Annotated in this window: 59 protein-coding genes and 1 pseudogene (1 of these 60 only partly in view); 33 read left to right on the top strand and 27 right to left on the bottom strand. The window is 67.3% G+C overall.

Annotated elements, in window-relative coordinates; genetic code table 11:
• Nucleotides 1-799: the 5' portion of a DUF7159 family protein gene (locus AU072_RS07385; protein WP_064413171.1), read on the bottom strand. 569 nt of this gene lie to the left of the window's left edge; 799 of the gene's 1,368 nt are visible here — the first part of the coding sequence; the start codon lies at nt 797-799; the stop codon falls past the left edge of the window.
• A gap of 221 nt (nt 800-1,020) precedes the next feature.
• Here AU072_RS07385 and AU072_RS07380 point away from each other — a divergent pair, with 221 nt between their 5' ends.
• Complete coding sequence (locus tag AU072_RS07380; RefSeq protein WP_064413170.1) at nt 1,021-2,487, top strand: peptide MFS transporter; 1,467 nt, start codon at nt 1,021-1,023, stop codon at nt 2,485-2,487.
• 17 nt (nt 2,488-2,504) lie between these two features.
• On the opposite strand, the gene AU072_RS07375 is transcribed toward AU072_RS07380, so the two are convergent.
• Nucleotides 2,505-3,455 carry a threonine ammonia-lyase gene (locus AU072_RS07375; RefSeq protein ID WP_064413257.1) on the bottom strand — a complete coding sequence of 317 codons (951 nt, stop codon included), beginning with the start codon at nt 3,453-3,455 and terminating at the stop codon, nt 2,505-2,507.
• 46 nt (nt 3,456-3,501) lie between these two features.
• Here AU072_RS07375 and AU072_RS27945 point away from each other — a divergent pair, with 46 nt between their 5' ends.
• From AU072_RS27945 to AU072_RS07355, 4 genes are all read left to right on the top strand, one after another.
• Nucleotides 3,502-3,879 (top strand): thiol-disulfide oxidoreductase DCC family protein, encoded by a 378-nt coding sequence (locus AU072_RS27945; RefSeq protein WP_064413169.1) that lies wholly within the window; start codon nt 3,502-3,504, stop codon nt 3,877-3,879.
• A gap of 44 nt (nt 3,880-3,923) precedes the next feature.
• Entirely contained in the window at nt 3,924-4,397 is a 474-nt protein-coding gene (locus tag AU072_RS07365; protein ID WP_064413168.1) for a GNAT family N-acetyltransferase, read from the top strand.
• Between the two features lie 72 nt (nt 4,398-4,469).
• A complete protein-coding gene (locus AU072_RS07360; RefSeq protein ID WP_064413167.1) occupies nt 4,470-6,305 on the top strand; it encodes an MFS transporter in 1,836 nt (611 codons plus the stop codon).
• A gap of 56 nt (nt 6,306-6,361) precedes the next feature.
• A complete protein-coding gene (locus AU072_RS07355; protein ID WP_231744846.1) occupies nt 6,362-6,541 on the top strand; it encodes a hypothetical protein in 180 nt (59 codons plus the stop codon).
• Here AU072_RS07355 and AU072_RS07350 read toward each other — a convergent pair.
• The gene (locus tag AU072_RS07350; protein WP_064413165.1) at nt 6,538-7,425 is read right to left on the bottom strand and encodes a cyclopropane mycolic acid synthase family methyltransferase; all 888 of its coding nucleotides are present in this window, start codon (nt 7,423-7,425) and stop codon (nt 6,538-6,540) included. The genes AU072_RS07355 and AU072_RS07350 overlap by 4 nt on opposite strands.
• Before the next feature lie 281 nt (nt 7,426-7,706).
• On the opposite strand from AU072_RS07350, the gene AU072_RS07345 reads away from it, so the two are divergent.
• From AU072_RS07345 to AU072_RS28260, 3 genes are all read left to right on the top strand, one after another.
• Entirely contained in the window at nt 7,707-7,916 is a 210-nt protein-coding gene (locus tag AU072_RS07345) for an Rv3202a family protein (RefSeq protein ID WP_064413164.1), read from the top strand.
• A 71-nt stretch (nt 7,917-7,987) separates the two neighbouring features.
• On the top strand, nt 7,988-8,332 hold the full coding sequence (locus tag AU072_RS07340) for a hypothetical protein (protein WP_064413163.1): 345 nt from the start codon (nt 7,988-7,990) through the stop codon (nt 8,330-8,332).
• Nucleotides 8,333-8,383: 51 nt separating this feature from the next.
• Nucleotides 8,384-8,524 (top strand): hypothetical protein, encoded by a 141-nt coding sequence (locus AU072_RS28260; protein ID WP_165595593.1) that lies wholly within the window; start codon nt 8,384-8,386, stop codon nt 8,522-8,524.
• A gap of 3 nt (nt 8,525-8,527) precedes the next feature.
• Here the strand turns inward: AU072_RS28260 and AU072_RS07335 are convergent, their stop codons facing one another.
• Nucleotides 8,528-9,409 carry a TIGR03854 family LLM class F420-dependent oxidoreductase gene (locus AU072_RS07335; RefSeq protein WP_064413256.1) on the bottom strand — a complete coding sequence of 294 codons (882 nt, stop codon included), beginning with the start codon at nt 9,407-9,409 and terminating at the stop codon, nt 8,528-8,530.
• A 94-nt stretch (nt 9,410-9,503) separates the two neighbouring features.
• On the opposite strand from AU072_RS07335, the gene AU072_RS07330 reads away from it, so the two are divergent.
• From AU072_RS07330 to AU072_RS07320, 3 genes are all read left to right on the top strand, one after another.
• Nucleotides 9,504-9,968, top strand: a complete 465-nt coding sequence (locus AU072_RS07330; protein WP_064413162.1) for an SRPBCC family protein — start codon at nt 9,504-9,506, stop codon at nt 9,966-9,968.
• Nucleotides 9,969-10,061: 93 nt separating this feature from the next.
• Nucleotides 10,062-10,565, top strand: coding sequence for a Cif family virulence factor (locus AU072_RS07325; RefSeq protein ID WP_064413161.1), 504 nt, complete (start codon nt 10,062-10,064; stop codon nt 10,563-10,565).
• A 62-nt stretch (nt 10,566-10,627) separates the two neighbouring features.
• Complete coding sequence (locus tag AU072_RS07320; RefSeq protein WP_064413160.1) at nt 10,628-11,938, top strand: cytochrome P450; 1,311 nt, start codon at nt 10,628-10,630, stop codon at nt 11,936-11,938.
• On the opposite strand, the gene AU072_RS07315 is transcribed toward AU072_RS07320, so the two are convergent.
• A complete protein-coding gene (locus AU072_RS07315) occupies nt 11,901-13,220 on the bottom strand; it encodes an FAD-dependent oxidoreductase (protein WP_064413159.1) in 1,320 nt (439 codons plus the stop codon). The genes AU072_RS07320 and AU072_RS07315 overlap by 38 nt on opposite strands.
• Before the next feature lie 55 nt (nt 13,221-13,275).
• Between AU072_RS07315 and AU072_RS07310 the strand changes: the two genes are divergently transcribed.
• On the top strand, nt 13,276-13,920 hold the full coding sequence (locus AU072_RS07310) for a TetR/AcrR family transcriptional regulator (RefSeq protein ID WP_064413158.1): 645 nt from the start codon (nt 13,276-13,278) through the stop codon (nt 13,918-13,920).
• Nucleotides 13,921-13,929: 9 nt separating this feature from the next.
• Complete coding sequence (locus tag AU072_RS07305; RefSeq protein ID WP_064413157.1) at nt 13,930-15,030, top strand: Rv2629 family ribosome hibernation factor; 1,101 nt, start codon at nt 13,930-13,932, stop codon at nt 15,028-15,030.
• Nucleotides 15,031-15,043: 13 nt separating this feature from the next.
• Here AU072_RS07305 and AU072_RS07300 read toward each other — a convergent pair whose 3' ends face one another.
• The 4 genes and pseudogenes from AU072_RS07300 to AU072_RS07285 all read right to left on the bottom strand — a co-directional run bounded on the left by AU072_RS07300 (nt 15,044) and on the right by AU072_RS07285 (nt 17,914).
• Nucleotides 15,044-15,742 carry an HAD family hydrolase gene (locus AU072_RS07300; RefSeq protein ID WP_064413156.1) on the bottom strand — a complete coding sequence of 233 codons (699 nt, stop codon included), beginning with the start codon at nt 15,740-15,742 and terminating at the stop codon, nt 15,044-15,046.
• Nucleotides 15,739-16,194, bottom strand: a complete 456-nt coding sequence (locus AU072_RS07295) for a hypothetical protein (protein WP_082680677.1) — start codon at nt 16,192-16,194, stop codon at nt 15,739-15,741. The genes AU072_RS07300 and AU072_RS07295 overlap by 4 nt, the downstream gene beginning before the upstream one ends.
• 271 nt (nt 16,195-16,465) lie before the next feature.
• On the bottom strand, nt 16,466-16,864 hold the full coding sequence (locus tag AU072_RS07290) for a hypothetical protein (RefSeq protein WP_064413255.1): 399 nt from the start codon (nt 16,862-16,864) through the stop codon (nt 16,466-16,468).
• A 139-nt stretch (nt 16,865-17,003) separates the two neighbouring features.
• Nucleotides 17,004-17,914 (bottom strand): annotated as a pseudogene (locus tag AU072_RS07285) (dienelactone hydrolase family protein).
• Nucleotides 17,915-18,071: 157 nt separating this feature from the next.
• Here AU072_RS07285 and AU072_RS07280 point away from each other — a divergent pair.
• Complete coding sequence (locus AU072_RS07280; protein WP_064413155.1) at nt 18,072-19,862, top strand: N-acyl-D-amino-acid deacylase family protein; 1,791 nt, start codon at nt 18,072-18,074, stop codon at nt 19,860-19,862.
• Nucleotides 19,852-20,295 carry a nuclear transport factor 2 family protein gene (locus tag AU072_RS07275; RefSeq protein ID WP_064413154.1) on the top strand — a complete coding sequence of 148 codons (444 nt, stop codon included), beginning with the start codon at nt 19,852-19,854 and terminating at the stop codon, nt 20,293-20,295. Before AU072_RS07280 ends, AU072_RS07275 begins: the two co-directional genes overlap by 11 nt.
• 33 nt (nt 20,296-20,328) lie before the next feature.
• On the opposite strand, the gene AU072_RS07270 is transcribed toward AU072_RS07275, so the two are convergent.
• The 4 genes from AU072_RS07270 to bfr form a co-directional block, all read right to left on the bottom strand.
• Nucleotides 20,329-21,699, bottom strand: coding sequence for a type I glutamate--ammonia ligase (locus AU072_RS07270; protein ID WP_064413153.1), 1,371 nt, complete (start codon nt 21,697-21,699; stop codon nt 20,329-20,331).
• Between the two features lie 21 nt (nt 21,700-21,720).
• Nucleotides 21,721-22,203 (bottom strand): carboxymuconolactone decarboxylase family protein, encoded by a 483-nt coding sequence (locus AU072_RS07265; RefSeq protein ID WP_064346349.1) that lies wholly within the window; start codon nt 22,201-22,203, stop codon nt 21,721-21,723.
• Nucleotides 22,204-22,265: 62 nt separating this feature from the next.
• Nucleotides 22,266-24,317, bottom strand: coding sequence for an MDR family MFS transporter (locus AU072_RS07260; protein WP_064413152.1), 2,052 nt, complete (start codon nt 24,315-24,317; stop codon nt 22,266-22,268).
• Between the two features lie 226 nt (nt 24,318-24,543).
• Complete coding sequence (gene bfr / locus AU072_RS07255) at nt 24,544-25,029, bottom strand: bacterioferritin (RefSeq protein ID WP_064346351.1); 486 nt, start codon at nt 25,027-25,029, stop codon at nt 24,544-24,546.
• A gap of 241 nt (nt 25,030-25,270) precedes the next feature.
• On the opposite strand from bfr, the gene AU072_RS07250 reads away from it, so the two are divergent.
• Together AU072_RS07250 and AU072_RS07245 are read left to right on the top strand one after the other, a co-directional pair.
• Complete coding sequence (locus AU072_RS07250) at nt 25,271-25,903, top strand: hypothetical protein (protein ID WP_064413151.1); 633 nt, start codon at nt 25,271-25,273, stop codon at nt 25,901-25,903.
• 10 nt (nt 25,904-25,913) lie between these two features.
• Nucleotides 25,914-26,111, top strand: coding sequence for a (2Fe-2S)-binding protein (locus AU072_RS07245; RefSeq protein WP_064413150.1), 198 nt, complete (start codon nt 25,914-25,916; stop codon nt 26,109-26,111).
• Between the two features lie 7 nt (nt 26,112-26,118).
• Here AU072_RS07245 and AU072_RS07240 read toward each other — a convergent pair whose 3' ends face one another.
• From AU072_RS07240 to AU072_RS07220, 6 genes are read right to left on the bottom strand one after another with little or no spacing between them, the layout of a single operon-like run.
• Nucleotides 26,119-26,886 (bottom strand): enoyl-CoA hydratase/isomerase family protein, encoded by a 768-nt coding sequence (locus AU072_RS07240; protein WP_064413149.1) that lies wholly within the window; start codon nt 26,884-26,886, stop codon nt 26,119-26,121.
• Nucleotides 26,887-26,902: 16 nt separating this feature from the next.
• Complete coding sequence (locus AU072_RS28765) at nt 26,903-27,031, bottom strand: hypothetical protein (protein WP_268874531.1); 129 nt, start codon at nt 27,029-27,031, stop codon at nt 26,903-26,905.
• 21 nt (nt 27,032-27,052) lie between these two features.
• Complete coding sequence (locus AU072_RS07235; RefSeq protein WP_064413148.1) at nt 27,053-27,754, bottom strand: EthD domain-containing protein; 702 nt, start codon at nt 27,752-27,754, stop codon at nt 27,053-27,055.
• 26 nt (nt 27,755-27,780) lie between these two features.
• Nucleotides 27,781-28,149: a hypothetical protein gene (locus AU072_RS07230; protein ID WP_064413147.1), complete on the bottom strand. Its 369-nt coding sequence runs from the start codon at nt 28,147-28,149 to the stop codon at nt 27,781-27,783.
• The gene (scnC, locus tag AU072_RS07225) at nt 28,146-28,859 is read right to left on the bottom strand and encodes a thiocyanate hydrolase subunit gamma (RefSeq protein WP_064413146.1); all 714 of its coding nucleotides are present in this window, start codon (nt 28,857-28,859) and stop codon (nt 28,146-28,148) included. The genes AU072_RS07230 and scnC overlap by 4 nt, the downstream gene beginning before the upstream one ends.
• Nucleotides 28,856-29,692, bottom strand: a complete 837-nt coding sequence (locus AU072_RS07220) for an SH3-like domain-containing protein (RefSeq protein ID WP_064413254.1) — start codon at nt 29,690-29,692, stop codon at nt 28,856-28,858. Before AU072_RS07220 ends, scnC begins: the two co-directional genes overlap by 4 nt.
• Nucleotides 29,693-30,126: 434 nt before the next feature.
• Here AU072_RS07220 and AU072_RS07215 point away from each other — a divergent pair, with 434 nt between their 5' ends.
• Entirely contained in the window at nt 30,127-32,073 is a 1,947-nt protein-coding gene (locus AU072_RS07215) for an FUSC family protein (RefSeq protein WP_120270971.1), read from the top strand.
• Here the strand turns inward: AU072_RS07215 and AU072_RS07210 are convergent.
• Nucleotides 32,045-32,671 carry a PaaI family thioesterase gene (locus AU072_RS07210; RefSeq protein WP_064413145.1) on the bottom strand — a complete coding sequence of 209 codons (627 nt, stop codon included), beginning with the start codon at nt 32,669-32,671 and terminating at the stop codon, nt 32,045-32,047. The genes AU072_RS07215 and AU072_RS07210 overlap by 29 nt on opposite strands.
• Before the next feature lie 183 nt (nt 32,672-32,854).
• Between AU072_RS07210 and AU072_RS07205 the strand changes: the two genes are divergently transcribed.
• From AU072_RS07205 to AU072_RS07195, 3 genes are read left to right on the top strand one after another with little or no spacing between them, the layout of a single operon-like run.
• Complete coding sequence (locus AU072_RS07205) at nt 32,855-34,537, top strand: tetratricopeptide repeat protein (protein ID WP_064413252.1); 1,683 nt, start codon at nt 32,855-32,857, stop codon at nt 34,535-34,537.
• 17 nt (nt 34,538-34,554) lie between these two features.
• On the top strand, nt 34,555-35,034 hold the full coding sequence (locus AU072_RS07200; protein WP_064413144.1) for a nucleoside deaminase: 480 nt from the start codon (nt 34,555-34,557) through the stop codon (nt 35,032-35,034).
• The gene (locus AU072_RS07195; RefSeq protein WP_064413143.1) at nt 35,031-36,335 is read left to right on the top strand and encodes an alpha-amylase family protein; all 1,305 of its coding nucleotides are present in this window, start codon (nt 35,031-35,033) and stop codon (nt 36,333-36,335) included. Before AU072_RS07200 ends, AU072_RS07195 begins: the two co-directional genes overlap by 4 nt.
• Here AU072_RS07195 and AU072_RS07190 read toward each other — a convergent pair.
• Nucleotides 36,319-36,780: a DUF1810 domain-containing protein gene (locus AU072_RS07190; protein WP_064413142.1), complete on the bottom strand. Its 462-nt coding sequence runs from the start codon at nt 36,778-36,780 to the stop codon at nt 36,319-36,321. The two genes, AU072_RS07195 and AU072_RS07190, sit on opposite strands and share 17 nt — an antisense overlap.
• 76 nt (nt 36,781-36,856) lie before the next feature.
• Here AU072_RS07190 and AU072_RS07185 point away from each other — a divergent pair, with 76 nt between their 5' ends.
• The 8 genes from AU072_RS07185 to AU072_RS07150 all read left to right on the top strand — a co-directional run bounded on the left by AU072_RS07185 (nt 36,857) and on the right by AU072_RS07150 (nt 45,052).
• Entirely contained in the window at nt 36,857-38,122 is a 1,266-nt protein-coding gene (locus AU072_RS07185; protein ID WP_064413251.1) for an alpha-hydroxy acid oxidase, read from the top strand.
• A 183-nt stretch (nt 38,123-38,305) separates the two neighbouring features.
• Nucleotides 38,306-39,310 carry an esterase family protein gene (locus AU072_RS07180; RefSeq protein WP_064413141.1) on the top strand — a complete coding sequence of 335 codons (1,005 nt, stop codon included), beginning with the start codon at nt 38,306-38,308 and terminating at the stop codon, nt 39,308-39,310.
• 161 nt (nt 39,311-39,471) lie between these two features.
• Complete coding sequence (gene lon, locus AU072_RS07175) at nt 39,472-41,796, top strand: endopeptidase La (RefSeq protein ID WP_064413140.1); 2,325 nt, start codon at nt 39,472-39,474, stop codon at nt 41,794-41,796.
• A gap of 67 nt (nt 41,797-41,863) precedes the next feature.
• Entirely contained in the window at nt 41,864-42,235 is a 372-nt protein-coding gene (locus AU072_RS07170; protein ID WP_064413250.1) for a TfoX/Sxy family protein, read from the top strand.
• The gene (locus AU072_RS07165; RefSeq protein ID WP_064413139.1) at nt 42,216-42,863 is read left to right on the top strand and encodes an HhH-GDP family DNA glycosylase; all 648 of its coding nucleotides are present in this window, start codon (nt 42,216-42,218) and stop codon (nt 42,861-42,863) included. The genes AU072_RS07170 and AU072_RS07165 overlap by 20 nt, the downstream gene beginning before the upstream one ends.
• A gap of 4 nt (nt 42,864-42,867) precedes the next feature.
• The gene (locus AU072_RS07160) at nt 42,868-43,596 is read left to right on the top strand and encodes a DUF72 domain-containing protein (RefSeq protein ID WP_064413138.1); all 729 of its coding nucleotides are present in this window, start codon (nt 42,868-42,870) and stop codon (nt 43,594-43,596) included.
• A 73-nt stretch (nt 43,597-43,669) separates the two neighbouring features.
• Entirely contained in the window at nt 43,670-44,236 is a 567-nt protein-coding gene (locus tag AU072_RS07155; protein ID WP_235629799.1) for a hypothetical protein, read from the top strand.
• Between the two features lie 18 nt (nt 44,237-44,254).
• A complete protein-coding gene (locus AU072_RS07150; protein WP_064413136.1) occupies nt 44,255-45,052 on the top strand; it encodes an SDR family NAD(P)-dependent oxidoreductase in 798 nt (265 codons plus the stop codon).
• A gap of 66 nt (nt 45,053-45,118) precedes the next feature.
• Here the strand turns inward: AU072_RS07150 and AU072_RS07145 are convergent, their stop codons facing one another.
• From AU072_RS07145 to AU072_RS07135, 3 genes are read right to left on the bottom strand one after another with little or no spacing between them, the layout of a single operon-like run.
• A complete protein-coding gene (locus AU072_RS07145) occupies nt 45,119-46,588 on the bottom strand; it encodes an acetyl-CoA acetyltransferase (RefSeq protein ID WP_064413135.1) in 1,470 nt (489 codons plus the stop codon).
• Nucleotides 46,588-48,891, bottom strand: a complete 2,304-nt coding sequence (locus AU072_RS07140; RefSeq protein ID WP_064413134.1) for a CaiB/BaiF CoA-transferase family protein — start codon at nt 48,889-48,891, stop codon at nt 46,588-46,590. Before AU072_RS07140 ends, AU072_RS07145 begins: the two co-directional genes overlap by 1 nt.
• Nucleotides 48,888-49,763, bottom strand: a complete 876-nt coding sequence (locus tag AU072_RS07135; RefSeq protein ID WP_064413133.1) for a TIGR03619 family F420-dependent LLM class oxidoreductase — start codon at nt 49,761-49,763, stop codon at nt 48,888-48,890. Before AU072_RS07135 ends, AU072_RS07140 begins: the two co-directional genes overlap by 4 nt.
• Nucleotides 49,764-49,845: 82 nt before the next feature.
• On the opposite strand from AU072_RS07135, the gene AU072_RS07130 reads away from it, so the two are divergent.
• Both AU072_RS07130 and AU072_RS07125 read left to right on the top strand, forming a co-directional pair.
• On the top strand, nt 49,846-52,323 hold the full coding sequence (locus AU072_RS07130) for a phosphoketolase family protein (RefSeq protein WP_064413249.1): 2,478 nt from the start codon (nt 49,846-49,848) through the stop codon (nt 52,321-52,323).
• 11 nt (nt 52,324-52,334) lie between these two features.
• Nucleotides 52,335-53,096, top strand: coding sequence for a CPBP family intramembrane glutamic endopeptidase (locus AU072_RS07125; RefSeq protein ID WP_064413132.1), 762 nt, complete (start codon nt 52,335-52,337; stop codon nt 53,094-53,096).
• A 2-nt stretch (nt 53,097-53,098) separates the two neighbouring features.
• Here the strand turns inward: AU072_RS07125 and AU072_RS07120 are convergent, their stop codons facing one another.
• A complete protein-coding gene (locus AU072_RS07120) occupies nt 53,099-53,677 on the bottom strand; it encodes a CGNR zinc finger domain-containing protein (protein ID WP_064413131.1) in 579 nt (192 codons plus the stop codon).
• A 105-nt stretch (nt 53,678-53,782) separates the two neighbouring features.
• On the opposite strand from AU072_RS07120, the gene AU072_RS07115 reads away from it, so the two are divergent.
• On the top strand, nt 53,783-54,259 hold the full coding sequence (locus tag AU072_RS07115; RefSeq protein WP_082680676.1) for a hypothetical protein: 477 nt from the start codon (nt 53,783-53,785) through the stop codon (nt 54,257-54,259).
• Here the strand turns inward: AU072_RS07115 and AU072_RS07110 are convergent.
• Nucleotides 54,256-55,272 carry a zinc-binding alcohol dehydrogenase family protein gene (locus tag AU072_RS07110; RefSeq protein WP_064413247.1) on the bottom strand — a complete coding sequence of 339 codons (1,017 nt, stop codon included), beginning with the start codon at nt 55,270-55,272 and terminating at the stop codon, nt 54,256-54,258. The genes AU072_RS07115 and AU072_RS07110 overlap by 4 nt on opposite strands.
• Nucleotides 55,273-55,543: 271 nt before the next feature.
• On the opposite strand from AU072_RS07110, the gene AU072_RS07105 reads away from it, so the two are divergent.
• Entirely contained in the window at nt 55,544-55,789 is a 246-nt protein-coding gene (locus AU072_RS07105) for a CDGP domain-containing protein (protein ID WP_064413246.1), read from the top strand.
• A 35-nt stretch (nt 55,790-55,824) separates the two neighbouring features.
• Here AU072_RS07105 and AU072_RS07100 read toward each other — a convergent pair.
• Nucleotides 55,825-56,007, bottom strand: a 183-nt coding sequence (locus AU072_RS07100) for a hypothetical protein (RefSeq protein ID WP_217266042.1), incomplete at its 5' end; no start/stop codon positions are given.

Raw genomic sequence — 56,007 nt, 5'->3', positions numbered from 1 at the left:
CCGAGACCGATACGACGAACGTGACCGTTCCCGCAGCCAGCATGGCCAGCGGCCCGGCATGCGCGGGCTGCCGTCGACGCTGCTCACCTGCGCGGTCGAGCGCCTCCTCGGTGGCGAACACCGACGTGCCGCTGTCGGCCGCGGCGAGCGCGGCACCGCGTGCCAGGGCCAGCTCGGCTTCGGCGGGTGCGAAGACCGGCACCGACAGCACGGTCTCCAGCCGGGGCATGATCGTGTCCAGATCCGCGCCCGATCCCACCAGCACCAACGCTTCGGGTCGCCAGTCGGCCCTGGCGAACACGGCGTTCAGCCAGCGGATCAACGAATCTTCGCTGTCGACCGAATGGTTGACCGCGGTCTGCACGGCGCCTTCGCGCGTGTTCACGACCAGCGCGATGACCGCGTCGTACTCGATCACGCACACCGCCGTGACCTCATTGCCGAGCAACTCGGCGACACCCCACGCCAAGGCCTCGGACGCCTCGGGCAGTTGCACCGCCACCACGTTGTCGAACCCGCACTCGCGCAGCGATCTGAGTAGCAGCGACGCTTCGGTTTGGGCGTCGTCGCTCCACGTCACACCGATGGTGTGCAACCGGTGACCGTGACCGGCGGCAAGCGCTTCGGCGCGCAGCACCGCGGCCGCGGCCTCATCGGAGGCGTGTCGCGGAGACGAGCGTCGCGTGGGCAGGATCTCGATGGCTTCGCGGTCGACGGTTGCGCCGTCGGCGCCCTGCCCTTCGACGAGGACAAGGCCGACGGCAGACGGTGTCACCGACAAGCCGAGTACGGCGTCCACTCAAACCCCTTCGGACGTCCACTTACCGGGGTGACCGTAACAGCACGGTGCTCCGCCGGTTTCCGAGGGACTGCGGCTGCGGGTGAAAGCCACTGCCGGAGACCGGAATCGAAATGTGCTGTGCCGCTGAACCTCCTGTAAGAGAACGTCGAACAGCTTTGCCGGGACGATTGTTACCTATCGCACGCGGCGCGCGGTTCGCCGTGGCAATGTGAAGACCCATGGCAGCAACCGAGAAGGCGGAGGGCGGGCCCAGCGGCCGCACCGTACTCGGTCACCCGATCGGGTTGACGAACCTGTTCGGAGTGGAACTGTGGGAGCGATTCTCCTTCTACGGGATGCTGACGATCCTCGGCTATTACCTCTATTACTCGGTCACCGAGGGCGGCCTGGGGCTTCCACAGAGCACGGCCACCGGCATCGTCGGCGCTTACGGCGGGCTGGTCTACCTGTCGACCGTGCTCGGCGGCTGGATCGCCGACCGGATTTTGGGCATGGAGCGCACCGTCTTCTATGGCGGTGTCGTGGTGATGTTCGGCCATATCGCGCTGGCCGTCGTTCCCGGCCTGGCGGGGGTGACCGCGGGCCTGGTGTTCGTCGCTCTCGGTTCGGGCGCGCTGAAGGCGAACGCGTCGTCCCTACTCGGAACGCTCTACGCCAAGGGCGACCCGCGCTGCGACGGCGGATTCACGTTGTTCTACCTCGGTATCAACCTCGGTGCCTTTGTGGGTCCGCTCATCACGGGGTTGCTGCAGACTCATGTCGGCTTTCACTACGGATTCGGCGCGGCCGCAATCGGAATGGCGTTTGGGCTGGCTCAGTACGTCATCTTCCGGCGTAATCTCGGCGAGCACGGTCGTCATGTGCCCAATCCCCTGCCGCGCAGCGCATTCGGTGGGTTCGCGGCAATCGCGCTGGCGGCGGCGGTGATCATCGCGGTGGTGTTCGCAACCGGCGTGGTCACGCTGGGGAATCTGTCGCATGTCACGACCGGTGTGCTGGTCACGGCGTCGGTGATGTATTTCGTCGTGATGCTGACCAGCGCCAACGTCACGTCAGTCGAACGCGTCCGGGTGCGCGCGTTCATCCCGCTGTTCGTCGCCAACGCCGTGTTCTGGTCGCTGTTCCAGCAGATCTTCACCGTGCTCGCCGTGTACTCCGACGAGCGGATGAACTGGTCGATCTTCGGATGGACCGCCCCGTCGAGTTGGATCGGCTCGATCGAACCGGTGTGGATCATCACGCTGTCGCCGCTGTTCGCGGCGATGTGGACCAGGCTCGGCGACCGCGCCCCGACCACCCCGCGGAAGTTCGCGTACGGCGTGATCGGGATGGGCTTGGCGTTCCTGCTGTTTCTGCCGATGGCGGGTACGACCGGCCGGGCGGTGCCCGCGCTGTACATCGTCGGTGTGATGGCGGTGTTCGCGATCAGTGAGCTGATGCTGTCACCGATCGGATTGTCGGCGACCACAAAGCTTGCGCCCGAAGCGTTCCGGGCCCAGATGATGGCGCTGTACTTCTTCTCGGTCGGTATCGGCACGGCCATGTCCGGAGTGTTGGCCGGCTACTACAAACCCACGCACGAGTTCGCCTACTTCGGCATCATCGGTGCGGTCGCGGTCGCGGCCGGTCTGATCGTGTTCGCGCTCGCGCCGTGGATCAGCCGCCATATGGAGGGAGTGCACTGAGCGACGTCCTCGCACTGCTAAGCGGCCAGAATCTCCCGCAGCAGTGCGGGTTCGATGTTGCCACCGGATAGGACGACGACCGTTCGGCCCGCCGGGCTGGACCCCTTACGGTAGGCGGCCAGCGCGACCGCGCCGCTGGGTTCGCTCACCAGGTGTGCGCGATGAGCGAATTCGCGTACTGCCGAACGGATTTCGTCTTCGGTCACCGTGACGACGTCATCGAGCACCCGTTGCAGGTGAGCAAAGGTCAACTCCGACGGCTGCGAGCGCAACCCGTCGGCGATGGTGCGGTTGCGGTCCTCGATGGACCAGTCGACGCGGTGTCCGACGCTCAAGCTCTGTGCGGTGTCGGCGGCGAGTTCTGGTTCGACCCCGATCACCTTGGCGTTGGGGCACAACGCCTTGATCGCCGTACCGATCCCCGAGGCGAGGCCGCCGCCGCTGACGGGTACCAGGACTGTGTCGACGGTCGGGAGATCCTCGGCGATCTCCAGCCCGATCGTGCCCTGCCCCGCGATGATGTCGGGGTGGTCGAACGGTGGTATCAGGACACCGCCGGTCTCCTCGACGACCTCGGCCGCGACTCGTTCCCGTTGTCCCGCAGCGCACAACACCACCGTCGCTCCGTGGCCGCGGGTGGCCGCCACCTTCACATCCGGCGTCTCCTGGGGCATCACGATGTGGGCGGGTATCGCATACACCGCGGCCGCGTAGGCCACCGCCTGCGCGTGGTTCCCGCTCGAATAGGCCACCACTCCCCTGGTGCGGACCGATTCGTCGAGGTGGCCGATTGCGTTGAACGCGCCTCGCACCTTGAACGCCCCGACCGACTGCAGGCTCTCGGGCTTGATCCACAGCGGCCGGTCGTCGTCGCCCGCCCACGGGGCGGGAAGCAGCGGTGTGCGAAGCACGAACGCCCGGGTGCGTGCGGCCGCCTGTTCGATGTCGTCGAGCGTCACCAATTCCACACCCACCAGTGTGCCCCCGCCGCAGAAGCGGAGAGACAATGGCCATATGGCTGGAACCCTGTTCTTCGACGGCAACTGCGGCATGTGCACCCGCGCCGTCTACTTCATCCTGAAGCGGAACCGAACGGGCGATCTGCAAACCGCGACTTTGCAGGGTAAGGGTGTCGCCGAGCGGTTGGGCATCCCCCGGTCACGGGTTCTCGACGCCGCGCGATGGCACGACGAGTCCGGCGACGTGTACGAGGGCGCAGAAGCGGTGAACGCCGCACTGGCAGCCGCATTGGGAACCCGGGTTCCGCTCTTGCTGTACCGGACCCCTGGGATTCGTGCGTTGCAGAACGCCGTGTACCGGTATGTCGCCAGTCATCGGTACCGCTTCCCGGGTACGACGCCGTACTGCGAGTCGCATCCCGTCAGCTGCTGACCCGATGGCTCCGTCCGACATCCTCGTGCGGGCAGCGCATCGCGGTGATCTGGGGCGCGATCGCTGACATCTACGCGCATTACGTCGAAAACAGCGTGGCGACCTTCGAATTGGTGCGGCCCGACCGTGAGGAGTGGGGCCGCCGCTACAGCGCAGTCGTCGAAGCAGGCTTACCGTTCCTTTCGGCGGTTCTGCACGGTGAGATCGTCGGCTACGCCTACTGCGCTCCGTGGAAGACCCGCCCGGCCTACCGGCACACCGTGGAGGACTCGGTGTATGTCGCGCCGGGCGCCCTCGGTCGCGGGGTGGGCGGCATGCTGCTCGATGCAATGCTCACCCGCTGCGCGACGGCCGGGATACGGGAGGTGATCGCGGTGATCGTCGACGCCGACATGGCCGCTTCTGCTGCGTTGCACCGCCGTCGCGGGTTCGTCGTGGTCGGTCGACTCACCGCGGTCGGGTTCAAGCACGGCCGATGGCTAGACACGCTGCTACTCCAGCGAAGCCTGGTGGCCTGACGCCTTCTTCGGATGTTTTTTTCCAAGTTGGGTACTCCCTAGCCGATTGGGCCACGGTCGAGGAGGCTGCCGATGAGTTCTGGGGTGCAAACCGGCACGATCACCACGCAGGTTCCGAGCCGGCTGGATCGGTTGCCGTGGTCGCGATTCCACTGGCGCGTCGTGCTGGGGCTCGGCGGTGTGTGGATCCTCGACGGCCTCGAAGTCACCATGGTGGGCAACGTCGCGTCCCGCTTGACCGAGAGCGGTAGCGGGATCGAGTTGACCGCAGGTGAAATCGGCATCGCCGCCGCGATTTACATCACCGGCGCCTGTCTGGGCGCGTTGTTCTTCGGTCAACTCACCGACCGGTTCGGCCGCAAGAAGCTGTTTCTGCTCACCCTCGCGGTGTACCTCGCGGCCACGGTGGCAACGGCTTTCGCCTTCGCGCCGTGGTACTTCTACATAGCGCGGTTCTTCACCGGCGCGGGTATCGGCGGCGAGTACGCCGCGATCAACTCCGCGATCGACGAATTGATCCCCGCCCGCGTCCGTGGCCGCGTCGACCTGATCATCAACGGCTCCTACTGGCTCGGAGCCGCCGGCGGTGCCGCAGGCGCACTGGTGCTGTTGAACACCGCGATCTTCCCGGCAGACCTCGGCTGGCGCATCGCTTTCGGCATCGGCGCCGTCTTCGGTCTCGTGGTCCTCGTGGTGCGGCGGAACGTCCCGGAAAGCCCGCGCTGGTTGTTCATTCACGGTCGTGAGGACGAAGCCGAACGCATCGTCGGCGAGATCGAGCGCGAGGTGGAACGCGAGACCGGCCAGACCCTCGAGGAACCCGAGGGATCGTTGACCGTGCGTCAACGCAAGACGATCTCGTTCCGGGAGATCGCCCACGTGGCGTTCACGAAGTATCCCCGCCGGGCCGTCCTCGGCCTCGCGCTCTTCATCGGGCAGGCGTTTCTCTACAACGCTTTCACGTTCAACCTCGGAACCCTTCTGAGCGGTTTCTACGACGTCTCGTCCGGCATCGTGCCGATGTTCTACGCGATATGGGCCCTGAGCAATTTCGCCGGCCCGATCCTGCTCGGCCGGTTCTTCGACACCGTCGGCCGAAAACCGATGATCTCGTTCGCATATCTGGGTTCGGCGTGCGTGGCGGTCGCCCTGACCGTGCTGTTCGTTTCCCAGACGGGCGGCGTGTGGATATTCATGACGGTATTGGGCGTGTGCTTCTTCCTGGCGTCGTCGGGAGCCAGCGCCGCCTATCTCACCGTCAGCGAGATATTCCCCATGGAGACGCGAGCTTTGGCGATCGCGTTCTTCTATGCCGTCGGCACCGCGGTCGGCGGTATCACCGGGCCCCTGTTGTTCGGCCAGCTCATCGAGTCCGGTGATCGCGGACTGGTCGCGGTCTCCTTCCTGATCGGCGCGGCGGTGATGGCCGTCGGCGGCGTTGTCGAGCTGATATTCGGGGTGAAGGCCGAGGGGCAGAAACTCGAGGACCTGGCCATGCCGCTGACAACCGCGGACGAAGACGAGAAGGAGGCGGAGGCACCTTCGGAGCGCGACAAAGAACGCGCGGCGCGCAAGGCGCGCATCGCCGAGCGCACCGAACGTGAGCGGGCAGCCAACCAGGCGCGGCGCTACCGGCCCGGGCCGGCGGCGGGCTGGTACGGGGCATGGCGCGAGCCGCCGACGCCCGGTGCGCCCGAATCGGCGCTCGACCACGAGATCGAAACGATTGCGCGCGCGGTGAGCGAGCACGAACCGATGTCGGCGCGCGAACTGTACAGGGCGGTCGGCGCGCGGTACTGGGGTCCGGGTGAGTTCCGCAAGGCGTTGCGGGTCGCGTTGGCGGAGAACCGGATCGCCCGGCACGGTCGAAACAAGTTCGGCATGCCGCCTGGGACGTCGCAGCAATGACGTTGGGCTGCAGCATATTCGGGCACAACCCGACGTTTCGGGCTGACGGCCGCGTCATGCGGTGGAAGTGCGAGCGTTGTGGCGAGGCGCAGGGCGCCAAGGAGTACGCCACAGCCGAGGACGCGCGCAGATACGCCAAGGCGTTCAACAAGCGCGACACCGACGACCTCGGGAAGCGCGCGCCGCTACTCGGCCTGCTGCCGTTGCGGCTGTGGCGGGCCCTGCGGCGGCGTTAGCTCTTGGTCAGCGTGAACTGGCAGACGTCGGTGTAGCCCTCGCGGAACAGGTCCGCGCAGCCGGTCAGGTACCTCATGTACCGGTCGTAGACCTCTTCGGACTGGATCGCGATCGCCTCGTCCTTGTGAGCCTCGAGCGCGGCGCTCCAGTGGTCCAGCGTGCGGGCGTAGTGCAACCGCAACGGCTGAACCAGGCCCACGTTGAAACCCGCTTCGGTCGCGTGCCTCTTCACCGCGACGGGCTGGGGCAGATCCCCGCCGGGGAAGATCTCGTCCATGATGAACTTGAAGAATCGCAGCTTGGTCATGGTCAGCGGCAGGCCGCGCTCGGCGAACTCCTCATCGTCGGGCTTGACGATGGTGTGCAGCATCATCACGCCGTCGGCGGGCAACGCGTCGTATGCCATCTTGAAGAACTCGGTGTAGCGGTCGCGACCGAAGTGCTCGAACGCGCCGATCGACACGATGCGATCGACCGGTTCGTGGAACTGCTCCCACCCCTGCAGCAGAACCCGCTTGGTGCGGGGGCTGTCGATGCCGTCGAGCACCTTCTGCACATGGGCCTGCTGGTTCTTGCTCAGTGTCAGGCCCACCACGTTGACGTCGTAGCGCTCCAGCGCCCGTTTGATCGTCGCGCCCCACCCGCAGCCGATGTCGAGCAGCGTCATCCCCGGTTGCAGGCCCAGCTTGCCCAGCGAGAGGTCGATCTTGGCGAGCTGGGCTTCCTCGAGCGTCATGTCGTCGCGCTCGAAGAAGGCGCAACTGTAGGTCTGCGTGGGATCCAGGAAGAGCCGGTAGAAGTCGTCGGACAGGTCGTAGTGCGACTGCACATCCTCGAAATGCGGCGTGAGGTCCTGGGCGGTGTCGGTGGTGTTTTCTGGCACGGTCAGCCCCTGGCGTCGAATTGGGTCAGGTCGAAGCTCCGCACGATTCGAGAGCCTCCCCCGTCGCAGGCAGTTTACGCACAGCACCTGGGTGTAGCCGTCATCACCCTGGTCAGGGACGTGACCGCCGCGGCAGCCGCTCAGGTGTCGACGACGGCGGCCGCGCCGTCTGCGGCGATATGCACGCGTCGCAGATCACCGTGGCGCCGGGTGGCACGGCGCCATGACCGCACTATCGTTGGACTTCAGACGGGCGACCCCGAAGAGAACGGAGACCGATCATGAGCACACCTGACGGCCTCGCGTTCGGCGATGCCATTCCCGAAGCCGACGTGGCCGACCAGCACACCCCGGTGGATCCCGACGACGCCGACACCTGGCAGGACGCGTCGGCGATCACCCCCGACCGCACGTGGGACGCCAACGAGGCGGATCTGGTCGATCAGGCGATCGAGGTGCCGATCCCCGACGACGACCTACCGTCGGAATAGCCCCGCCATTTGGCGCCCTTCGTCGAGAAGATCGGCTGTCACGCCCGCTTGCGGGTAGTAAGCATGACGCCATGGACCTCCGTGCAGAACTGCTCGACAGTCTCGATTTCGATCCCAACGCCTCGCGTGTCTTCGGCCAGCCCTACGAGACGGCCGACGGCACCACCGTCATCCCCGTCGCGGCGGTCCGGGGCCGGGCCCGGCGCGGCAATCAGCCGAATGTCAAGGTGATGACCAGGCCGGCCGGTGTGTTCGTCATCAAGGACGGCGACGCCGTATGGCGACCCGCGGTCGACGCGACCCGCATCGCGCTTGCCGGAATCCTGGTCGGGCTGGTTACCTCAACGCTGGCCGGGGTGGCGATGGTTCGACGGCCGCCCTGGCCCGACCTGTACGGCGACATCTCGTCGCGGTGAGGACGTGGGCGCCGACGGTTTCGCCGGATCGGCGTCGGGTACGCCCGCGCCATGAGCACAGACGCAGCCGGCGGTAGCGACTACCGCGCCGACCAGGACCCCGACGCCGATCCCGAGATGAAAGAGGACAAGGCGATCCGGCAACCCGACCAGGCCGAAGGGGCCGATGACCGCGGTGAGACGAATGGCTGACGGTCAGTTCTGCCGCGGAAGCAGTTCGGCGACGAACCGGTCGACGAATTCGGTCATCGTGAAGCGCCCCGCCGGACGAATGACGAATTTGGTCAGGCCGGCCTCCTGATAGGCGTCGAGTTGCCGGTGCAGCTGTGGCCAGCCGTCGGCGATCAGCTCGGAAGGGTCGACGTCGGGGCGGCGCCGGCTGATCGCGGCCAGCATCTGCGGCGACGGTCCGCCGTCGGCGACGGCGAGGTTGATGCCGAAATGGTCCGGCTCGACCTCACGTTCGGCAGCCTCGGCCGCGCGCTGGATCGCCTCTCGGGCGCGCCGCGCCTCGGCGGGGGTGACAAAGCTGCCCAGCCAACCGTCTCCCAGCCGACCGATGCGCCGGAAGGCGGCGGGTGCGGACCCGCCCAGCCAGATGTCGAGCGGTTCGACGGGCCGGGGAGCCACGGTCGCCGAACGCACCTTGTAGTAGTCACCGTCGAACGAGACGTCGTCGTGTTCGAGCACCGTACGAAGCAACCGCAGCGCCTCGTCGAACACCGCGGCGCGCGCACCGTCGGGCACGACGAAGATTTCGCGCTCGGCGGCGACGGCTGACCGCAGCCCGAAGACCGGCAGCACCCGCTTCGGACCCAACGCGGCCAGTGAGGCCAGCTGCTTGGCGACGAGCACCGGATGCCGTCCTGGGAGCACCGCGACCGACGTACCGACCTTCAAGCTGCGGGTACGCGCCAGAGCGAAGGCCATCCCAACGAACGGATCGACGGCCTCGGAGTACACGAGTTCGGAAAACCACAGCGAGTCCACGCCGGTGGCCTCCAGATGGTCGACGATGTCCGGCAGCAGTTCTGGCCCGATGCCGGCGGCGAGGCCGATTCCGAATCGAATTTTCACGTCGCCGCCATCGTACTTACCAGTGCGTTCACGGTGCATTCGGTCGACAGGGCGCTAGGGTTCTCGAAAACGCTTGCCAGAGAGCGAGGAAACGGTGGACGGTGCGGTGACGGTGTCGATGGCGGCGCCGGCGGAGCGGATCTGGGACTTGATCGCCGATGTACGGAACACCGGCAAGTTCTCCCCCGAAGTCATGGAGGCCGAATGGCTCGGCGGTGCCACCGGGCCTGCGTTGGGTGCGCGGTTTCGCGGTCACGTCAAACGCAACGAGATCGGGCCCGTGTACTGGACGACGTGCGAGGTGACCGCCTGCGAACCCAACCGGGAATTCGGCTTCGCGGTGCTCATCGGGGACAAGGCGGTGAACAACTGGCATTACCGGCTCACCCCCGTCGACGGCGGTACCGAGGTCACCGAGTCCTTCCGGCTCAACGACTCGGTGCTGATGAAGTTGTTCTCGGTGTTGGGAGGACAGCTCCGGCGCCGGCGCAACATCCGCGACATGCGCAAGACGCTCGAGCGCATCAAGGCGGTGGTCGAGGCGCCCGAGGGCGACTGAAAGCCTTGTCCGCCAACGATCGTGAATCCGCCCCGGCGGGGCCGCCCCTTTGGTAGAACGGTGCCAGTTCGCCGCGATGCCGAGGAGCCTGCGATGGGTCAGTGGTCACGTGAGGAGATCGACGAGGCGTTTCGCGCTTATCAGGACGCGGTCGTCGACATCGGCACGACGTGGAACTGGTCGAGCTATGCCGATCACTTCACCGAGGACGCGACCTACGTCGAGCATGCGCTGGGCGACATGTCCGGCCGAGAGGCCATCCGCGACTGGATCGTCTCGACGATGAACACGTTCCCCGGCAGCGAGATGCCCTTCTATCCGGTCGAGTGGTATTCGATCGACGTCGACAAGGGCTGGGTGATCAACCGCAACGTCAACACGATGAAGGATCCGGGCGACGGCAGCGTGCACGGCACACCGGTGATCACGGTGCTCAGGTACGCAGGCGACGGGAAGTGGAGCTACGAAGAGGACGCGTACAACCCGATGAACTTCCTGGTGATGGTGCAGGGCTACGTCCAGCGCTGTCATGAGCTCGGCACCCTCTCCGACGATGCCCGCGTGTTCGCCGAGAACATGAACTGGCAGTTGCCGTAGGCCATTTGGCCACTGCGGCCGAATCGCCCTCCCGGCGCGGATATCGGCCTACCCTCGAACGGGTGGACACCGCTACGCCGCCCACCTTCGGCGCGCACCTGGTCAAGGAGAACGGCGCCCCTCCGCCCGAGGTGCCGCTGTCCGAGGTCGACCTGGGCTCCTGGAACTTCTGGGTCAAGCCCGACGACTTCCGCGACGGCGCCTTCGCCACGCTGCGCCGCGAGGCGCCGGTCTCGTTCCACTCGCCCCTGGAGACACCCGGCGTGGAGGAAGGCCCCGGACACTGGGCGATCACCAAGTTCGACGACGTCTGGTACGCCAGCAGACATCCGCATATCTTCAGCTCGAGCCCGAGCATCACGATCAACGACGCGAACCCGGAGCTGTCGGAGTATTTCGGCTCGATGATCGTGACCGACGATCCGCGGCATCTTCGGCTGCGCAACATCGTCAGTCGTGCCTTCACGCCGAGGGTGGTGGCGCGCACCGAGGCTTCGGTCAGGGACCGTGCCCGGCGCCTCGTCGAAGGGATGATCGCCGAACATCCCGACGGCCACGGCGAGGTCGTCGCGGAGTTGGCCGGGCCGCTGCCCCTGCAGGTGATCTGCGACATGATGGGCATCCCGGAGGGCGACCACCAGCAGATCTTCCACTGGACCAACGTGATCCTGGGCTTCGGGGACAAAGACATCGCTCAGGACTATGAGGAGTTCGTCAAGGTCGCGATGGACATCGGCGCCTACGCGACCGCTCATGCCGAGGATCGTCGCGCGCGTCCCCAGGAGGACCTGACGACCGCGCTGGTGGAGGCCGAGGTCGACGGAGAGCGATTGACGTCGGCCGAGATCGCATCGTTCTTCATCCTGTTGGTGGTGGCCGGCAACGAGACCACCCGCAACGCGATCAGCCACGGCGTGCTGGCGCTCACCCGCTATCCACGTGAGCGCGAGCGCTGGTGGGCGGACTACGAGGCCGTCGCCCCCACCGCGGTCGAGGAGATCGTCCGGTGGGCGTTCCCGGTGAACTACATGCGCCGCACCCTGACCGAAGACTGCGAACTCAGCGGCGTCACAATGTCTGCGGGTGACAAGGCCACGCTGTGGTACTGCTCGGCGAACCGCGACGAGGACAAGTTCGCCGACCCGTGGACGTTCGACGTGACGCGCAACCCCAATCCGCATGCTGGATTCGGTGGTGGTGGAGCCCATTTCTGCCTGGGCGCCAACCTCGCCCGGCGTGAGATCAGCGTCGTGTTCGAGGAGTTGCACCGCCAGCTACCCGATATCGCCGCCACCGAGGAACCGGCGAGGTTACTGTCACCGTTCATTCACGGGATCAAGCGCTTACCGGTGTCCTGGACGCCGCCTCGATGAGCTCGTCGCGGCGGGGGCCCGCCGCAGGCGTTGGGCGCCAACCGCTTTCGTAGACCTTTCTGGCCCGCGGCTCGGCGGCGCGCAGCGTGTCGGGCAGTGCGTCCATCGCGGCGTACGGGCCGACGATGTCACCGAGTTGTGGGTCGGCTTCGGCCGCGGCAACGATCAGATCCGACGGCAGCGGCCTGGTGAGGTCGACGTCGTGACCGGACCATCGCCGCATTCGCTCGGCGTCGGCGTAGCAATGGTCTTCGTACCACGGACGGATGTTGTCGAAACACCACTTGTCGAATTCAAGTGTTGCGCAGCCGATATCGTCACCACAGTGGTCGAGGATGCGCATCAGCTCGCGTCCTTGCATGAGTGCCAGCGCGACGCCGCGCCCCGCGAGCGGGGTGGTCGTGCACACCGCGTCGCCGACGGAGATGAGACCGAGTTGCGTCGGGTCTCCGGAGTCGTCGCATTGCCCTCGGTAGCTGTTGTGTAGACGAGCCCCGGGCATGACATCGGTCAGGGGGCGACTGCGGGACGCGGTGATCCACTCCGAGAGCGCCGGTATCTGGCGGATGGCGGCTTCGAAGATCGCGGGATTACGCAGGAGGCGCAATCGCGGATCGGTGCCATCGTGCACGATCGTGACGGTGAAGGTCGCGTTGTCATGCAGATACGCCAAGGCCCAGTAGCCCGACAGCGAGAGCACGGTGCCGAACGGTGTCGACATCGGCGGCGGTGTGGCCGTCCGGTGTAGGCGATACTGCCGGCTGACATACGCCGCACCGCACACCTCGCTGTCAGCCGTCGGGCGGATCGACCGGGTGAAGCGGCTGTCGCGTCCCGACGCGTCGAGCACCAGGTCTGCCTCCAGCCTCGCCGTCCCGACCCGGACGCCGCCGACACCGGCCCTCACCACGAGCACGTCGTCGACGTTGCCCCGATGGAACCCGATGTTGTGGTGCGCGCGGGCGCAGCCCCAGAGTACGCCGTCGAACGTCGTTCTGCGGCAGCGCAACCCGACTGCCGCGCCGCGCTCATCGGTGGCGGTCTCGGCACCGGCGGCGTGCAGCGCGTCGAGCACCTCGGGCATCTCGGCGGCCAGCGCGTCGATCACCTGGCGACGGAATGTGTGGGCGTGGTGGAACTGCATCACTCCGCGGCGCTGCCACCGTCCGTGTGCCGGTGGGCCGGGGTCGCGGTCGACGACCATCACGGTGTGCCCTCGGCGGGCCGAAGCGATGGCGCTGTATAGCCCCGCCGGTCCGGCGCCGACGACGACGGTTCTCATCGAGTGCTCATTTCGAGTAACCTATGGTGTAATGAATATATAGGAGGTTACTCGAATGTCGGAGCCCGTCAAGCGGCGGTATTCGTCGCGGTTGCGCGCCGCGCAGGCGTCGGACACGCGACGCAGGATCGTTGCGGCCGCCGAGCGCCTGTTCGTCGAACACGGGTACGCGGCGACGACGATCGACGCCGTGGCCGCCGCCGCCGGAGTGAGCCGTAAGACGGTGTTCACGTCGGTCGGCGGCAAGGTGGACCTGCTCAGGGTGGCGATGGAGTGGGCGGTCGCCGGCGATGACGCGCCGGTGGGGTTGGTCGACCGCGACGAGATGCGGGGGCTGCTGGCCGAGGCCGACGCCGCGACGCTGCTGCGGAAGTGGGCCTCGGTCATCACCGCCATCGACGCGCGCACCGCCGGGTTGTTCACGGCGCTGGAGGTCGCGGCGGGGACCGACGACGAGGCGCGCGAATTGGCGAAGCGTTTCGAACGGCAGCGACTCGACGGTGCTCGTCGAATCGTCGACCGCCTCGCGCAGCGCAAGGCGCTCAACCGCGCACTCAAACGCGCCGAGGCGGTGGACGTCGCGTGGCTGTCGATCGATCCCGTCCTCTATGACCGGCTGGTGCGCAGGCGCGGGTGGCCGTCGCGACGGTTCGAGACGTGGTTGGGCGAAAGCTTGTGTCGTCAGCTGCTCCATGGGTAACCAACGGCCATGCATCCCGATCACTTTCGTACTCTGCTGACCTCGAACGGCCCCTATGCCTCGGTGTACTTCGACGACTCCCACAACACCGCCGACGCGGCGGCGCAGATGGACCTGAAGTGGCGCGCGTTGCGTCAGCAACTCGAGGAGCAGGGCGCCGACCCGGCGGTGACCGAAAGCATCGAGCAGGCCGTCACCGACGCGACGCCTCCGGTCGGGCCCAGCGGGCGCGCAGTCGTGGCCAGCGCCGACGGTGTCCTGGTCAACGAACAGCTCATCCGGCCCATCGAGCCTGTCGTCCGGGTCTCGGCGCTGCCCTACATCGTCCCGGTCGTCGAGCACGGCCTCGACCGCCCGACGTACGCCGTGGTGATCGTCGACCACGCGGGCGGCGACATCACGCTGTACCGCGAGGGCACCGTGGTGTCGGACACCGTCGACGGTGACGCCTACCCGGTGCACAAGGCATCGGGCGCGGACACACCGGGGTACGGCGACCCGCAACGCACCACCGATGAAGCGCGTCAACAGAACATCCGGGCCGTCGCCAACCAGCTGACCACGCTGGTCGACGACGCCAAACCCGAAGTCGTGTTCGTCGTCGGTGAGGTTCAGTCGCGCACCGACCTCGTCGCGCAACTACCCGAGCGGGTCGCTTCGCTGGTGGTCGACGTGGCTGTGGGGGCGCGGCAGAGCGGTTTCGACGACGCAGACCTGCAGCACGCGATCGACCAGGAGTTCCAGCGGCGGCGCGTGGCCGAGATCGACGACGCCGCGCAACGCCTGACCGCCGAACTCGGGCGCGGCGAGGGCATGGCGACCGAAGGGCTCGACGGCGTGACGGCGGCGCTGCGGGCCGGCGCGGTCGACACCCTGATCATCGGCGACGTCGGCGACGCGACCGTCGTCGCCGGCGATGACCTGACCACGATCGCGCCGAACCCCAACGTCCTGTCCGAACTCGGTACGGCACCCAGCCAGACCCTGCGGGCCGACGAGGCGCTGCCGATGGCGGCGATCAACACCGGAGCCGCCCTGATCCGCACCGACGAGCGCATCGACCCGGCCGACGGCGTCGCCGCGATCCTGCGGTACGCGTTGCCCCGCTGACGCCGAGCGAGGCTCAGCGGGCGCCGACGATGTTGGCCAGCGCGGCGATCGGCGTGTCATCGAGGTGCTGGCACAACTCCAGTGGATGTTCGAAAACCCGTTGGGCTCCGGCGGTTTCGAGCTCACCGCGGGATACTCCCCCGCTGAGCACACCGATGCTGTCGACGCCGGCGCGTTTACAGGCTTCCACGTCCCAAACGGTGTCGCCGACGAAGACGGCATGCGAGGCCGTCACCCCCGCGCGCTCGAGGGCGATCTCGACGATGTCGGGCTCGGGTTTGGCGGTGTCCACATCCTCAGATGAGGTCACCGCGTAGACCAGGTGGTCGCTGTCGAGCACCTCACGCAGCATCGACAGTTCCTCTTCGGGCGCCGAGGTCGCCAACACGACCCGGATGTCGAGTTTGTGCACCGCCTCGAGCAGCTCCCGTGCACCGGGCAGCCGCCTCAGGTGCGGCGCCAACTCTTTGTAGTAGCGCGAGTGCAGGTCTTTGGCCTGGCTGCGCGCCTCCGTGTCGGCGTCCTCTGCCAGCGTGTCGACCAGCGTCGTGCCGTCCATCCCGATCGAGCGGTGAATGCGCCAGGCCTCGACGGGGTGACCGGCCTCTTCGAACGCGCGATACCAGGCATGCACGTGCAGGTAGTTCGAGTCGACCAGCGTGCCGTCGATATCGAAGAGGACGGCCGAGATGGTCTTGGCTTGGCCGGTCACGACCGGTGGTGCTGCTCGGGGGCGCGGTTGTGCTCGGGACGCGCGGTGTGATCGTCTCGCACACCGTCGGTCTTGGTGGACGGGTCGACGACGGAATCGGACGCGCGGGTCTTCGGGTCCAGGGCGTCGGCGCGAGCGCGTTGTTCGTCGAGTTCGTCGCGCTTGGTGTTGACCGCGTTGCGGTGGGTCTGGGCGGCATCCTGCAGCCGGGCCGCCTCGGCGGCTTTCGCCTCCGCCTCGGCTTGGGCGGCGCGGGCGCGTGCCTCGGTTTCCTGCGCGACGGTCTCGCGCTTGTGAAGATGATGCGACTTCTCGTCGACCTCGGTGCGGAGCCGCTCGGCCTCCATGCGGCGGCGCTTGTTGCGCGCATTGCGCGCCAGGACCGCCACCAGCACGATCGCGGCGATCAGAGCGATTGCGACGATGATCCACACGATGGCGTTGTTATCCATGTCGGCTCCTTTGGTCTGTCGAGCCGGCTCGTTGACGAACCCGCTAATTCTGCGTGTGCCCGGGCGGCAGCCCACCTAAACGGCGGCGGGTCGGACAAGTCGTCGACGGGCAGGAACACGGCGGGCGCTCGGGTTCTTCGACGGTGCCTCGTCCGCGGCCGTCAAGCGGCTCAGTTCGACCCCGTCGGCGCCCGGCCACTACCTGCTTGATGAGTGAAAGCGTTGCAGCGGAGCCGGATTCAGGCCGCAGCGGCGGCGTTGTCGCGTGCTGTTAGAGGGTCGCGGCCAATGGTCCGGACGGTTCGCAGACCGGCTCCGGCGGATTGCCCGACGTCGAACAGCCCCGGCCGGTCGCCACATACGTCGCACCCGGTTGATACGGCGAGTAGTACGCCCGCGCCGTCAACAAGCCGTTGTTCTGCACGCAATTCTCCGGTCCCGTGTTGCCCTGAAGTTCGACGCAGGCGATCGACTGATACGGGGTGCCGCCATCACAGCCGGACGGCGACATCGTCACCGCCACCATGTCCGTGCCCGACACCTGGACGACGTGTGGTGCGGAGAGGGTGAACGTGCACGGCGGATCGGCCGGTTCGGCGTCCGCCACCACCGGGACCGACAGGAAACTCAGGGTGACGGCGAAGACCGTGACCATCAGCGACCTGATCATCTCCGGATCGTAGGCCACCGTTGCCCGGTTGTGCCCGCACTTTGCGCACGGTCGTGAGCCGGCGAGGGTGCGCAACCGCCGTTGTCTGGGCGGCGCGTCGTGACCAGACATGCACGCTCGCTGAGGAGGTTGGGGAACGTCAGGCGACGTAGCGGGTGAACCAGTCCTGCACACGACGCCACGCATCGGCCGCGGCGGTCGCGTTGTAGCGCTCCCCGGTGTCGTTGAAGAACGCGTGATTGGCGTCGGGTTCGGTGACCAACTCGAAAACCAGGCCGGCGCTTTCCAGCGCCGCCCTCGCGACGGGTTCGGTGGCGTTCACCCGCTGATCCTGCGCCGCGTAAATGCCGAGCACGGCAACGTCTTTCGAGCCGGAGAAGTCGGGGTTGTCGGGTGTTGGCCCGTAGAACGGGACAGCCGCCGACAGCCGGGGTTCGCCGGCGGCCAGCAGCCGCCACACATAACCGCCGCCCATGCAGAAGCCGACGGCGGCGATCCTTTTCCCGGGTACGCGCCGCTGCAGTTCGTCGATGCCTGATCTCAGATCCGCGACCGCGTCTTGCGGCGGGATCTTGCCCAGCGCCGCGTCGCCTCCGCGGGGTCGGCGAACGTCGATGTTCCGCCCTGCGCCGACAGCAGGTCGATCGCCAACGCCGAGTAGCCGATTCCGGCGAACCGACCCGCCACCGAACGGATGTAGTCGTTGAGCCCCTTGTTCTCGTGGATCACGAGGACGCCACCACGGACGTCCGGGGCGTCGGCCCAGGCGGCCTGCAGTTCGCCGCGAGGTCCCGCCCAGGTGACCGGTGTGGTGGGCACCGCGGTCTCGCTGCCCGGCGGCGGGGCGCTGTGCGTGGCGGTGCCGCTGGTCGTGGCCGGCGTGTCGGACTTCTGCTCCTGGTTCTGGCCGCACGCGGCGAACAGCGCCGTGGCGCCCGCGGTGCCGACGCCGAGCAGCGCCAGCCGGCGCAACGCCTCGCGCCGAGACAGCAGGCCGTCGACGTGGTCGGTGGCGATCTCTTCGGCGATGTACCGCTGGATGGGGGTCATCCCAGCGAGTATGCCCCGATGCGGACGCCGCCGGAAACCACTGCGCGGACAGGTGGCCGCTCGGATAAGTGCATGTCAGCGGAGTGAGTAGACAAATTTACGAATCTGTTCACGGATTCGATTGACAGGCTAATTGCCGGGGCTGTTCTATGGCGGGGTGACCTACGACACGATCATCCGCAACGGCCGCTGGTTCGATGGCACCGGCGCTCCGTCGGCGATCCGCAACCTCGGTATCCGTGCGGGTCGTGTGGTGGCGGTCAGCCCGGAAGATCTGGACGCGACCGGTTGCCCGCAAATCATCGACGCCACCGGCAAATGGGTCCTGCCCGGCATGCTCGACATCCACACCCACTACGACGTGGAGGTGCTCAACGGTCCCGCCCTCGCCGAGTCGCTGCGCCACGGCGTGACCACGGTGATGCTCGGGTCCTGCTCGCTGTCGACGGTGCACGTCGACGCCGGCGCCGCCGGCGACATCTTCGGCCGGGTGGAGGCGATCCCCCGCGACCACGTGATCGCCGCGGTCGAGCAGCACAAGACCTGGTCGAACTGCGAGGAATACATTCAGGCGCTGGAGTCCCGGCCGCTGGGCCCCAACATCGCGGCCTTCATCGGGCACTCCGATATGCGCGCCGCGATCATGGGACTCGACCGCGCCACGCGTAAAGATCAGCGCCCGACCAAGCCCGAGCAAGCTCAGATGGAGCGCTGGCTGTCGGAGGCGCTGGAGGCCGGCTTCGTCGGGATGTCCTCGCAGCAACTGCTGTTCGACAAGCTCGACGGTGACGTGTGCCGGTCGAGGACTCTTCCGTCGACCTATGCCAGACCGCGCGAACTGCGTCGGCTCAAGGCGCTGCTGCGACGCGCCGGCCGAATCCTGCAGTCGGGCCCCGACATTCAGAACCCGCTCAATCTCGGCTCGCAGCTGGCGCAGTCGCTGGGCATCATCCGCAACCCGCTCAAGACCAGCTTGTTGTCGGCCGCGGACGTGAAATCGAACCCGTACAGCATCCACGCGCTGGGCCCGGCCGCCCGGCTGGTCAACAAGCTCGGCGGGAACTTCCGTTGGCAGCATCTGCCGGTCCCGTTCGAGGTCTATGCCGACGGTATCGATCTGGTGGTCTTCGAGGAGTTCGGCGCGGGCGCGGCGGCGCTGCATCTGCGCGATGAGGTCGAGCGCAACGAGCTCATGCGTGACGCGGCCTACCGGCGCCGGTTCCGCAAGGAGTACGAGAGCAAGCTCGGAATCCGGGTGTGGCAGCGCGACTTCTTCGACGCCGAAATCGTCGCCTGCCCGGACGCGTCGATCGTCGGCAAGTCGTTCGGCCAGGTCGGTCAGGAGCGCGGCGGCGTGCATCCCGTCGACGCCTTCCTGGACCTGGTGCTCGAACACGGCACGGCGTTGCGCTGGCGCACCACGATCTCCAACCACCGACCCGAGGTGCTCAAGAAGCTCGCCGCGGATTCGGGCATCCAGATGGGCTTCTCCGACGCCGGTGCGCACCTGCGCAACATGGCGTTCTACAACATGGGTCTGCGGTTGCTGCGCCACGTGTACCGCGCCGAACGAGCCGGAAAGCCGTTCATGACGGTCGAACACGCGGTCCACCGGCTCACCGGTGAGCTGGCCGACTGGTATCGCCTGGACGCCGGGCACCTGCGTATCGGGGACCGGGCCGACGTGGTGATCGTCGACCCCGCCCACCTCGACGACTCGCTGGACGCGTACGCAGAGGAGCGTGTCGACCACTACGGCGGGCTGTCGCGAATGGTCAATCGCAACGATGACACGGTCTCGGCTGTGTTTGTCGGCGGCCGCGCGGTCTTCCTCGACGGCGAACCGACCGATCTGGTCGGTAAACGGCGGACCGGACGGTTCCTGCGCGCGGCGCACAAGGCGCCCGCGCTTGTCGAGCAGGAAGGTGAATTGGCCAGTGTCGGTTGAGGATACGGTTCTGGGCATGTGGAAGGCGCTGTCGGCGCGTGACTGGGAGGCGGTCAAGACCTTTCTGTCCGACGACTGCATCTACCTCGACATGCCGGTAGGTCCGACGGCCGCTGCGCGCGGGCCGGAGGACATCGTCAAGCGGCTCAAAATCGGCTTGGAGCCGCTGGCCTCCTACGAGAACTTCACCGGGTTGCTGGTCGACAACGGTACCGACGTGATGTACGAGCATTCCGAGGAATGGCATTGGGCCACCGGTGAATCGGCGGTGCTTCAGTTCGTCAGCGTGCATCGCGTCGAGGACGGCAAGATCACGTTGTGGAAGGACTACTGGGACATGGGGGCGCTGGCCAACAACGCCCCGCCCACGTGGATGGAGGACTTCGCCAACGCCGATATGAGCTGGGTGTTCGACGCGACCGGTCTGGTCTGACTCAGACTGCGGGCGCGCGGGGCATGCGAGAAGCTAGACGCTCCAGGCCAACCGGAACTTGTCGGCAGCATCCTGCGCGCTGAGGTCGCCGAAGTTTGTGTGCTCGTAGCGACGTACCGCCACCACGGCGTCGACGACCGCATCGCCGAGGATGCTCCGCATCAGCGAGGACCGCTCGAGCGCGTCGACCGCCTCGGCCTGGTTCTGGGCCATCGTCACGATCCCGGCCCCCTGCCGTTGCTCATCGGTCAGAGTCGAGGGATCGACCGTCGTCTCCGGCGGCGGTGTGAGCTCGCGTTCGATCCCGTCGAGGGCTAGCCCGAGGATCGCCGCCGTCGCCAGGTACGGATTGGCCGAGGGATCGACGACCTTGACTTCGACGTTGGCCCCCTGCGGATTGCTGACGCCGCCGATCAGGAAACGCACTGCGGCCTCGCGGTTCTCGGTGCCCCAGCAGACCGAAGCCCCCGACCAGTGACCAGGTTGCATGCGTTGGCCGGACAACACGGAACCGGCGAGCACGCCCTGAGCCTCGGGCAGGCCGGCGAGCAGACCCGCCAGCGCCGACTCCCCCTCGGGCGTCAGGCCGTTGACACCGTCACCGCCGGAGAACAGCGGGACATCGTCGCGCCGCATCGAGAAGTGTTGATGCGAACCGGATCCGACCTCTCCGGCGAACGGGACCGGCGACAGGCTTACCCGCATTCCGTACCGCCGCGCGACCCGCCCGATGATGATCCGCATCAGCACCAGCGCATCGGCGGCCGCAACCGGTGGCAGTGGTGCCAGCGAGATCTCGAACTGGTTGACGCCGTACTCGGGATGGAACTGCTCGATCGCAACCCCCGATGCGGTTGCCGCGTTGGTGACGTCGCGGACGAACCCCTCGAACTCCAAGAGTCCGGCCAGACCGTATTGGGCCCACAGGTGCGACGGCAACCGGCTGCCGTCGGGCCCGACGAGCACGAACTCCATCTCATGGCCCACGACCGTGCTGATTCCCGCATCGGACAGCCGGTCCGAGACTCGTCCGAGCGCGCCGCGCGTGCAGTAGGCGTCCGGGGTTCCGTCCTGGTTGTAGAAATTGCCTGGCGCCCAGGCTAATCCGTCACCGAGGATACGTAGTGCGGCGAGGTCGATGCGGATCCGCTGATCCCCCACCACGCCGATGTCGTTGCCGAAGACGATTCCGCTCTGGTCGATCGCGAAAACGTGCCACACCGGGCTGGCGCCGAGACCGGGGTCGGCGAACGTGCCCATTCGGCGCAGCGGCACGGTCTTGGCGAGCGTGAGCCCGGCGCCGTTGACGACCGTACCGATGAGGGTGGCGACCCCGTCGGATTCGAGCTGGGCGATCGCCGCCGCCGCGAGCGGTTTGGCTGCCCCTGCGTTCACGACAGCCATTGTGCGCGCCCCGGCTGCGGCCTACAGCGTGATCTTGCAGCTTTGGCCGATGTCGAGCGTGCGCAACATGCGCCCCATGCCGAGCCACATCGCGCATGACAGCGCCAGATCGGTGAGCAACTCTTCGGAGAAGTGCTCGCGGCAACGCTGCCAGAAGTCCTCGTCGTCGCGCAGCCCGGTGTGGTCGCCGGCGAAGCGTTCGGCGAACTCGGCGGCGATGCGCTCCTGGGCGCTGTAGCCGGGCCACGTCCGCCATTCGGCGGCGTGATCGTAGAGATCCTCGTCGACGCCGGCCGCCAGACCTTCGGAGTCGCGGGTGTTCTGGCACACCACGCATTCGTTGTCCAGAGCGATGACCATCCGCGCCAGTTCGCGCACCCGCATCGGCAGCCGGTTCTTGGTGTAAACCGCATTGGTGAAGCCGGCCATCGCAATGCCGATATCCGGCGACTTCGTCACCCAGGCGGCCGCGTCATCGTCGGCGAAATCTCCGATTCGACTCATGGCCGCATCGTACGCCCGCGGTCGTCGAAGTGGAACGCGTTCTAGTTCTCGGACCGGCGCAGTCAGCTGGTGGCGATCAGCTGGGCGCGGTCGTCGGTCCAGTCGCGCTGCAGGAGCATTCGGTGCGCGATGCGCTCCAGTGCGACCTCGACCTGGAACCGGTCGGGGTGCCCTTCGAAGGACGGTGACGTTGCCAACTTCTCGACGATGCGGCCCACGATCGCCGTCGAGATCGCGTCGACCTGCCGGATCCCGTTCTGGGTCAGCCAGAGCCGTTCGCCGGTGCGAAGCGCCAGGCCGCGTCGCACCAGATTATCGAAGGCCGGCTCGATGATCTCGTAGGGCACCCGGAGTCGTTCGGCGATATCGGTCAGCGTCGCCGATCCGAATACCTGGTTCTGCCGGTAGATCTGAAGCAGCGCCCACATCTGACTGACGTCGAGGTCGCACCCGGGTTCGCGGGCCAGACTGCGCAGTCGGATCTCCGGCGAGTCGCGGAACAGCCGGCCGACGGCCACTTCGAGGATCTTCTCGGGCGATTCGGTGCTCGGCATGCCGAAGCCCTCACCCAGGTCAGAGGCCGACACCGTCTCCACCTCCCGCAGCTGCACCTCCTTGAGGAACAGCGAGACGACGAAGCCGACCACCGCCACGGGCACCGCGCACAGGAAGACGCGACCCAGCGAGTCGGCGTAGGCGTCGACGATCGGTGCGGCCATCTGCGGACTGAGCATGTGAAGCGCCTGCGGCGACTCCGCTGCTCGCGGCGGCGCACCGCCGGCGGCCAGCGCGGGTCCGATCCGGCTCGCGAGGAAGTTGGCGAACAGGCTGCCGAAAATCGCTGCGCCGAAGGAGCTTCCGATGGTTCGGAAGAAGGTGACTCCCGACGTGGCCACACCGAGGTCGCTGAAGCTCGAGGTGTTCTGCACGACCAGCACGAGCACCTGCATGCACAGTCCGATCCCGGTGCCGAGGATGAACAGATACAGCGACTGTTGCCAGGTGGGTGTCGCGGCGTCCATACCGGACAACAACAGGAACGCGACCGCCATGGTCGCGGTGCCCGCGATCGGGAAGACCCGGTATCTGCCGGTGCGGCCGACGATCTGGCCGCTGCCGATGGAGGTGATCAGCATGCCCGCGACCATCGGCAGCGTGCGCAGACCCGACGTCGTCGCCGAGACACCGTTGACGAACTGCATGAAGGTCGGCAGGAACGTCAGCGCGCCCAACATCGCAAAGCCCACGATGAACCCGAGGATGCAGCACACCGTGAAAACCGGGCTGGCGAACAACCGGATCGGCAGGATCGGTTCGGCGGTATGGAGTTCCACCCACACGAACACGGCCAGGGCCGCGACCGAGCCCACGAACAACGCGATGATCGGGGCCGACGACCACGCGTACGTGCTGCCGCCCCAACTCGTGGCCAATGTCAGCCCGGAGGCGCCCAGTCCCACGAACACGATGCCCGCGTAGTCGATGACGGCCTTTCCGGATCTGGCCAGCGGCGGGATCGCCACCGCCGCAACGGCGAGCACCACCAGCGCGACGGGCACGTTGATCCAGAATGCCCAGCGCCAGCTGAGGTGGTCGGTGAAGAAGCCGCCGAGCAGCGGCCCGATCACGGTCGTGACACCGAACACCGCGCCGAGCGCGCCCTGATAGCGACCGCGGTCGCGCAGGGGGATGACCTCGCCGATCAACGCCATCGCGGTGACCATGATGGCGCCACCGCCGACGCCCTGCAGAGCCCGGGAGGCGACGAGCATGGTCATCGAACCGGCCATACCGCACAGCACCGACCCGGCCAGGAAGAACAGCACTGCGGCGCCGAACACCGTCTTGCGGCCGAACAGGTCGCCCAGCTTGCCGACGATGGCCGTGACGATGGTGGATGCCAGCAGGTAACTCGTCACCACCCACGACTGGTGGCCCGCGCCGCCGAGGTCGGCGACCACTGTCGGCAGCGCGGTCGCCACGATCGTCTGATCCAGCGCGGCCAGCAGCATCCCGAGCAACACCGCGACGAAGATGGCGTTGCGGCGCCTCGGGCCGATATCCGCGCCGCCGGCGTCGGGATCGGCGGCCGCTGTCGTGGCCTGACTCGTCACTGCTTCCCTTCCGATGCGAACCCTTCAGCCATATCGTTAGTAAGGCTATGAAAGTTACGCACCCGGAGAGGGTTGCCCTCGCGAGCGTGCACAAAACGCCGTACGAGCGTCCGCGAAACGCCGCAAAAGTGCGGCGTTTCGTGGGCAAACACGCGCGCTCGCGGGGCTGTGGAGAGCGCTACCGCGCTACCGCGCTACCGCGCTACCGCGCTACCGCGCTACCGCGCTACAGCGAGGTCGGCGGGCGCGACACGCACTGGGCCGAGTAGAGCTCGTCGCCCAGCTTGTCCATCAGTTGTAGCTGCGTCTCGAGGTAGTCGATGTGCTCCTCCTCGTTATAGAGGATCTTCTCGAGCAGGGTGGCCGAGGTCGCGTCACCCTTCTCGCGGCACATGATGATGCCCGGGCGCAGACGCTCGAGCACCTCGTACTCGATCGCAAGGTCGGCCTCGAACTGCTCACGCAGGGTCTGGCCGATCCGCAGCGAGAAGAGTCGCTGATAGTTGGGCAGCCCGTCGAGGAGGAGAATTCGGTTGGTTATGTCCTCCGCGTGATTCATTTCTTCGAACGACTCTTTGCGCGTGTATTCGGCGAGTTCGGTGAAGCCCCAATTCGCCTGCATCTTCGAATGCAGGAAATACTGGTTAATGGCCGTCAGTTCGCTCGTCAATTGCTCATTGAGCAGTTTGAGGACGTCCGGATCGCCTTGCATGATCGCTCCTAGGCACTTGAGGGCTGGTCAAGAATCGCTGTCGCTCGTGCACCTTCCACGCTAGTGCAGTTACGCCGCGCAAGCGCGCTTTAAAAGCTGCGCGAGGCGTGTTTTCCCGTGGATTCTCAACCGCTCCGGCAACTCGAGGCGCAGATCCGAGACCTAGTCTGGACTGCCTAGGCTAAGTAAGGTTAGACTGCGCTAACCATTGGCGATGGCACGAGCGAGACGGGAAGAATCGATGGGTCAGTACGATCTGCACTCATTGATTTTGGCGTGCGACTTTCGCGTCGCCGACGTCGAGCGGATGTGGAAATGGCTCAAAAAGCGACGCGATAATTTGCAGTCGATTGGCGCTCATCATGTCGTCGTGTACGAGTCGATCTGGGAGCCGAACCGCGTCCTGGTGACAATTGGAATTCGTAACGCGCGGTCAATTCGTGACGTCCTTCGGTCATCGGCGGTTTTCGAGTGGTTCGACACCGCCGGCGTTGACGACATCCCGCCGATCTTCGGTGGCGAAGTCGTCGAGAAGATCGACCTCTACCCGCCTTCGCCCGCCGACCACGTCGGCCGGGTGGTCGTGGGCGTCATGTCGTCGGTGGAGGACGTGTCGGCCCTGATGGTGAAGGTCCACGACGGCATCGAACGCTTCAAGCGCGGCGGAGTGCGCAAGATCTGGGTCTACCGTGCGCTCGACGACGGGCAGGAAGTGATGATCCTGCAGGAGATCGAGGACGAAACCGCCGCGCGGCAGTGGATCGATCACCCGGACGCGGCCGCGGAGTGGATGTCCAACGTGGGACTCGGCCCCTATCCGAGTCACTTCATCGGTCGGTTCGCCCACTTGATGAGCATCGACGGGCAGGGGTGACGGGGGCGCCATGTTTGTCTGCCTGTGTATGGGGATCACCAGCCACGATGTGAGCGAATGCGTTGCCAACGGGGCGCGCACCTCCAAGCAGATCGCCGAGGCGTGCGGCGCCGGCGGCGACTGCGGGCGGTGCCGGCGTACCCTGCGGGCGATCATCGCGGCGCACTCCGAGGCCGACAACGCCGCGCCCAGAGCGGTGAGCCACTAGGGTCGCGTCACTGGTCGCGCTTGCCGGTGAAGTCGGCCAGCGCGCTCGCGTTCGCCGCTGCGCCCATCAACACCGCGAAATGTTCGTTCTCCCGTGCCGTGGCGGCGTTGATCCCCTCGCGGGTCGGCGCCGTCATCGTCTGCTTGACCGCCATCAGACTCGCGATGGGCCGCGACGCGAGGATTTCGGCGTGCCGGCGCGCCTCGGTCAACAACTCCTCGGGAGAGCACACTTTCCAGGCCAGGCCCATCCGGTGCGCCTCGGCCGCGTCCACCCATTCCGATGACATCAGCAGCCATGCGGCGTTCTGCCGACCGATCAGCCGCGGCAACAGATACGACGACGCCGCCTCGGGGGCCACACCGAGGCTGGTGAACGGGGTCTTGAGCCGCGCATCGGCCGACATGAAGACCAGATCGGCGTAGCCGAGGATCGTTGCGCCGATGCCGACACCGACGCCGTTGACCGCACAGATCAACGGTTTGGGGAAATCGGCGAGCGCGTCGATCATCGCGGTGAAGTGGCTGCCCTGTTCGTTGAACGCGGGATCGGTGATGCGCCTGTGCATCTCGTTGAGGTCGTTGCCGGCGCTGAACGCGCGTCCTTCCCCGGTCAACAGGACCACGGCGACCTCGTCATCGGCGGCCGCATCCTTCAGCGCGGTCGCCGTCGCGAGGTACAACTCCTCGTTGAAGGCGTTGAGCACCTCGGGCCGGTTCAGGGTGAGCGTGCGAATCCGGTTGTCGTCGGCGATCCGCAGGGTTGTTTCAGCCACCGCAGCAGATTAAGGGTTACCCGTTGCTGTAGACCCGGGTGGGTGCGACGAGCACCACGGTGCGGCGCTGCTCGCCATCACGCGATCGTATTCCGCCCAGTCGTCGCGGGAGTCGCAGCGCGACGGCATCGTCGAGTGATGTCATGGCTCGCCCTGTGTCGCTGCGCTATTGGTGAAACGGAGTCCGGTACACGTAGCGACTGGTCGGGACCGTGTCGACGTCCCGATTCGCGCCGAATGCCGACGTACTGGCCACCATGCGCTCCATGCGCCTGCGCAACTCGTCGTCATCGGCCGCGCCGAAGAACGCGTGCAGATCGGACAGCGCAGCGGAGGGAAACAGCTCCTCGACGATCGCCGAGACCGGCGGTGCCCCCGGCGTGAGAGCACGCACGACGGCGTTCTGGGTGTAGCCGAACGTCGACTGGGTCTCGATGGCCACGGGCGTGTGGTCGATGTGCCAGCGGGTCAACCAGGTTGCCTCGTCCAGGTCGGCAGGCCTCCGCAGCAGCGCGACGTTGGCGAAGCCCTCGCTCCGCTCCCCCGGCGCGGTGTCCGGCGGTGCCAGCGGCACCGATTCGGTGACCAGGTAGGCGGCCACGTCGTCGGCCTCCTGCCGGAGCCGTGCCACGGCGTCGGTGACCTGATCGCCGTAGGACTGTTGGGTCCACAGGCTGACGAAGCCGACCACAGGTGGGTCCAGCGTGGTCAGCGTCATCAGCGAGTCGCGGACCACACCGTCGCGCACGTTGACCGCCACACCCGGGGTGCCCAGGCTCAGCAGATCCGGGACGACCCGCTCTTGCAGGCGCGCACACCAGGCGTCGTCGGTGTCGGCGCCCCGCAGCGTGATGACGACTTTCTCCACGAAGCGAACCTAACGCGTCGCGGCGGTCAGGCTTCCAACCGCTCGCGGATGCGGGACAGGCGCTGCCTCAGCTCGTTCTCGTCGATCACGCCCCGGGCTACCAGCGAGTGCGCCAGCGCCACCAGTTGGCTCTCGGGGTAGGGCAACTGGGCGTAGCGCGTCGCGGTCAACACGTCCTCCTCGTCGCGGCGCGCCTTGAAGTCGGGGATGTCGGCCTGGCAGGCGGCTCGGTCGAGGGCGTCGCACAATCCGTCGAGGCTCGTCTTCCACGGCGGCACAGGGTTTTCCACGCCGTATTTGGCTGCCATGCGCGACCAGACCTGGTTGCGCTCGACGATCTCCTCGAGCGGGGCGACCGTGGTCTGTTCGATACCGGGATCCGGTGTGCCGCTCATGCTTCCGAGGCGGGGTGAACGGCGGGACGGGTGTCGGTGATGACGTTGGTGGTGACGCCCGGTTTCGGTAGGGCGACGCCGATCAGACAGTCGCGCGTGACGATTTCGGCGAGTTGCTCCTCGGTCCAATCCTCGGTGCCCTCGGGGCGCATGGGCATCACCATGAAGCGGTGCTTCTGGTTGGAGTCCTGCACGCGAACCGTGACCTCGTCGGGCAGGTACAGGCCGAACTCCGCCAGCACCTGACGCGGCCACCGCACCATCCGTCGGCGGTAGTTGGGTGTGCGGTACCACTCCGGTGAGTTGCCCAGGATCGGCCGCGGATAGCAGGAGCACAGCGCGCATACGATCACGTTGTGCACGTCGGGTGTGTCGGCGAGGATCTCGAAAGCCGTGAAATCACTGGGGGTTCCGAACCCGGTCGGCTCCATCCAGTCGACGCCGACCTCCTTGCTTGCGGTCATGGGTTCGGCCAGCGCGAGCTTCTTGAACTCGGGATCCAGCCATGCCCTGGCGACCAGTGTGGCCGCGGGTGTCGGCCCGATCTGTTCGGCGAACTCGGTGAAGCGGCGATGCTCCTCGGCGGTGAAGATGCCCTTCTCGATGCACAGTTCGCGCAACGCGATCTCGAGGACCTCGAAGTCGGTGATCTCGTCGACCATCGGTGCCACCGTCCGATCGTGGTCGTGATCGTGGTCATGCTCTGTCATGAGGCGGCCTCCAGCCAGTGCTCGGGGATCTCGGTCTGTATGACGTCGTCGCCGGTGCCGGTGTAGCCGTGCCACAACTGCGACATGTTGAACCGCACGACGTAGAACCATTCCGGTTTGGCCGGGCGGTCCCAGGTCTCGTCTTCGGCCGCCGGGCTTTCATAGGCGACGGTCGCGATCTCGCCGCGTGCCCCGCGCACGTATTCGGGTGTGCGGGTGTAGAAGATCACCGGGAGCTCGCGCACCAGCACCGAATCGCCGACTTTGAACTTCGGTTCGCCGGCCTGCCCGGCATAGACCTGCGGGTCGCCTTTGCCCACCGCGTGCTTGTGGTGGGCGTTGCGCTTGACGTCTGCCCCGCCTCCTTCGCACTTCGGCTTGGCTTCCAGCTTCTTGCCGGCCAGCCCACCCTCGTAGCGCGCCTTGACCTCTGCCATGCGCTCACTCAGCTCGGTCAGGCCGATGTGGTGCTTCTCGACCAGCACGCGGGCGACGGCCAAGAGCCAGCGGCCGTAGTACGGCAACCCCAGATACTCGGCTCTGCCCACATCGACGTTGCCGATGCGGCGGCGTTCCTCGGAGAGCCAGATCCCGCGCCAGGCCAGCACTTCGCAGATGACATACGTCATGTGTTCCCAGAGCTCGTACTGCTTGTTCTCGTACTTGATCGGCGCATCCGGTTCCCCGCCGACGTCGTGGACGGGTTTGAGATATGCGGTGATCCGGTTGTGATCGAGCAGATCCGGTGTCGGCGCATCCGGCAGTTCGGGATAAGCCGATTTCAACCGGGCCACCAGGTCGAGTTGCGCTGCTCGCTCGGCCGCCGTGCTCATGACGATTCCCTTCGTTGCCGTGGCCGAGCCGCCGTCGATGTGCACGGGTCAACTCGGTGGTAACCATGAGACGGGGTGCTCGTGACACGGAACGGCGGGTCGTCATCGGCTGTCGATTCACGCGCGACAGCGACCTCCGCCACCGGCACCTCCGATGCTGTCACCCGCCGACCCCGTCGGCTGACTTTAACGCCGGACCCGAGTCGGTGCAGGCGAAACGGGCGAGGCTCCCGATCGGCTCACACGGGGGTGGCGGGCTTGTGCTGTGGCACATGAGCTTTGAGACCACGGTGCGCGGCTGCCCGGCGGTGGCCGGTCACATCCCCGCAACATCGGAAAATTGACGCGTGTGATCGGCCGGGGATGCCGTGCCCAAGCGTCAGAATGAGTACGTGAGCACCCGCAGCAGGGTCATCGATGCCCTCCGGCCGACCATGCCCGAACCGTGGGCGGTGGTCAGGAGCCTGCTCGGGGTGTTGGCGGTGGCCGCGATCGCGCTGTTGTGGGAGTCCGGGGCGACCGCTGTCTGGGCAGCAGGGGCGGGGGCCGTCGCCGGCGCCGTCGCCCTTCAGGACAGCCCGGGCGGCCGGATCGCCCGGGTGCTCGTCGTCGCTGTGCAAATGAGCCTGGCGGTCTTCCTCGGATCCCTGCTCTCCTCGTTGGACGCCGCGTTCATCGTGGCCCTGGCGCTCTGGTGCTTCGGCGCCGGATTGCAGTGGGCTGTCGGCAACAACGCAGGCCTGGTGGCCGCCGCAGGAGGAGCGCTGTTCGCGATCGCGCCGCCGCTTTCTCCGTCGGTGTCCTCGGTTCTGGTCCCGACCGCCCTGACGATCGTCGCCGGTGCCCTGCAGGCGGGGTTGATCGCGGTCTGGCCGCCGCAGCGATGGCGCACTCAACGCGAGGCGCTGGCCGACGCGTACGGGGCGCTGGCCTCGGACGCGCGTCAGCTCGCTCACGACGCGGAGACGCCTGCGGGCGCGACACTGAAGCCGTCGTTGCGCGATGCGTTCATCGACACCCAGGCAGGCCGCCGACCCGAGGCGTACCGCGGTGGACATCGGTTGCCCGAACGGATCATGGCGACACTGCGGATGCTGCGTGGCACCCCGGTCGGTGACCGCGACGACGTCGCCCGGGTGCTGGCGGCCGCGGCCGAGGTGCTCGACGCGATCGCCGACCACACCCACGTCGCGCGGCGTAACGCCGAGCACGGCCTGGTTCGGTTGGATGCCGCGGCCGACGCACTGGACGAGCCGGAAAGCCCCGACGTGAAACGGCTTTCCCACCAACTGCACGAAGCGGCGGAGTTGCGTTTTCCGGATCTGTACCGGCCCGACCTGATCAGCCCCGCGCGTGGGGCGCTGGCCTCCGTACGTTCTCACATGACCTTGACTTCGCCGCTTTTCCGGCACGCCGTCCGGCTCTCTGCGGCGGTCGCGCTCGCGGCGTGCGCGGACCGACTCGCTCCTGTCGCGCACGGCTACTGGATCGCGCTGACCGTGCTCATGGTGTTGCGCCCGGAGACCGCCCACACCTACACGCGTTGCGTCGGCCGGCTTGCCGGCATCGGGACCGGAGTCGCCGTCGCTTCGGTGATCGTGATGCTGGCACATCCCACGGGTCTGATCGCCGCCGCACTTGCGACGCTGGGCCTGGCGGCGACATACGCCGCGACCAGGACGGGTTACATCGCCACCAGCGCGGCCCTGGCCGCATCGGTTGTGTTCCTTCTCGAGATCGACGCGGCCACCTCCGGAGCCACACTCGAGGACCGGTTGTTCTCGATCGTGGTCGGTGGCGGCCTCGCGGTCGTAGCGCACGTCGCGTTGCCCGACCATGCGCTGACCCGGCTGCATCACCGCGCCGGCGAACTTCTCAAAACTGAGATCGATTACGCCGCAACGGTGGTCAGGGCATACGTCCACTCCCTCGACCGTCCGGCCGACGCCGTGTCATCGGCGTGGCAACACGCCTACCGCGCCCGCGCCGGATTCGAAGCCGCATCAGGTGCGACCCGAATGGAATCCCGTGAGCTGCGGCGGTGGTTGCGGTCGTACCGCACCGCGCTCAATGCCGTCACGATCTCGTGCACCGCGCTGGAGGCCAATCTGCCCAATCGGCCGCCGCCCACGTTGACTCCCGAATTCATTGCCGCCGTCGACGATTTCGTCGATGCGTTGCGCGGGGCGCCGCCGAATCCGGGAACACCGTGGACCGTGGACATCGCGGCCCTGACCGCGGCCGATCAGCAGGTGCGGGAGAAGGCCGACGGGCTCTCCGGTGACGACGGCGCCGCCCGCGTACTGGTCGCCGAGATCGGGGCGATCACCCGCAGCTTGTCGGGGATCGCCGCTATCCGCGAGCCCACTTCGGCTCGATGAACACGCCCTCGGCTTCCACCGTCACACCCTCGTCGTCGGCGAGAAAACCCGTCGCATAGGACTTGATGCCTTCGGACCTCGTGGTCGTCGCCTCGGCGTGTAGCCGCCCAAGGCGTGTCGGGCGCAGATACCGCAGCGTGATGGTTCCGGTGAAGCGGGGATTGATCGAGTTGGCGGCCACCTCACCGAGCACGTGGTCCAGGATCAGCGCCGAGATTCCACCGTGCACATGTCCCGGCGGGCCCTCGTAGGCGGCGCCGAGCTCGAAGTCGGTGTACACCCTCCCGTCGGGGCCGTGCTCGATGGTCAGCGGCGGTGCGATCGGGTTGCGGAGTCCGATCACCGGGTTGCCCCACGGCAGCCGGTCGCCACCGGTGGTGAAGCGCACGCCGAAGGGCCCGTCGATCTGTCGTGACCGCAGAACCGCCGTCGCGTTGTCGATCTGCTCGCGGATCGCCGAGACCGTATCGGCGTCCACCTCGGTGCGGATCGTCGCGTCGATCAGCTGTCGGACCGATTCGGCGAGCGGGCCGTAGACAGCGCGCATGCGGTCGATCTCCGCTGCCGGTATATCCCCGATATCGGTGAACTCCACCACGCAAGCACTAGAACACGTTCCAGCGCGGGTTGTCGAATCGCTCGTCGCCTGGGCGCGGGCGCTCGATCAGGTACGGGTCGCGGGCCCGAGACCGTACCAGGGTGTGCGCTGAGACCCCGCGAGGCCGCGGCGATGTCTGCGCAGCCCTCGCGGCCGCAGCATGGGTGAATTATGGTCCCGTTCATGAGCATCTCGCTCGGCGACGAGACCTATTACGACCTCGGGTCGTATCACCGGCCGATTGACACCCCGTCGCCGCAGGCGCAGGTGTGGTTCGACCGCGGGATGGTGTGGTGTTACGCGTTCAACCACGAGGAGGCCATCCGCTGCTTCGAGCGGGCCCTGGAACTGGATCCGGGGTTGGGGATCGCGCGCTGGGGCATCGCGTACGCGATCGGGCCGAACTACAACAAGGGCTGGGACGCCTTCGATCCCGTCGATGCGGCCGCATCGCTGGCACGCGCCAGGATGGAGTTGCATCTGGCGGCCGACCATCGCGCCTCACCGGTCGAGCGTGGCCTGATCGCAGCGCTGCAGACCCGCTTTCCCACTGATGACCCGGACGACACCGAGGCGCTCGAAGCCGGGGGCGCCCACTATGCCGACACGATGACGGCGCTGGCGCAGGCCTATCCCGACGACGTCGATGTGCAGGCCCTTGCCGCCGATGCGCTGGTGAACGTGACGGCATGGGCGTTGTGGGACACCAGAACCGGTGAACCCGCACCGGGCTCGCATGTGGTGGAGGCCAAACGGATCCTCGACGACGCGCTGGCCACCGCGGCGGGCCGCACCCATCCCGGCATCCTGCACCTCTACGTGCACACCATGGAGATGTCGGCGGCCCCGCAGGATGCGCTGCCCGCCGCAGATCTGCTGCGCGATCTGGTGCCCGACGCCGGCCATCTGCAGCACATGCCGAGCCACATCGACGTGCTGTGCGGCAACTACCGCGACTCGGTCGTGGCCAATCAGGCGGCCATACAGGTGGATCGCCGGTTCGTCGAACAGCAGGGTCCGCTGAACTTCTACTCCTTGTACCGCGCTCACAACCTGCACTTCGTGGTGTATTCAGCGATGTTCGAAGGCAATTCACGCGCCGCGTTCGCCGCCGCCGATGAGCTGGCCGCCCAGCTGAGCCCCGAACTGCTGGCGATCGAGTCCCCACCGATGGCCGACTGGCTGGAGGCGTTCGTGCCGTTGCGCACCCATGTGATGGTGAGGTTCGGTCGCTGGGACGACCTGATAGCCCAACCCCTGCCCGATGATCGGCAGTTGTACTGCAGCACTGTGGCCACGATCCATTACGGGCGCGGCGTCGCGCACGCCGCCATGGGCAACCTCGAACGAGCCCGCGCCGAGCGCGAGGCGTTCACCGAAGCCTATGGCCGCATACCCGAGAGCCGATACCTGTTCAACAACACCGTGATCGACATCCTGGCGATCGCCCGCGAGATGCTCGACGGTGAGATCGCTTACCGAGCAGAGGATTACGACACTGCCTTTGCGCATCTGCGCCGAGCGATCGAACTCGACGACGCGCTGCCCTACGACGAACCCTGGGGCTGGATGCAGCCGACCCGCCACGCCTACGGTGCCCTGCTGCTCGAACAGGGTCGCGTCCAGGAGGCCGCGGCGGTCTATGCCGCCGACCTCGGACTCGATCCGACGCTGCCCCGGCCGTGCCAGCATCCCAACAACGTGTGGAGCCTGCACGGCTATCACGAATGCCTGCAGCGGCTGGGTCGCGACGCCGAGGCGTCGATCATCGGTCAACAGCTCGCCCTGGCTGTGGCGCGCGCCGACGTCCCGGTCCGCGCCTCCTGTGCCTGCCGGCTGGACGTTCCCCCGGACTGCTGCCACTGATCCGTAGACTCCGACATGTGGCCATCAGCGATGACGATCTCGCCCGCCTGGGCCGCTGCGTAGAGCTGGCGCGAGAAGCGCTCGATGACGGTGACGAGCCGTTTGGCTCCCTTCTCGTCGACGACGCAGGCCGCACGCTGTTCGAGGACCGCAACCGCGTCAAGGACGGCGACCACACGCGCCATCCGGAGTTCGCGATCGCCCGATGGGCGGCCGCCAACCTCACCCCCGAAGCGCGGGCCGCCGCAACCGTGTACACCTCCGGTGAGCACTGCCCGATGTGTTCGGCCGCCCACGGCTGGGTGGGGCTCGGCCGAATCGTGTACGCGGCGTCGTCCGAGCAGTTGACCCGATGGCTCACCGAATGGGGTGCGCCGCCCCCGCCGGTGGTGTCGCTGCCGATCACCGCGATCGCCCCGGACGTCGAGGTGGACGGGCCCGCCGAACAGTTCAGCGAGGCGATGAAGACCCTCTACGAAGCGAAGTTCCGGCCGTGACGGACTCCTCGCACACCGCGGCCGTCTGTGAACCGGGCTGGGTCGAGCACGTCATCTGGTGGCACGTCTACCCACTGGGTTTCGTCGGCGCGCATCCCGCCGACCCGTCCCCCGGCCCGGACGAGCACAGGCTGCTGCGCATCGTCGACTGGCTCGACCACGCGATCGAACTCGGGGCGTCAGGACTCGCGCTGGGGCCGATCTTCTCCTCACGCACCCACGGCTACGACACCACCGACCACCTCCGCATCGACCCGAGACTCGGGGACGACGACGACTTCGACACGCTGATCGGCGAGGCGCGCCGGCGCGGGCTCCGGATTCTGCTCGACGGCGTCTTCAACCACGTCGGAACCGATTTCGCCCGCACCGAGTGGCTCCGCACCCGTGGCGAGCGCATCGACGTGTTCGAGGGGCACGGCGACCTCGTGGCGCTGGATCATGACAACTCGGCGGTGGCCGACTACGTCGTCGACGTGATGACGCACTGGCTGCAGCGCGGCGCCGACGGATGGCGCCTCGACGCCGCCTACGCGGTCGCCGACCGGTTCTGGGCCCGGGTCCTCCCGCGCGTTCGCGAACGGTTTCCCGATGTGTACTTTCTTGCCGAGATCATCCACGGTGACTATGCGCAACGAGTGCGATCGTCGGGCTTCGATTCGGTGACCCAGTACGAACTGTGGAAGGCGACCTGGAGCGCGCTCAACGACGGCAACTTCCACGAGCTGGACTGGGCGTTGGTGCGGCACAACGAGTTCCTGGACACATTCGTGCCGATGACCTTCGTCGGCAATCACGATGTCACCAGAATCGCCAGCCGACTCGAGGACATCCGCCACCTCGAGCACGCTTTGGTGCTGCAGATGACGACCGGTGGTACGCCCAGCGTCTACGCCGGCGACGAGTTCGCCTACCGGGGCATCAAGGAGGAACGTTTCGGCGGCGACGACGCGGTGCGGCCCGAGTTCGCCTCTCCCCCGCTCGACGTCGACGAACACGGCGCCGACGTGTTCCGGCTGCACAAGTTCCTGATTGGGTTGCGCCGACGCCACCCGTGGCTGCACACGGCGCGCACGTCGCCGCTGTTGCTGACCAACCGCCAGTACGTCTACCAGAGCCGCGCCGGATCCGAGTCGCTGATCGTCGCGCTCAACATCGCTGACGAACCGCTCGCGATCTCGTTGCCGCGCCTGGGTTTCGATCGGGGTGAAGTCCTGGCCGGCTCGGGCGCGCCGCCGTCCGAGGTCGTCAGCACCTACGAGGTCGGGCCCCACGGCTGGCTGATCATGGCTCCCCGCTGAGCAGTTCAACCGTCAGCGGATCCGGTTCGCCTCCGTAGTACTTCGTCAGTACACGGCCGAAGAGCGCCTCGTCATCGGGGTCGTCGGCGGCGCGGCTGAACAACGTCATCGACGAGCGCACCTTGAGGTTGTCCGGCCACCCGAACAAGTCGTCGGCCGACGGCTGTTCACTACGGGCGACCAGATCCGCACACTCCCGCAGGCGCGCTCCCAGCACGTCGTGGGCCAGGTACGCCCGGGCTTCGGCGAGGGAGCCGATCCCGTACCGCTGCGCAGTCGGGCTCCTCCCCAGCCCACGCAGCTGGGGGAACACAAACCAGATCCAGTGGCTGCGTTTACGGCCGGCGCGTAGTTCGTCGAGCACCGCGCCGTACACGCGTTCCTGGGCGTCGACGAAGCGCTGCAGGTCGAAGGGGTCGCCGGATGCCGATCTGTCTTTAGCCATGTCATCGGCCAGTCTGACAAGCTAACCTGTGCGATTCAATGACGACTATCAGCGGCAGTCCGACAGGGACGCAAACGTGACACGCCGCCGCATCCCGCGTCCGCGGGAGCTGGCGCCGCTGCTGCAGTTCAAGAAGCCGCAGCTGAACGCGACGCAGCGCAGGCTGGCGGCGGCGCTGACGATCGAGGACCTGCGCCGAATCGCCAAGCGACGGACCCCGAAGGCGGCATTCGACTACACCGACGGTGCCGCCGAGGAGGAACTGTCACTGGCTCGTGCGCGACAAGCGTTCCGCGACATCGAGTTTCATCCCACGATCTTGCGCGACGTTTCAAGTGTCGATACCAGCGCAACGGTGCTCGGTGGGCCTGTCGCGCAACCGTTCGGCATCGCGCCGACCGGCTTCACCCGACTGATGCACACCGAGGGCGAGATCGCGGGTGCCCGCGCCGCCGCGCGAGCCGGCATCCCGTTCGCGCTCTCGACGCTGGGCACCGCCTCGATCGAAGACGTCAAGGCGGCTAACCCGGACGGCCGCAACTGGTTTCAGCTGTACATGTGGAAGGACCGAGACCGCTCGATGGCGCTCGTCGAACGGGCCGCCGCCGCGGGTTACGACACGCTGCTCGCCACCGTCGACGTGCCGGTCGCAGGGGCCCGCCACCGCGACACCCGCAACGGCATGTCGATCCCGCCGACGCTGACGCTGCGCACGGTGCTCGATGCCGTTCCCCGTCCGCGGTGGTGGTTCGACCTGCTCACCACCGAACCGCTGTCGTTCGCCTCGCTGGACCGCTGGCCGGGCACCGTGGCCGAGTATCTCGACACCATGTTCGACCCCACGGTGAACTTCGACGATCTGGTGTGGATCAAGGAGCAGTGGCCGAACAAGTTGGTGGTCAAGGGAATTCAGACACTCGATGACGCCAGGGCCGTGGCCGGACTCGGGGTCGACGGCATTGTGCTGTCCAATCACGGTGGCCGCCAACTGGATCGCGCTCCCGTGCCGTTCCATCTGCTGCCGAGTGTCGCCGCCGAACTGGGCGATACCACCGAGATTCTGCTGGACACCGGGGTGATGTCCGGCGCGGACGTCGTCGCGGCGGTCGCGCTGGGCGCCCGCTTCGTATTGGTGGGCCGCGCCTACCTCTACGGGCTGATGGCGGGCGGCGAGGCGGGTGTCGACCGGGCCGTCGAGATCCTTTCGCAGCAGGTCAGACGGACAATGCAGCTACTGGGAGTGACGTCGCTGAGCGAGCTCGGCCCGCGACACGTCACACAGTTGCACCGGCTACGCCCTAGCGTTGCGAGCTCGGCGCGGATACCTCCTGAGTCACTCTGATCACACAGGTCACAGTAGGTTTCCGGGGTTGGTGAGTCCTCGCTGAGTCGCAATCGTTAGCCAACCGCGATGTGGCAACCGCATGTCGGGGCGACAGTCCCGGTGCGAGTACGTGTTTCATTACCCACGCACAGCAAACGGCAATTGCTTGTGGAAGCGATGAAAGGTGGGTTGGTTGCCGTTATGAAGATTTTCCAGAGGTACCGGGGTACCGGTACAAAGCTGTTTCGCCGAATGGCGGTGGTGGCGTTCGCCGTGGCGGCGCTGCCCGGACTGATCGGCATCGCCGGGGGTTCGGCCACCGCCGGGGCCTTCTCGCGGCCCGGGTTGCCCGTCGAGTATCTGGACGTGTTCTCCCCCGCGATGAACCGCAACATCAGGGTCCAGTTCCAGGGCGGTGGACCGCATGCGGTGTATCTGCTCGATGGTCTGCGCGCCCAGGACGATTTCAACGGCTGGGACATCAACACCCCCGCCTTCGAGTGGTACTACCAGTCCGGGCTTTCAGTCGTCATGCCGGTCGGCGGGCAGTCCAGCTTCTACACCGACTGGTACCAGCCGTCGCGGGGTAACGGCCAGGACTACACCTACAAGTGGGAGACGTTCCTGACCCAGGAGCTCCCGGCGTGGCTGGAAGCCAACAGGGGCGTGTCGCAGAACGGCAACGCCGTGGTGGGTATTTCGATGGCCGGCAGCACCGCGCTGACGTACGCGATCTACCACCCGCAGAAGTTCATCTACGCCGCCTCGCTGTCGGGCTTCCTCAATCCGTCCGAGGGCTGGTGGCCGATGCTGATCGGTCTGGCGATGCAAGACGCCGGCGGGTTCAACGCCGAGAGCATGTGGGGTCCGTCGTCGGATCCGGCGTGGAAGCGCAACGACCCGATGGTCAACATCAACCAGTTGGTGGCCAACAACACCCGCATCTGGATCTACTGCGGCACGGGTACGCCGTCGGATCTCGATGGCGGCACGGCCGGCCAGAACCTGATGGCGGCCCAGTTCCTCGAAGGGTTCACGTTGCGGACCAACGTCACCTTCAAGGACAACTACGTCGCCGCGGGTGGCACCAACGGTGTGTTCAACTTCCCGCCACAGGGGACCCACAGCTGGGGCTACTGGGGTCAGCAGCTGGAGATGATGAAGCCTGACATCCAGCGGGTGCTGGGTGCACAGGCCAGTGCCTGACCGCAGCGCATAGATCCACCCACAACAGGAAGCCTGCCGTTTACCCCGAACGGCAGGCTTCCTGCCGTTCGGGGTAGCTACGAACGCCGCGCGCGACGCGGCAGGGAACAAAACAGTCCATCTAAAGGTTGAGCGCAACAGACTCAAACTTTGGAGGATTGATGGCTCAAATCAAGACAGTTCCGGTCTTGTTCTCGAGCGAGTCGATCGTGCTGCCCGGCATGGTCGTGCCGATCGAACTCGACGATGCCGCGCGCGCCGCGGTCGACGCCGCCCGCGCCAGCGAGTCCGGAGAACTGTTGATCGCACCCCGTCTCGAGGATCGTTATCCCTCGCACGGGGTGCTGGCCTCGATCGTGCAGATCGGACGCATGGTCGGCGGACCCGCCGCGGTGGTGCGGGGCGAGAGCCGTGCGCACATCGGCGCCGGCGCCACCGGACCCGGCGCGGCGCTGTGGGTCGAGGTGACCGAGGTCGAGGAGACCCAGCCCACCGAGGAGACCTACCAGCTCGCGGCCGAGTACAAGAAGCTGCTGCTGGCGATGCTGCAGCGGCGCGAGGCCTGGCAGATCATCGATTTCGTCAACCAGCTCTCCGATCCGTCGGCGCTGGCCGACACCGCGGGCTATGCGTCGTACCTGACCCAGGTCCAGAAGCGCCAGCTGCTCGAGACGCCGGACGTGGCCGAGCGGTTGCGTGCGCTGATCGAGTGGACGGGAGCTCAGCTGGCCGAGGTCGAGGTCACCGAGAAGATCGCCGAAGACGTGCGCGAGGGCATGGAGAAGACCCAGAAGGAATTCCTGCTGCGCCAGCAGCTCAACGCCATCCGCAAGGAATTGGGAGATGACGACGGCACGGGGTCTTCTGATGATTACCGGGCCCGCGTCGAGGCCGCGGACCTTCCCGAGAAGGTGCGCGAGGCCGCGCTGCGCGAGGTCGGCAAGCTCGAACGGGCCAGCGACCAGAGCCCCGAGCGCGGTTGGATCCGCACCTGGCTGGACACCGTGCTGGACCTGCCGTGGAACGTCCACACCGAGGACTCGACCGATCTGAACGCGGCGCGCGAGATCCTGGACGCCGACCACCACGGTCTCGAGGACGTCAAGGACCGCATCGTCGAGTATTTGGCCGTGCGGGCACGCCGTGCCCAGCGCGGACTGCAGGTCGTCGGCGGTCGCGGTTCGGGTGCGGTGATGGTGTTGGCCGGTCCGCCCGGCGTCGGCAAGACGTCGCTGGGTGAGAGCGTCGCTCGGGCGTTGGGCCGCAAGTTCGTTCGCGTGGCCCTCGGCGGCGTGCGTGACGAGGCCGAGATCCGAGGCCACCGGCGCACCTACGTCGGCGCGCTGCCCGGCCGCATCGTGCGTGCCGTCGGTGAGGCGGGTTCGATGAACCCCGTCGTGCTGCTCGACGAGATCGACAAGGTCGGCTCCGACTTCCGGGGGGACCCCGCGGCGGCGCTGCTGGAGGTCTTGGACCCCGCGCAGAACCACACGTTCCGCGACCACTACCTGGATCTCGATCTGGACCTGTCGGACGTGGTGTTCCTGGCGACGGCCAACGTCATCGAGAACATTCCCTCGGCCCTGCTGGACCGCATGGAACTGGTGCAGATCGACGGTTACACCGAGGACGACAAGGTCGCCATCGCGCGGGACTTCCTGCTGCCCCGGCAGCGCGAGCGGGCGGCGCTGACCGAGGACGAGGTGGTCGTGACCGAGGCGGCGCTGCGCAAGATCGCCGCCGACTACACCCGCGAGCCGGGGGTGCGGCAGTTCGAGCGGCTGCTGGCCAAGGCGCTGCGCAAGGTGACCACGAAGCTGGCTTCCGACGACATCACCAGCCTCACCGTCGACGAGCCGGATCTCGTTGAGTACCTGGGCCGTCCGCGCTTCCTGCCGGAATCGGCGGAGCGCACGGCGGTGCCGGGCGTGGCCACCGGGTTGGCGGTCACCGGCCTCGGCGGCGATGTGCTTTACATCGAGGCCGGGGCGACCGACGGTGAGCCCGGGCTGCAACTGACCGGACAGCTGGGCGAGGTCATGAAGGAGTCGGCGCAGATCGCGCTGTCCTACGTGCGCTCGCACGCCGCGCAGTTGGGCGTCGACCCCAAGGCGCTGGACCGCCGGATCCACGTGCACGTGCCCGCGGGCGCCGTGCCCAAGGACGGTCCGTCGGCGGGCGTGACGATGGTGACCGCGCTGGTGTCGATGGCCACCGGCCGGCAGGTTCGTGCCGACGTCGGGATGACCGGCGAGGTCACGTTGAACGGTCGGGTGCTGCCCATCGGCGGCGTCAAGCAGAAGCTGCTGGCGGCCCAACGGGCCGGACTGTCAACCGTTTTCATCCCGCAGCGAAACGAGCCCGACCTGGATGACGTCCCGGCCGACGTGCTCGACGCGCTGGAGGTCAAGCCGATGACCGATGTCGCCGACATCGTCGAGCAGGCTCTGCAGCCCGCAGAGGTGGCGGCCACCGCGGCCGCCTGACCCCGAGATTGCGCTCAGGGTCGTGGTCTTCCAACGGATCACGACCCTGAGCGCTACCGTCGAAGACGTGGCCTACGACGAGGACCTCGCGCACCGCATCCGCGAATTGCTCGGCACCGAACCCGGTGTCGACGAGAGGCAGATGTTCGGCGGGCTGGCCTTCCTGGTCGACGGCCATATGGCGGTGGCCGTCAGCGGGACCGGCGGTCTGATGGTCCGGGTGCCGCGCGACGAGTACCCGACGTTACTGTCGCGCCGGTTCGTCGAGCCGATGACGATGGCAGACCGTGAGATGCGCGGGTGGGTGCTCATCGGCGCCGACGGTGTGAGGACCACGCGGCAACTGCGGCCGTGGGTCGACCGCGGTGTCGATTTCGCCAGGAGTTTGCCCCCCAAAGAGCGCGGGTACGCCAGCCGACGTGGACGCCGCAGCACGTAAGAAGCGGGTCAAACGCCTCCTCGAGGAGGCGGGCACGACCTACGCCGAAGACGCCGGTATCCGGTTGGCGGACAAGCCCATGCCGCTCTTTCAGCTGCTGGCCCTGTGCATGCTGTCGAGCAAACCGATCGACGCCTCCATCGCGGTGGACGCCGCGCGGGAGTTGTTCCGCGCAGGCCTGCGCACCCCCAAGGCTGTCCTCGCGGCCGAGCGCGCCGACATGATTCGCGCGTTCGGCCGTGCCCACTATGTCCGCTACGACGAGAGCTCGGCGACCAGGCTGACCGATATCGCCGAGACCGTCGACGACGAATATGGCGGGGACCTCCGCAATCTCGACGGGGCAACAGATCACGACGCGACCGCACTGACGCGTTCTCTCAAGGGGTTCAAGGGAATCGGCGACACCGGCGCCGACATCTTCCTGCGCGAGGTGCAGGACACCTGGACATGGGTTCGCCCGTATTTCGACGCGCGGGCCGTCAGCGCCGCGCGCGAGCTCGGATTGCCAAGCGACAGTGATGAGCTCGCCGCGTTGGCGCCGCGCAAGTGTGCAAAGATCGCCGCCGCCTTGGTCAAGGTGTCGCTCGACGACGACCTGCGCGACGCCGTGATGGCGCGGGGATGACGCGATGGTGATCCGGGTCGGCACATCCGGGTGGTCGTATGACCATTGGAAGGACGTGCTGTATCCGGCGGGATTGCCGAGCGCCAAACGGCTCGCCCGCTACGTCGAGGAGTTCGACACCGTCGAGCTGAACGCCAGTTTCTACCGCTGGCCCAAAGACGGTGCGTTCGCGGGCTGGCGGGAGCGGCTGCCCGACGGGTTCACGATGTCGGTCAAGGCCCAGCGCGGACTGACGCACTACCGCCGGCTGCGGGAACCGGAGCCGTGGATCGAGCGCTTCGACCGATGCTGGGAGCTGCTCGGCGACCGCAGCGAAGCGTTGCTCGTGCAACTGCACCCGGAGTTGGAGCGTGACGACGCCCGCCTGGAGCACTTCCTGAAGCTCATGCCCGATCGGATTCCGGTGGCGATGGAGTTGCGGCATGCGTCATGGGACGACCCGGCCGTCTATGCGCTGCTGGAGCGGCACGGCGCCGCTTACGTGGTGATGAGCGGTGCGGGCTTGCGCTGCGTTCCGCGAGCGACCAGCGAGCTGGTCTACATCCGGATGCACGGACCCGACCAGGATTCGATGTACGCGGGCTCCTACCCCGACGACGCATTGCGGCGCTGGGCCGATCGGATCCTGGCGTGGGAGGCCGAAGGCAGGCGGATCCTCGTTTACTTCAATAACGACCTGGGCGGACACGCCGTGTGGAACGCGCAAACGCTCAAGGCGATGCTGGCCGGCTGAATCCACCACCCCGCTGCGCGGACGAAAACCGGTTCCGGCACGCTTAGGACCCGAGATGCGTGTCCTTTGTCTGATGTCGGCCGTCGCGATCCTGGTCGCGGGCTGCTCGGCCGAGCGGATCGTCACCACCGACGAACCGTTCGTGGCGTCGCCGACCTCGACAACCTCCGAACCGCCTCCTGCACCGCCGGACAAGCACCTGGTCGACGCATTCGACTACGTCGCTCATCCGGCCGGGTCGGCCGTGTACTACTTCACCACCCCCAGCGGACGCTGGGCGTGTGCCGTGGTGCCGCGTGAGGTGGCCGGCTGCCAATCGGCCACCTCACCGCAGTCTTCCATGAACATCACCGGTGAACCGGACACAGTGGACAACGACGACGGTGAGCAGGCCGCGCCGAACGCGATCGTCATCGAGCGCAACGGTGAACCCCGCTTCGTCGCATTGGAACAGCCGCAGTTCGTCCTCGACGACGCGAAGGTGCTGGACTTCAACCGGATTCTGGCTGTCGCGGGGTTCCGCTGCAATGTGCAGGAGGCCGGTGTCTCGTGCATGAGCGAGGCGACCGGCAACGGATTCACCTTCGCCCCCGACGGTTTTGCGCCGCGATACACCGAGGTGCCGCCCAACGCACCGTAGCCAGAAAGGCAGGCCCGCATGAGGATCGAGGCCGGAAAGGTCGCCGTCGTCACCGGCGGAACCAGCGGAATCGGGTTCGCGCTCGCCGCGCATCTGGCACGTCGCGGCGTCGACGTGGTGATCGCCGACATCCGCGAAAACGCGATACCCCCAGCGATCGAGGCGCTGTCCTCCCACCTTGGAACGGTGACCGGCCTGCGCGTCGACGTGCGTGACGCGGCCGAGGTCGACGCGCTGGCCGCGCACACCCTGGACCGATTCGGACGCGTCGACCTGGTGTGCAACAACGCCGGAGTGGTGTGCGAGCAGACGCCGACGTGGGAGCAGAGCATCGAGACGTGGCGGTGGTTGATCGACGTCAAGCTGATGGGTGTCGTTCACGGGGTGAAGGCCTTCACTCCCCTGTTCATCGCGCAACGCTGCGGGCACTTCCTCAACACCGCGTCCGCCGGCGGGCTCATTCCGCTACCCCACCTCGCGCCGTACAACGCCACCATGCACGCCGTCGTCGGGCTCACAGAGACGCTCGACATCGAACTGCGTTCCGTATCAACCGATCTGGGTGCCACCGTGCTGTGCCCGGGCATGGTCGACACGCCCCTCGGACCCAACTCGGCGAGCCTGACCCCGCCGGGAGCGGTCAGCATCCCCAACGACCGCGACGACGACGCGATGCGCGGTGCGATCAGCCCCGCCCTGGTGGCCGACGCCGCGATCGCCGCCGTGGAGGCAGGAAGGGTACATGCCGTCGTGGGACCGGGCGCCGCGCCGGCCGCTCGTCAGCGTGTCGAGGCCCTGCTGGCAGAACTCGACTGACTACAGTGCGGCCGTACCGCCTACAGTAATGCGGCCGTTCCGTCTACAGTATTGCGGCCGTACCGCCTACAGTATTGCGGCCGTTCCGTCCGGGTTGACCTGGACCTTGGCGCCCGCGATGTCCTCCTCGACCGTCGCCGCCGCCGCGGCCGCATCGGGGATGACCGCCAGGACCCGGGAGTCGTCGGGCGTGCGGACCGCCAGAAACGCCTTCTCCGGCGAGCCCTCGCGGTCGAACGGCGTCGTCCACGTCTCCACGGTGCCCACCCCGGCCCAGTCGATCAGCGCCGTCCGGGTCGGTTCCCTATCGACGTCGGATTGCACGTCTTCCCAACGGAACTCGCGTGACGGCGGCTCGGCGCCGTAGATCCCGAAGCTGTGCTTGGTGAGGTAGCCGCCGTTGGCGGTGATCAGCCCGAGCGCTCCGGGGGCGGCGACGAGCCGCTCGGCCATGGTCGCGATCGAGTGGGTCACGTAGTTGTTCCACGGCCCGCCCGCGAAGGTGAGCCCGCCGGTCACCGTCAGCGGTCTGGCAGGGTCCCCGATCGGGAGGCCAAGTTCGTTGGCAGCCACCTGAACCGCCGAAGGGAAGCACGAGTAGACGTCGATGAGTTCAACATCGTCGACGCCGATCCCGGCCAGCTCCAGCGCCCGCCGCCCACCGATCCGGATCGCGGGAGACGTGTAGAACTCCGCGCGCTCGCCGATCGCGTACGTGTCATGCGAGTCGGTGCCCGAGTACGGGAACACCCAGCGGTCCCTGGGAATCTGCAGATGCGTGGCCTTCTCGGCCGAGGTGAGGACCAGCACCGCGGCCTGGTCGACCATGTTGTTGGAGTTCATCAACTTCGGGTAGGGCCAGCTGATCATCCGGTTGCTCGGACCGGCCTGCCAGATCTCCTCGGCCGGCAACGCGTCCCGGACCCACGCGTGCGGGTTGCTCGCCGCGACCGTGCTGAATTGCGCCCACAGTTCACCGATCCGGCGCCGGTGCTCGTCGTCGGACCGGCCCGCGGCGATCCGCACGGCTTGTTCGAACATCGGGTAGACGAAGGCGGGCCGGTCCAGGTTGATCTTGATTTCGGCGGGACCGGCCATGGGAACGCCTTCGTCGGCGCCCTGGGCCATCGGGACGGACTCGTCCTGGCGCGGCCAGTCCGGCTTGATTCCCTTGGCGCGCAGCCGACTCCGGGTGCGCCAGGTCTCACCGCCTGCGATCAGCACCACCTCGGCCCGACCGTTCTGGATGTCTCGGCACGCCTCGTTGACCAGCGACTGCGGCGTGTTGCCGCCGACCCCGGTATAGCGGGTCGCAGCGTTGCCGGCGTGGAGGCGTTGTGCGAGAAGCAATCCCGGATCGCGAAACCGCCACGAAAGAAGGTTGACCACACGAACCGAGTCCGCGGCCTCCAGGACCCTGGGATCGGCAGCTTCGCGTGCTGCGGCGACCATCAGGTCGATCGGCGACACGTCGGGGTTGTCGTCGCGCTGGTTGACTTGTCCGTAGCCAACCAACACCGGAGTCCTGGGTTCCATCACGGCCTTTCTCGGTATGCGAAGAGCGTGCCCTCGGCGATGAGCCGATCGGTCTCCTCGGCGGAGATGTCGAGGATCTGCCGGCAGATCCGACGGGTCTGCTCCCCCGGCATCGGCGCGGGCCTCAGCCGGGCGGGCGGAATACTCGTGTACGGCGCCGGCCCCGTTTCGGTGAGCATGGGCGCATCGAAAAGTGGATGCACCATGTCGGAGTACAGCTTTCGGTAACGCACCTGCGGGTCGTCGGGCACATCGACGGCACGGTTCATCGGTGCGGCGGCGATTCCCGCATCTTGGAGAGTGCGCGCCACCGTGGTCTTGTCGCGGGCGCGGGTCCATTCGGCGGTGTCGCCGCCGGTGATCGATTCCAGCGCGGCGTGGTCGGCCTCGGAGCGCAGCGAGATCACACACCACTCGTCGTCGCCGGCGCACGGATACACACGGTGTGCCGCGGTGTCGTCGGCGACAGGCAGGCCTGCCGCCCGCGCGGATTCGGCGACATAACGGGTCGCCAGTTGGCTGATTGCGGCCTCGGCCTGCGAGACGTGGACGTGTGCGGGTTCTCCGGAACGGTCGCGCCGGATCAGCGCAGCCAGTGCGGCGATCGCGGTGAGCCGCGCCGACACGTGGTCCGGGAAGATCGTCGTCGCATCGTAGAAGCCGCCGTCGGCAGACGCCCACAGCGAGGTGACCCCGGTGGTTGCGCGCACCAGCGGCCCGTACCCCATGCGGCCGCTCCACGGACCGGTTGCGCCGAAGGCGCTGCTCTCGGCGAGAACGATGCGCGGATTCAGTTCCCGCAGACGGTCATAGGAGAACCCCAGCGACGCAAGCGTTCCCGGCTTGAAGTTGGCGAACACCGCGTCGGCACCCGTGACCAGCCGGGAGAACAGGCCGGCGCCCGCGGGGGTCCGCAGGTCGATTCCCAGGCTCTCCTCGTTTCGGTGGGTCAGCGCCCAGGACCTGCTCATCACCTGACCGGGCGGCGCCTGGCGCAACCCGTCGGGGTATGCGGCGCTCTCGATCTTGATCACCTCGGCGCCGAGGTCGGCGAACAACCTGCCGAGCTCGCCCCCCGCGACGATGACGCCGAGGTCGAGGATGCGCATCCCGTCGAAGGGACGCTGCGGTGCAGCGGTATCGGGCGATGACGCCGTCGATCGTGTTGTCGCCCAGGCGGGTTCGTCGGCACCGGAATCGGGGGCCAACCGCCTCAGGCCGCGATGGTGCCCGTCGACGACGAACGGCCCCACCGGGGTGACGACACCCGCTCCCGGAGCGAACTCGGCGGTGGTCAGCGCACCGACAGCACCGAAGTGCTCGGAGGCCAACGTCTCCGTGGGGGTGAGCACGGCGGCGATGGGCACCCCCCGCGCTTGTCCCTCGGTGACCAGTGCGTCCATGGTCTGGGCCGCGACGAAATCCCCGATCAGTGCGTTGAGTTCACCAGACGCCGCATACCGCGCGGCGATCGTGTCGAACTTGGGGTCGGCGAACCGCTCGGGTTCCCCAAGCCAGGCGCGCATGCCCCGCCACTGACGCGGAGACAGCAGGCAGATCCGCACGTGCCCGTCTTTGCAGGCGAAGATCGGATAGATGTTCTGGTTACGGGGCCTGCCGCGCCAGATTTCGGTGGTCTTCTTGACGCCGACAGCCGCCTGACCCTCCGATCCGAACGGCGGATCCAGCGACTGAAGCACCGCCTCGAACCGGGAGAAGTCGATGTACTCGCCTGTGCCGGTGCGCAACCGGCGGTAGTAGGCGGTCAGCGCCGCCCATGCCGCCTGTGCCGCAGCGGTTCCCGATGCCAGCCCGGCCGGCGGCAGTACCGGGGCGCCCGCGGTCGGCCCGGTGCGAGACAGCGCGGTCGACAACGCGTACAGCACGGGGTCGGTGGCTTGCCAGCAGGCATACGGCCCGTCGGTGCCGAAGTCCGTGACCGACAGCACCACGAGGTGGCTGAACTGTTGCGCCAGCGCAGCACACGATGTTCCGAATTCGACTGTCCCGCCGGGTCTCCCGCTGTCAATGACGATATCGGCGGTGCTCGCCAGGTCCAACAGCGTCCGACGGCCGTCGGGGTCGGCCGGGTCGAGAACCGCGCACCGCTTGTTTGCGTTGTTCAACCGGAACGGGATACTCGCTGCAGCCACAGTCGGCAACGCCTGCCGGTCGGACCGCCCACCGGGGGGCTCGATCTTAAGCACATCGGCGCCGAGGTCGGCGTACAGCCGGCCCACTGTGTCGGATTCGGCGCCGCCGAGGTCAAGCACCCGCACGGAGGCCAGCAGTGGTTCGGTCATGCCGCGAGGAGGCCCTCGACCCACCGCAGGTGGTCGTCGGCGTCGGTGGCCACATACATCAGGTCGACGAAGACATCGGGATAACCGGCGTCGGCCAGCGTCCGCACCGCCTCGGCGACCGCGTCGATCGGTGTGCCCCCGGCGACGTTGATCCGTACGTAGGTGTGGATGGCCGACGGATCCCGGCCGGCCTCGCGGGCGGCGTCGTCGATGGTGCGGCGCTGCATCGCCAGGAACTCGGGGCTGACCCCGCCTGGCACCAGCACCGCCGGGAGCCACCCGTCGCCGCGCCTCCCGATGCGCCGCAGGCTCGCTCCAGTGAACCCGCCCAGATAAATCGGCGGGCGCGGTTGCTGGACCGGCTTGAGGTCCACCCACGACAGCGGGATCGACCACCGCTTGCCGTCGTGTTCCACCGGATTCGTCGTCCACAGCTGCTCGAGGGCGTCGAGCACCTCGTCCAGTTGGGCTCCGCGGGCGCGAAACGGGGCACCGGCGGCCGAGAACTCCTCCGGCGACCACCCGATGCCGAAACCCGGAACGAGCCTGCCCCCGCTGACGACATCGATGGCGGTCAGTTGCCGGCCCAGCTGCGCCGGCGGATACCACGGTGCGACGAACACGCTGCTGCCCAACCGGACGCGTGACGTCGCGGCGGCCACCACCGCCAGCGCGATGAACGGATCCAGTGCCGCGCGGAACTGCTCGGGAATGGTGTCTTGACCCGCGTATCCGATGCTGGGGTGCACCGCCGTCAGCAGCCGGTCTCCCACCCACAGACTGTCCGCGCCCAGGTTTTCGGCGGTGGCGGCGTAGCGCGCGAGGTCCGCCCGGGCGGACGGCCCGAACTGCGGCACTGCGAATCCCAACACGCCAGACAGGCTAATGGGTAGCTTCACGCGCACCGGGTACAGGAGTGGCACCCCTTCGCCCGTATCGACGATGATGAGCCAGATGACTGCCGAGGCCCTGTCCCCAACGCTGTCCGCCGATGAACTCGACCTGATCGACGCCTACTGGCGCGCCGCCAACTATCTGTCCGTCGGCCAGATCTATCTGCTGGACAATCCGCTGCTGCGCGAGCCGCTGGCGCCGGAGCACGTCAAGCCCCGACTACTCGGCCACTGGGGCACCACACCGGGGCTCAATCTCGTCTACGCGCACCTGAACCGCGTCATCCGTGACCGCGACCTCGACGCCATCTACATCACCGGCCCGGGGCACGGTGGGCCGGGCCTGGTCGCCAACGCATATCTCGAAGGCACCTACAGCGAGGTGTACTCGGCCATCTCCGAAGACACCGAAGGGATGCGAAAACTGTTCCGCCAGTTCTCCTTTCCCGGGGGTATCCCCAGCCACGTCGCCGCCGAGACGCCCGGTTCGATCCACGAGGGCGGCGAGTTGGGATACGCGCTGGTGCACGCCTACGGCGCCGCATTCGACAACCCCGACCTGGTGGTGGCCTGTGTCATCGGCGACGGCGAGGCCGAGACCGGCCCGCTGGCGGCGAGTTGGCATTCGAACAAGTTCCTCAACCCGGTCACCGACGGTGCGGTGCTGCCCATCCTGCACCTGAACAGCTACAAGATCGCCAACCCCACGGTCCTCGCGCGGATTCCGCAGGAAGAGCTCGAGTCGCTGATGTTGGGCTACGGTTACCGGCCCATCACGGTGGCGGGAGACGATCCGGCCAACGTGCATCAGCAACTGGCGACCGCCCTCGACGAGGCCTTCGACCAGATCGCCGCGATCCAGCGCGCCGCTCGCCTCGACGGTGAGCAGGGCAGGCCCGTCGCACGTCGATCAAGCGGCGAGGAACGAGCCGCGTCGAGGAGTGAGACCTTCCGGCCCGTGTGGCCGATGCTGGTGTTGAGGACACCGAAGGGCTGGACCGGCCCCCGGGAGGTCGACGGCAAGAAGGTCGAGGGCACGTGGCGGTCCCATCAGGTTCCGTTGTCGGGCACCCACACCAACCCCGAGCACCGTGCCCAACTCGAGGAGTGGCTTCGCAGCTACCGACCCGAGGAACTGTTCGACGACGACGGCGCGCTACGACCCGAGTTGCGCGCGATCGCCCCGCGCGGACAGCGGCGGATGAGCGCCAACCCGCACGTCAACGGCGGCCTGCTGCTCAGGGATCTGGACCTGCCGCCGTTCACCGACTACGCGGTCCCGGTCGACCAGCCCGCCTCGGAATCGGCCGAGGCGACCCGGGTGCTCGGGACCTTTCTGCGCGACGTCATCGCGCGTAATACCGACCGGTTCCGGTTGATGGGTCCCGACGAGACCGCATCCAACCGGCTGTCGGCGACCCTGGAGGTGACCGACAAGGCGTGGCTCGCCGAGGTCACCCCCGACGACGAGAACCTCGGTCCGGAGGGCCGGGTGATGGAGGTGCTGTCCGAACATCTCTGCCAGGGCTGGCTCGAGGGTTACCTGTTGACGGGCAGGCATGGGCTGTTCAACTGTTACGAGGCGTTCATCCACATCGTCGACTCGATGCTCAACCAACACGCCAAGTGGCTCAACAGCAGTCGGGAGCTGTCCTGGCGGGCGCCGATCGCATCGCTGAATTACCTTCTGACATCTCATGTTTGGCGGCAAGACCACAACGGCGCCTCGCACCAGGATCCTGGTTTCATCGACCACGTCGCCAACAAGCGACCGGAGGTCGTGCGGGTGTACCTGCCACCCGACGCCAACACGCTGCTGTCGGTGGCCGACCACTGCCTGCGCAGCCGCCACTACGTCAACGTGATCGTCGCCGGCAAGCAGCCGGCGCTGAACTACCTGGACATGGATTCGGCGATCGCGCACTGCACCCGAGGTCTGGGGATCTGGGAGTGGGCGAGCAACACGACCGGGGAGCCCGACGTCGTGCTCGCGTGCGCCGGAGACATCCCGACCCTGGAAACGCTTGCGGCCGCCGACATTCTGCGCCGGCGGCTGCCCGAGCTGAAGGTGCGGGTGGTCAACGTCGTCGACATCATGCGGCTGCAACCGGAGTCCGAGCACCCGCACGGCCTGTCCGATCGCGAGTTCGACTCGATCTTCACCACGGACAAGCCGATCATCTTCGCCTACCACGGCTATCCCTGGCTGATTCACCGGCTGACCTACCGGCACGCCAACCACGCCCAGCTACATGTGCGCGGCTTCAAGGAACGCGGTACCACGACAACCCCGTTCGACATGGTGATGCTCAACGACCTGGACCGGTTCCACCTGGTCATGGACGTGATCGACCGCGTCGACGGGCTGGGCAGCAGCGTGGCCGGGCTGCGTCAGGAGATGGCCGATGCCCGGCTCGCCGCCCGGCGCTACACCCGGGAGCACGGCGAGGACGATCCGGCGATCTCGGGGTGGACGTGGGACCCGGATTGCCAGGCGCCGTCGCTGTCGCAGGACACGCTGAGCGAACACGACCGCTAAACTGGATTTTCGTGTCCGACCAAGCAGCCCTAGCCGAGCGCCCGCATCCGCTGGTCGAACAGCTCTCCGCGCTGCACCACTTCCGCACGTACGTCGACATCGCGGTGGTTGTGGTGGTGTTGGCGCTGACGAATTTGATCGCGCACTTCACCACCCCGTGGGCCAGTGTGGCGACGGTTCCGGCGGCGGCGCTGCTGCTGGTGGCGCTGGTGCGCTCGCGCGGTCTGGGGTGGGCCGAACTGGGCCTGAGCCGCGAGCACTGGAAGTCCGGGACCGGTTACGCGCTGGGCGCCGTCGCGTTGGTGGTGTCGGTCATCGCGATCGGTGCGCTGCTGCCGTGGACGCGGCCGCTGTTCATGAACAACAACTACGCCACGATCTCGGGCGCCCTCATCGCGTCGATGGTCATCATTCCGCTGCAGACCGTGATCCCCGAAGAACTGGCATTCCGCGGGGTGCTGCACGGAGCGCTCGACCGCGCCTGGGGCTGGCGTGGTGTCGCCGCGGCCGGCTCGTTGTTGTTCGGGCTCTGGCACATCGCCACCTCGCTGGGCCTGACCGCAAGCAACGTCGGATTCACCCGGATCTTCGGCGGGGGTGTGATGGGTACCGTTGCCGGTGTGACGTTGGCGGTGGTCGCCACCGGCTTCGCGGGCTTCGTTTTCACCTGGCTGCGGCGCCGCAGCGGCAGCCTGATCGCGCCGATCGCGCTGCACTGGTCGCTGAACGGGCTCGGCGCCCTGGCCGCCGCGTTGGTGTGGCACCTGAGCTGACGTCAGTGCGAGTCGCGCTTGCGGGCGCGGAACTCCCGATTCTTGAGTTTGTTACCGCAGGTCGCCATGCTGCACCAGGTTCCGCCGTGGTTGCGGGAGCGATCGTAGAACGCCCACAGGCACTCCTCGTTGGCGCACGCCTTCAACAGTGACCAGGTGCCGTCGCGCTGCGCGTCGTGAATCACCAGGAGGAGTCCGGTCAGGCGGTCGCGCAATGAGGTGCCCACCGCCGAGAGGCGTATCCGCCCCGAATCGTCGACCTCGGCACGTGCGGGGCCACCTGCTGCGGCCCGCAGCGGCGCCAACGCCGCCGCGCTGGGCGGCGGACCGCCGGCGTTGTGGACCAGCATCGCGCGCAGGGCCTCGCGCACGCCACGCAGCAGTTCGAGGTCGGCCTCCTCGACACCCACTCCGGGGGCCAGTAGCCCCCTGTCCTGCAGCCACGGCTGCGCGTCGTCCGGGTCAGCCAAACGGTCCGGGCCCGACGGCAACTCCGCCGTGTTGACCAGGCTTTGGACCAGCGCGAGACGCGGTGGCGCCGGTTTCGTCTCCTGGTCGCCGAGCCACCGCGTGCGAGTCATATAGAGAGGCTAGCTTTCGATGACCGGTATTTCAATTTGACCGGTCATGCATGACCGTTATAAAGTTTTTGATGGTCACACATCCACTCGTCATCGAGGACTGATATGTCGGACAACGCGAAGCCGCACACCCTGATGGCGCCGTCGGCGGGCATAGGAAGCGAGCGCGGGGTCGTGTCTCGGCGGGCGCGGATGGTGGCGCGGCTGAGAGCGAACAAGTTCGACCGGATGGCGGCCGTCGGCGGCGTCGCACCCCAGAGCGACGCGTACGCCGCGCACTGCGCCCGGCTGATGTCCACCGCCGAGCGTGAGGCGGTGGCCAGGGCGCTGCGGCGGATCGTGCGAGATGCCCGCGGGCACGGCCCGCTGATGTCCTCACGGGTGCCGTTGCACGTACCGAACATCGCCGCCGCCGAGGACGTGATCGACGAGATAACGCTGCGCCTGCACTCTCCCCGGCCGGTCGGGGCGCGAGGTATGGCGCGGCTTCGCATACTGCTGGCGGACGGGGCAGGACCCGTATACCGGTACGGCCGTGGGGATCTCGTGGGTCGGCTCGGCGCCGCGATGGCCGAGCTCTAGACAACCAGCACGGCGGCCCCCGATACCCGGCCGGAAGCCAGATCGCTCAGCGCGGCGTCGGCCCGATCGAGCGGGTATGGCGGGCTGGTCACCTCGATGTGGTGTTCACCGGCGAAAGCCAGGAAGGCTCGGGCGTCAGCGCGAGTGTTGGCGGTGACCGACCGGACCTGACGCTCTTGGAAGAGGTGACGTTGGTAGTTCAGTGCCGGGATGTCGGAGAGGTGAATGCCCGCGATCGCAAGCGTGCCACCGCGATCGAGCGCTTCGAGCGCCGGCAGGACGAGCTCTCCGACGGGTGCGAACAGGATCGCGGAATCGAGGTCGACGGGCGGACGCTCATCCGCTCCCTGGGCCGACGCCGCCCCCAGGCCCAGTGCGAGCTCACGCGCGGCCTCCCCGCGCGTCATGACGTGAACCTCCGCGCCCTGCGCGACGGCCACCTGGGTGGTCAGGTGCGCGCTGCCGCCGAAACCGTATATGCCCAAGCGGCCGCCCGGCGGTAGGTTTGCGCGAAGCAGCGCGCGATAGCCGATGATCCCGGCGCACAACAGCGGCGCCAGCTCGGTGTCGGAGTAGCCCGCGGGCAGCTGATGCGCGTATGCCGCTGGTACCGTGGCGAATTCGGCGTACCCGCCGTCGGCATCCCATCCCGTGTAACGCGATTCCGGGCACAGGTTCTCCTCACCCCTGACGCAGTACCGGCACCGCCCGCACGTATGTCGCAGCCACGCGATGCCGACGCGGTCACCGACCGAGAACTCCGTACCCGCGTCCTCCCCCACCTCGACGACCTCACCCACCACCTCGTGTCCCGGTATGACCCCGGGCCGATGCACGGGTAGATCGCCTTCGGCGACGTGAAGATCGGTGCGGCACACGCCACATGCCCGCACCGCCACCGCAACCTCGCCGGCGCCCGGGCGTGGAACCTCGACCCGCACGCGTTCCAATGGCCGCGCGGACATCGGACCCGGGCGTCGAACCTGCCAGGCCGTCATGGTGGAGACATCCATCACCACATCGTCGCCCCACGCTGACCGGGCCACCACCCCGGGGCGCCTTCACTGACAGCGAACAACGCTAACGCCCGCGGCGGCGAAGCGGACAGACGTGATGGGCGGGCACCTCGTCCCTGTACGTCGGCCCGATCACTTGTAGGGAAATCCTGATTCCTCTGTGATAACAACGGCATAACCTGTAGATAACGACGAACCGTCCTACGGCTAAGGCGAAGACTCAGTACCGGACCCGACGACCGGTACCGCGAAGGAGAGGGTGGAAGAGATGAAAACACTTGTTGCACTGGCGGTTGGAGCGTTGGCGGCCGGTGGCATCGCCTTCGCCGCTCCGGCCAACGCCGGATGTCAGGGCGGATGGACGCCGTGGGGCGGCGGCACGATATGCGACGGACCGGTGGGGGCCGACGGCAACTTCGAGCGATGCCAGACCGCCGGCGCCATGGGATTCGGCGGCACGAACTGTTTCATCGCGAACGTTTCGAACGCCAACCCGCCGTGGGTCGGCCCCTGACAGGCGCGGCAGCGCAGAAGAATTCTCGCTGAACGTCAGGCCGGGGGCGTCATCCCGGGCGCGTTCTCCGGCGCGACCGGGACGGGCTCGCCGACCGCGGGCCGCGGCGCAGGCGCGTTGGGGTCCGCGGGCGGAGGCGGCGGCGCGTTGGGATCGGCCGGCGGTGGAGGCGGTGCGTTGGGGTCCGCGGGCGGGGGTGCCGGCGCGTTGGGATCCGC

Source organism: Mycolicibacterium novocastrense, from assembly GCF_001499835.1.
In the GTDB taxonomy this organism is placed as follows: Bacteria; Actinomycetota; Actinomycetes; order Mycobacteriales; family Mycobacteriaceae; genus Mycobacterium; species Mycobacterium novocastrense.
Note: the sequence above shows the minus strand (reverse complement) of the source record. Positions and strands in the feature narration are given on the sequence as shown.

Excerpts from the sequence above, each read along its gene's own strand:
- AU072_RS07380 (WP_064413170.1), top strand. The coding sequence starts at position 1,021 with ATGGCAGCAACCGAGAAGGCGGAGGGCGGGCCCAGCGGCCGCACCGTA.
- AU072_RS27945 (WP_064413169.1), top strand. The coding sequence starts at position 3,502 with ATGGCTGGAACCCTGTTCTTCGACGGCAACTGCGGCATGTGCACCCGC.
- AU072_RS07360 (WP_064413167.1), top strand. The coding sequence starts at position 4,470 with ATGAGTTCTGGGGTGCAAACCGGCACGATCACCACGCAGGTTCCGAGC.
- AU072_RS07355 (WP_231744846.1), top strand. The coding sequence starts at position 6,362 with ATGCGGTGGAAGTGCGAGCGTTGTGGCGAGGCGCAGGGCGCCAAGGAG.
- AU072_RS07345 (WP_064413164.1), top strand. The coding sequence starts at position 7,707 with ATGAGCACACCTGACGGCCTCGCGTTCGGCGATGCCATTCCCGAAGCC.
- AU072_RS07340 (WP_064413163.1), top strand. The coding sequence starts at position 7,988 with ATGGACCTCCGTGCAGAACTGCTCGACAGTCTCGATTTCGATCCCAAC.
- AU072_RS28260 (WP_165595593.1), top strand. The coding sequence starts at position 8,384 with ATGAGCACAGACGCAGCCGGCGGTAGCGACTACCGCGCCGACCAGGAC.
- AU072_RS07325 (WP_064413161.1), top strand. The coding sequence starts at position 10,062 with ATGGGTCAGTGGTCACGTGAGGAGATCGACGAGGCGTTTCGCGCTTAT.
- AU072_RS07315 (WP_064413159.1), bottom strand. The coding sequence starts at position 13,220 with ATGAGAACCGTCGTCGTCGGCGCCGGACCGGCGGGGCTATACAGCGCC.
- AU072_RS07310 (WP_064413158.1), top strand. The coding sequence starts at position 13,276 with ATGTCGGAGCCCGTCAAGCGGCGGTATTCGTCGCGGTTGCGCGCCGCG.
- AU072_RS07305 (WP_064413157.1), top strand. The coding sequence starts at position 13,930 with ATGCATCCCGATCACTTTCGTACTCTGCTGACCTCGAACGGCCCCTAT.
- AU072_RS07295 (WP_082680677.1), bottom strand. The coding sequence starts at position 16,194 with ATGGATAACAACGCCATCGTGTGGATCATCGTCGCAATCGCTCTGATC.
- AU072_RS07290 (WP_064413255.1), bottom strand. The coding sequence starts at position 16,864 with ATGATCAGGTCGCTGATGGTCACGGTCTTCGCCGTCACCCTGAGTTTC.
- AU072_RS07270 (WP_064413153.1), bottom strand. The coding sequence starts at position 21,699 with ATGGCTGTCGTGAACGCAGGGGCAGCCAAACCGCTCGCGGCGGCGGCG.
- AU072_RS07265 (WP_064346349.1), bottom strand. The coding sequence starts at position 22,203 with ATGAGTCGAATCGGAGATTTCGCCGACGATGACGCGGCCGCCTGGGTG.
- bfr (WP_064346351.1), bottom strand. The coding sequence starts at position 25,029 with ATGCAAGGCGATCCGGACGTCCTCAAACTGCTCAATGAGCAATTGACG.
- AU072_RS07250 (WP_064413151.1), top strand. The coding sequence starts at position 25,271 with ATGGGTCAGTACGATCTGCACTCATTGATTTTGGCGTGCGACTTTCGC.
- AU072_RS07245 (WP_064413150.1), top strand. The coding sequence starts at position 25,914 with ATGTTTGTCTGCCTGTGTATGGGGATCACCAGCCACGATGTGAGCGAA.
- AU072_RS28765 (WP_268874531.1), bottom strand. The coding sequence starts at position 27,031 with ATGACATCACTCGACGATGCCGTCGCGCTGCGACTCCCGCGACGACTG.
- AU072_RS07230 (WP_064413147.1), bottom strand. The coding sequence starts at position 28,149 with ATGAGCGGCACACCGGATCCCGGTATCGAACAGACCACGGTCGCCCCG.
- scnC (WP_064413146.1), bottom strand. The coding sequence starts at position 28,859 with ATGACAGAGCATGACCACGATCACGACCACGATCGGACGGTGGCACCG.
- AU072_RS07220 (WP_064413254.1), bottom strand. The coding sequence starts at position 29,692 with ATGAGCACGGCGGCCGAGCGAGCAGCGCAACTCGACCTGGTGGCCCGG.
- AU072_RS07215 (WP_120270971.1), top strand. The coding sequence starts at position 30,127 with ATGCCCGAACCGTGGGCGGTGGTCAGGAGCCTGCTCGGGGTGTTGGCG.
- AU072_RS07205 (WP_064413252.1), top strand. The coding sequence starts at position 32,855 with ATGAGCATCTCGCTCGGCGACGAGACCTATTACGACCTCGGGTCGTAT.
- AU072_RS07190 (WP_064413142.1), bottom strand. The coding sequence starts at position 36,780 with ATGGCTAAAGACAGATCGGCATCCGGCGACCCCTTCGACCTGCAGCGC.
- AU072_RS07180 (WP_064413141.1), top strand. The coding sequence starts at position 38,306 with ATGAAGATTTTCCAGAGGTACCGGGGTACCGGTACAAAGCTGTTTCGC.
- lon (WP_064413140.1), top strand. The coding sequence starts at position 39,472 with ATGGCTCAAATCAAGACAGTTCCGGTCTTGTTCTCGAGCGAGTCGATC.
- AU072_RS07160 (WP_064413138.1), top strand. The coding sequence starts at position 42,868 with ATGGTGATCCGGGTCGGCACATCCGGGTGGTCGTATGACCATTGGAAG.
- AU072_RS07155 (WP_235629799.1), top strand. The coding sequence starts at position 43,670 with ATGTCGGCCGTCGCGATCCTGGTCGCGGGCTGCTCGGCCGAGCGGATC.
- AU072_RS07150 (WP_064413136.1), top strand. The coding sequence starts at position 44,255 with ATGAGGATCGAGGCCGGAAAGGTCGCCGTCGTCACCGGCGGAACCAGC.
- AU072_RS07145 (WP_064413135.1), bottom strand. The coding sequence starts at position 46,588 with ATGGAACCCAGGACTCCGGTGTTGGTTGGCTACGGACAAGTCAACCAG.
- AU072_RS07140 (WP_064413134.1), bottom strand. The coding sequence starts at position 48,891 with ATGACCGAACCACTGCTGGCCTCCGTGCGGGTGCTTGACCTCGGCGGC.
- AU072_RS07130 (WP_064413249.1), top strand. The coding sequence starts at position 49,846 with ATGACTGCCGAGGCCCTGTCCCCAACGCTGTCCGCCGATGAACTCGAC.
- AU072_RS07120 (WP_064413131.1), bottom strand. The coding sequence starts at position 53,677 with ATGACTCGCACGCGGTGGCTCGGCGACCAGGAGACGAAACCGGCGCCA.
- AU072_RS07115 (WP_082680676.1), top strand. The coding sequence starts at position 53,783 with ATGTCGGACAACGCGAAGCCGCACACCCTGATGGCGCCGTCGGCGGGC.
- AU072_RS07110 (WP_064413247.1), bottom strand. The coding sequence starts at position 55,272 with ATGGATGTCTCCACCATGACGGCCTGGCAGGTTCGACGCCCGGGTCCG.
- AU072_RS07105 (WP_064413246.1), top strand. The coding sequence starts at position 55,544 with ATGAAAACACTTGTTGCACTGGCGGTTGGAGCGTTGGCGGCCGGTGGC.